Annotated in this window: 56 protein-coding genes and 1 pseudogene (1 of these 57 running past the window's edge); 31 read left to right on the forward strand and 26 right to left on the reverse strand. The window is 69.0% G+C overall.

What is annotated here, in order from left to right; genetic code table 11:
• The 4 genes from AC1D2O_RS30325 to AC1D2O_RS30340 form a co-directional block, all read left to right on the forward strand.
• Positions 1-333 (forward strand): efflux RND transporter permease subunit (locus AC1D2O_RS30325; RefSeq protein ID WP_478158411.1); only part of this gene is annotated, 333 nt, incomplete at its 5' end.
• A 20-nt stretch (positions 334-353) separates the two neighbouring features.
• Complete coding sequence (locus tag AC1D2O_RS30330; RefSeq protein WP_478094037.1) at positions 354-1,040, forward strand: protein-L-isoaspartate O-methyltransferase family protein; 687 nt, start codon at positions 354-356, stop codon at positions 1,038-1,040.
• Positions 1,041-1,059: 19 nt separating this feature from the next.
• On the forward strand, positions 1,060-1,398 hold the full coding sequence (locus AC1D2O_RS30335) for a rhodanese-like domain-containing protein (RefSeq protein ID WP_478094035.1): 339 nt from the start codon (positions 1,060-1,062) through the stop codon (positions 1,396-1,398).
• 174 nt (positions 1,399-1,572) lie between these two features.
• On the forward strand, positions 1,573-3,138 hold the full coding sequence (locus AC1D2O_RS30340; protein WP_478158412.1) for a TolC family outer membrane protein: 1,566 nt from the start codon (positions 1,573-1,575) through the stop codon (positions 3,136-3,138).
• Positions 3,139-3,335: 197 nt separating this feature from the next.
• Here AC1D2O_RS30340 and AC1D2O_RS30345 read toward each other — a convergent pair whose 3' ends face one another.
• A complete protein-coding gene (locus AC1D2O_RS30345; protein ID WP_478158413.1) occupies positions 3,336-4,226 on the reverse strand; it encodes a LysR family transcriptional regulator in 891 nt (296 codons plus the stop codon).
• A gap of 97 nt (positions 4,227-4,323) precedes the next feature.
• Here AC1D2O_RS30345 and AC1D2O_RS30350 point away from each other — a divergent pair, with 97 nt between their 5' ends.
• On the forward strand, positions 4,324-5,307 hold the full coding sequence (locus tag AC1D2O_RS30350; protein WP_478086165.1) for a Bug family tripartite tricarboxylate transporter substrate binding protein: 984 nt from the start codon (positions 4,324-4,326) through the stop codon (positions 5,305-5,307).
• Positions 5,308-5,434: 127 nt separating this feature from the next.
• Complete coding sequence (locus AC1D2O_RS30355) at positions 5,435-7,294, forward strand: alkyl/aryl-sulfatase (protein WP_478086166.1); 1,860 nt, start codon at positions 5,435-5,437, stop codon at positions 7,292-7,294.
• A gap of 19 nt (positions 7,295-7,313) precedes the next feature.
• Here the strand turns inward: AC1D2O_RS30355 and AC1D2O_RS30360 are convergent, their stop codons facing one another.
• From AC1D2O_RS30360 to AC1D2O_RS30380, 5 genes are all read right to left on the reverse strand, one after another.
• Positions 7,314-8,474 carry an ABC transporter substrate-binding protein gene (locus tag AC1D2O_RS30360; protein WP_478086168.1) on the reverse strand — a complete coding sequence of 387 codons (1,161 nt, stop codon included), beginning with the start codon at positions 8,472-8,474 and terminating at the stop codon, positions 7,314-7,316.
• A gap of 72 nt (positions 8,475-8,546) precedes the next feature.
• On the reverse strand, positions 8,547-9,254 hold the full coding sequence (locus AC1D2O_RS30365; RefSeq protein ID WP_478086169.1) for an ABC transporter ATP-binding protein: 708 nt from the start codon (positions 9,252-9,254) through the stop codon (positions 8,547-8,549).
• On the reverse strand, positions 9,241-10,005 hold the full coding sequence (locus tag AC1D2O_RS30370; protein WP_478086170.1) for an ABC transporter ATP-binding protein: 765 nt from the start codon (positions 10,003-10,005) through the stop codon (positions 9,241-9,243). Before AC1D2O_RS30370 ends, AC1D2O_RS30365 begins: the two co-directional genes overlap by 14 nt.
• Positions 9,998-11,005, reverse strand: coding sequence for a branched-chain amino acid ABC transporter permease (locus tag AC1D2O_RS30375; protein WP_478086171.1), 1,008 nt, complete (start codon positions 11,003-11,005; stop codon positions 9,998-10,000). The genes AC1D2O_RS30370 and AC1D2O_RS30375 overlap by 8 nt, the downstream gene beginning before the upstream one ends.
• Complete coding sequence (locus tag AC1D2O_RS30380; RefSeq protein WP_478086173.1) at positions 11,005-11,871, reverse strand: branched-chain amino acid ABC transporter permease; 867 nt, start codon at positions 11,869-11,871, stop codon at positions 11,005-11,007. Before AC1D2O_RS30380 ends, AC1D2O_RS30375 begins: the two co-directional genes overlap by 1 nt.
• A 173-nt stretch (positions 11,872-12,044) precedes the next feature.
• Between AC1D2O_RS30380 and AC1D2O_RS30385 the strand changes: the two genes are divergently transcribed.
• The 3 genes from AC1D2O_RS30385 to AC1D2O_RS30395 all read left to right on the forward strand — a co-directional run bounded on the left by AC1D2O_RS30385 (position 12,045) and on the right by AC1D2O_RS30395 (position 14,364).
• Entirely contained in the window at positions 12,045-12,881 is an 837-nt protein-coding gene (locus tag AC1D2O_RS30385) for an isocitrate lyase/PEP mutase family protein (RefSeq protein ID WP_478086174.1), read from the forward strand.
• A 55-nt stretch (positions 12,882-12,936) separates the two neighbouring features.
• Positions 12,937-13,146 (forward strand): hypothetical protein, encoded by a 210-nt coding sequence (locus AC1D2O_RS30390; RefSeq protein WP_478086175.1) that lies wholly within the window; start codon positions 12,937-12,939, stop codon positions 13,144-13,146.
• Positions 13,147-13,350: 204 nt separating this feature from the next.
• On the forward strand, positions 13,351-14,364 hold the full coding sequence (locus AC1D2O_RS30395) for an AraC family transcriptional regulator (protein WP_478086177.1): 1,014 nt from the start codon (positions 13,351-13,353) through the stop codon (positions 14,362-14,364).
• Here AC1D2O_RS30395 and AC1D2O_RS30400 read toward each other — a convergent pair.
• The 4 genes from AC1D2O_RS30400 to AC1D2O_RS30415 all read right to left on the reverse strand — a co-directional run bounded on the left by AC1D2O_RS30400 (position 14,321) and on the right by AC1D2O_RS30415 (position 18,834).
• On the reverse strand, positions 14,321-14,737 hold the full coding sequence (locus AC1D2O_RS30400) for an MAPEG family protein (RefSeq protein ID WP_478086178.1): 417 nt from the start codon (positions 14,735-14,737) through the stop codon (positions 14,321-14,323). The two genes, AC1D2O_RS30395 and AC1D2O_RS30400, sit on opposite strands and share 44 nt — an antisense overlap.
• A gap of 41 nt (positions 14,738-14,778) precedes the next feature.
• On the reverse strand, positions 14,779-15,741 hold the full coding sequence (locus tag AC1D2O_RS30405) for a hypothetical protein (RefSeq protein WP_478086180.1): 963 nt from the start codon (positions 15,739-15,741) through the stop codon (positions 14,779-14,781).
• Between the two features lie 187 nt (positions 15,742-15,928).
• Entirely contained in the window at positions 15,929-17,284 is a 1,356-nt protein-coding gene (locus AC1D2O_RS30410; RefSeq protein WP_478086182.1) for a 3-deoxy-D-manno-octulosonic acid transferase, read from the reverse strand.
• 167 nt (positions 17,285-17,451) lie between these two features.
• Positions 17,452-18,834, reverse strand: coding sequence for a phosphomannomutase/phosphoglucomutase (locus AC1D2O_RS30415; protein WP_478086184.1), 1,383 nt, complete (start codon positions 18,832-18,834; stop codon positions 17,452-17,454).
• 112 nt (positions 18,835-18,946) lie between these two features.
• On the opposite strand from AC1D2O_RS30415, the gene AC1D2O_RS30420 reads away from it, so the two are divergent.
• From AC1D2O_RS30420 to AC1D2O_RS30430, 3 genes are read left to right on the forward strand one after another with little or no spacing between them, the layout of a single operon-like run.
• Entirely contained in the window at positions 18,947-20,497 is a 1,551-nt protein-coding gene (locus AC1D2O_RS30420) for a DNA-3-methyladenine glycosylase 2 family protein (RefSeq protein WP_478158414.1), read from the forward strand.
• 5 nt (positions 20,498-20,502) lie between these two features.
• A complete protein-coding gene (locus AC1D2O_RS30425) occupies positions 20,503-21,000 on the forward strand; it encodes a methylated-DNA--[protein]-cysteine S-methyltransferase (RefSeq protein WP_478086187.1) in 498 nt (165 codons plus the stop codon).
• Positions 20,997-21,962: a DMT family transporter gene (locus tag AC1D2O_RS30430; protein ID WP_478086189.1), complete on the forward strand. Its 966-nt coding sequence runs from the start codon at positions 20,997-20,999 to the stop codon at positions 21,960-21,962. Before AC1D2O_RS30425 ends, AC1D2O_RS30430 begins: the two co-directional genes overlap by 4 nt.
• On the opposite strand, the gene AC1D2O_RS30435 is transcribed toward AC1D2O_RS30430, so the two are convergent.
• Positions 21,912-22,649 carry a DUF1345 domain-containing protein gene (locus AC1D2O_RS30435; protein ID WP_478086191.1) on the reverse strand — a complete coding sequence of 246 codons (738 nt, stop codon included), beginning with the start codon at positions 22,647-22,649 and terminating at the stop codon, positions 21,912-21,914. The two genes, AC1D2O_RS30430 and AC1D2O_RS30435, sit on opposite strands and share 51 nt — an antisense overlap.
• Before the next feature lie 114 nt (positions 22,650-22,763).
• Here AC1D2O_RS30435 and AC1D2O_RS30440 point away from each other — a divergent pair, with 114 nt between their 5' ends.
• Together AC1D2O_RS30440 and AC1D2O_RS30445 are read left to right on the forward strand one after the other, a co-directional pair.
• Positions 22,764-23,471: a c-type cytochrome gene (locus AC1D2O_RS30440; protein WP_478086192.1), complete on the forward strand. Its 708-nt coding sequence runs from the start codon at positions 22,764-22,766 to the stop codon at positions 23,469-23,471.
• A gap of 6 nt (positions 23,472-23,477) precedes the next feature.
• Positions 23,478-24,755: a c-type cytochrome gene (locus AC1D2O_RS30445; RefSeq protein ID WP_478086193.1), complete on the forward strand. Its 1,278-nt coding sequence runs from the start codon at positions 23,478-23,480 to the stop codon at positions 24,753-24,755.
• 10 nt (positions 24,756-24,765) lie between these two features.
• Here AC1D2O_RS30445 and AC1D2O_RS30450 read toward each other — a convergent pair whose 3' ends face one another.
• Entirely contained in the window at positions 24,766-25,737 is a 972-nt protein-coding gene (locus tag AC1D2O_RS30450) for a JmjC domain-containing protein (protein WP_478086195.1), read from the reverse strand.
• Positions 25,738-25,912: 175 nt separating this feature from the next.
• Between AC1D2O_RS30450 and AC1D2O_RS30455 the strand changes: the two genes are divergently transcribed.
• Positions 25,913-28,150 (forward strand): heavy metal translocating P-type ATPase, encoded by a 2,238-nt coding sequence (locus tag AC1D2O_RS30455; protein WP_478158415.1) that lies wholly within the window; start codon positions 25,913-25,915, stop codon positions 28,148-28,150.
• Positions 28,151-28,178: 28 nt separating this feature from the next.
• The gene (cueR, locus tag AC1D2O_RS30460; RefSeq protein WP_478086197.1) at positions 28,179-28,580 is read left to right on the forward strand and encodes a Cu(I)-responsive transcriptional regulator; all 402 of its coding nucleotides are present in this window, start codon (positions 28,179-28,181) and stop codon (positions 28,578-28,580) included.
• Between the two features lie 25 nt (positions 28,581-28,605).
• Here the strand turns inward: cueR and AC1D2O_RS30465 are convergent, their stop codons facing one another.
• From AC1D2O_RS30465 to AC1D2O_RS30475, 3 genes are all read right to left on the reverse strand, one after another.
• Positions 28,606-30,948, reverse strand: coding sequence for a fatty acid cis/trans isomerase (locus AC1D2O_RS30465; RefSeq protein WP_478086199.1), 2,343 nt, complete (start codon positions 30,946-30,948; stop codon positions 28,606-28,608).
• A gap of 199 nt (positions 30,949-31,147) precedes the next feature.
• Positions 31,148-31,750: a HEAT repeat domain-containing protein gene (locus AC1D2O_RS30470; protein ID WP_478086201.1), complete on the reverse strand. Its 603-nt coding sequence runs from the start codon at positions 31,748-31,750 to the stop codon at positions 31,148-31,150.
• 242 nt (positions 31,751-31,992) lie between these two features.
• A complete protein-coding gene (locus AC1D2O_RS30475; RefSeq protein ID WP_478086215.1) occupies positions 31,993-32,301 on the reverse strand; it encodes a YgaP family membrane protein in 309 nt (102 codons plus the stop codon).
• Positions 32,302-32,337: 36 nt separating this feature from the next.
• On the opposite strand from AC1D2O_RS30475, the pseudogene AC1D2O_RS30480 reads away from it, so the two are divergent.
• Positions 32,338-32,689: pseudogene (locus tag AC1D2O_RS30480) on the forward strand (MBL fold metallo-hydrolase); the annotation flags it as partial.
• Positions 32,690-32,702: 13 nt separating this feature from the next.
• A complete protein-coding gene (locus AC1D2O_RS30485) occupies positions 32,703-33,074 on the forward strand; it encodes a hypothetical protein (protein ID WP_478086203.1) in 372 nt (123 codons plus the stop codon).
• Between the two features lie 132 nt (positions 33,075-33,206).
• Here AC1D2O_RS30485 and AC1D2O_RS30490 read toward each other — a convergent pair whose 3' ends face one another.
• Together AC1D2O_RS30490 and AC1D2O_RS30495 are read right to left on the reverse strand one after the other, a co-directional pair.
• The gene (locus AC1D2O_RS30490) at positions 33,207-34,907 is read right to left on the reverse strand and encodes a M30 family zinc metallopeptidase (RefSeq protein ID WP_478086204.1); all 1,701 of its coding nucleotides are present in this window, start codon (positions 34,905-34,907) and stop codon (positions 33,207-33,209) included.
• A gap of 322 nt (positions 34,908-35,229) precedes the next feature.
• On the reverse strand, positions 35,230-35,565 hold the full coding sequence (locus tag AC1D2O_RS30495; protein ID WP_478086206.1) for a hypothetical protein: 336 nt from the start codon (positions 35,563-35,565) through the stop codon (positions 35,230-35,232).
• Positions 35,566-35,977: 412 nt separating this feature from the next.
• Between AC1D2O_RS30495 and AC1D2O_RS30500 the strand changes: the two genes are divergently transcribed.
• Positions 35,978-36,424: a MarR family winged helix-turn-helix transcriptional regulator gene (locus tag AC1D2O_RS30500; RefSeq protein WP_478158416.1), complete on the forward strand. Its 447-nt coding sequence runs from the start codon at positions 35,978-35,980 to the stop codon at positions 36,422-36,424.
• 9 nt (positions 36,425-36,433) lie between these two features.
• Positions 36,434-37,525: an FUSC family protein gene (locus AC1D2O_RS30505; protein WP_478086209.1), complete on the forward strand. Its 1,092-nt coding sequence runs from the start codon at positions 36,434-36,436 to the stop codon at positions 37,523-37,525.
• 386 nt (positions 37,526-37,911) lie between these two features.
• On the opposite strand, the gene AC1D2O_RS30510 is transcribed toward AC1D2O_RS30505, so the two are convergent.
• The 7 genes from AC1D2O_RS30510 to AC1D2O_RS30540 all read right to left on the reverse strand — a co-directional run bounded on the left by AC1D2O_RS30510 (position 37,912) and on the right by AC1D2O_RS30540 (position 44,083).
• The gene (locus AC1D2O_RS30510) at positions 37,912-38,550 is read right to left on the reverse strand and encodes a nucleotidyl transferase AbiEii/AbiGii toxin family protein (protein ID WP_478086211.1); all 639 of its coding nucleotides are present in this window, start codon (positions 38,548-38,550) and stop codon (positions 37,912-37,914) included.
• A 14-nt stretch (positions 38,551-38,564) separates the two neighbouring features.
• Entirely contained in the window at positions 38,565-39,074 is a 510-nt protein-coding gene (locus tag AC1D2O_RS30515) for a helix-turn-helix transcriptional regulator (RefSeq protein WP_478086213.1), read from the reverse strand.
• A gap of 84 nt (positions 39,075-39,158) precedes the next feature.
• Complete coding sequence (locus AC1D2O_RS30520; RefSeq protein WP_478158417.1) at positions 39,159-40,232, reverse strand: NAD(P)-dependent alcohol dehydrogenase; 1,074 nt, start codon at positions 40,230-40,232, stop codon at positions 39,159-39,161.
• Positions 40,233-40,347: 115 nt separating this feature from the next.
• Positions 40,348-41,865, reverse strand: coding sequence for an SLC13 family permease (locus AC1D2O_RS30525; RefSeq protein ID WP_478158418.1), 1,518 nt, complete (start codon positions 41,863-41,865; stop codon positions 40,348-40,350).
• A gap of 114 nt (positions 41,866-41,979) precedes the next feature.
• On the reverse strand, positions 41,980-42,432 hold the full coding sequence (locus tag AC1D2O_RS30530; protein WP_478092225.1) for an RrF2 family transcriptional regulator: 453 nt from the start codon (positions 42,430-42,432) through the stop codon (positions 41,980-41,982).
• Positions 42,433-42,444: 12 nt separating this feature from the next.
• Positions 42,445-43,686: an NnrS family protein gene (locus AC1D2O_RS30535; RefSeq protein ID WP_478092223.1), complete on the reverse strand. Its 1,242-nt coding sequence runs from the start codon at positions 43,684-43,686 to the stop codon at positions 42,445-42,447.
• On the reverse strand, positions 43,679-44,083 hold the full coding sequence (locus tag AC1D2O_RS30540) for a group III truncated hemoglobin (RefSeq protein WP_478092221.1): 405 nt from the start codon (positions 44,081-44,083) through the stop codon (positions 43,679-43,681). The genes AC1D2O_RS30535 and AC1D2O_RS30540 overlap by 8 nt, the downstream gene beginning before the upstream one ends.
• 219 nt (positions 44,084-44,302) lie before the next feature.
• Here AC1D2O_RS30540 and AC1D2O_RS30545 point away from each other — a divergent pair, with 219 nt between their 5' ends.
• The 11 genes from AC1D2O_RS30545 (at position 44,303) to AC1D2O_RS30595 (ending at position 54,112) form a co-directional block, all read left to right on the forward strand.
• Positions 44,303-45,097, forward strand: coding sequence for a GntR family transcriptional regulator (locus tag AC1D2O_RS30545; protein WP_478092220.1), 795 nt, complete (start codon positions 44,303-44,305; stop codon positions 45,095-45,097).
• Positions 45,098-45,171: 74 nt separating this feature from the next.
• A complete protein-coding gene (locus AC1D2O_RS30550) occupies positions 45,172-46,347 on the forward strand; it encodes an ABC transporter substrate-binding protein (protein WP_478092218.1) in 1,176 nt (391 codons plus the stop codon).
• Between the two features lie 22 nt (positions 46,348-46,369).
• On the forward strand, positions 46,370-47,338 hold the full coding sequence (locus AC1D2O_RS30555) for a ferritin-like domain-containing protein (protein ID WP_478092216.1): 969 nt from the start codon (positions 46,370-46,372) through the stop codon (positions 47,336-47,338).
• 80 nt (positions 47,339-47,418) lie between these two features.
• Complete coding sequence (locus AC1D2O_RS30560) at positions 47,419-48,354, forward strand: hypothetical protein (protein WP_478092215.1); 936 nt, start codon at positions 47,419-47,421, stop codon at positions 48,352-48,354.
• A gap of 14 nt (positions 48,355-48,368) precedes the next feature.
• Positions 48,369-49,241, forward strand: coding sequence for a branched-chain amino acid ABC transporter permease (locus AC1D2O_RS30565; protein WP_478158419.1), 873 nt, complete (start codon positions 48,369-48,371; stop codon positions 49,239-49,241).
• The gene (locus AC1D2O_RS30570) at positions 49,238-50,269 is read left to right on the forward strand and encodes a branched-chain amino acid ABC transporter permease (protein ID WP_478091280.1); all 1,032 of its coding nucleotides are present in this window, start codon (positions 49,238-49,240) and stop codon (positions 50,267-50,269) included. The genes AC1D2O_RS30565 and AC1D2O_RS30570 overlap by 4 nt, the downstream gene beginning before the upstream one ends.
• Positions 50,256-51,092, forward strand: a complete 837-nt coding sequence (locus AC1D2O_RS30575; RefSeq protein WP_478091281.1) for an ABC transporter ATP-binding protein — start codon at positions 50,256-50,258, stop codon at positions 51,090-51,092. The genes AC1D2O_RS30570 and AC1D2O_RS30575 overlap by 14 nt, the downstream gene beginning before the upstream one ends.
• Positions 51,079-51,798, forward strand: a complete 720-nt coding sequence (locus AC1D2O_RS30580) for an ABC transporter ATP-binding protein (RefSeq protein WP_478091282.1) — start codon at positions 51,079-51,081, stop codon at positions 51,796-51,798. The genes AC1D2O_RS30575 and AC1D2O_RS30580 overlap by 14 nt, the downstream gene beginning before the upstream one ends.
• Positions 51,788-52,654, forward strand: a complete 867-nt coding sequence (locus AC1D2O_RS30585) for an alpha/beta hydrolase (protein WP_478091284.1) — start codon at positions 51,788-51,790, stop codon at positions 52,652-52,654. The genes AC1D2O_RS30580 and AC1D2O_RS30585 overlap by 11 nt, the downstream gene beginning before the upstream one ends.
• Positions 52,655-52,673: 19 nt before the next feature.
• Entirely contained in the window at positions 52,674-53,063 is a 390-nt protein-coding gene (locus AC1D2O_RS30590; RefSeq protein ID WP_478091285.1) for a RidA family protein, read from the forward strand.
• Positions 53,064-53,101: 38 nt separating this feature from the next.
• Positions 53,102-54,112, forward strand: a complete 1,011-nt coding sequence (locus AC1D2O_RS30595) for an alpha/beta hydrolase (protein WP_478158420.1) — start codon at positions 53,102-53,104, stop codon at positions 54,110-54,112.
• Between the two features lie 55 nt (positions 54,113-54,167).
• Here the strand turns inward: AC1D2O_RS30595 and AC1D2O_RS30600 are convergent, their stop codons facing one another.
• Positions 54,168-54,662 carry a GNAT family N-acetyltransferase gene (locus AC1D2O_RS30600; protein WP_478091288.1) on the reverse strand — a complete coding sequence of 165 codons (495 nt, stop codon included), beginning with the start codon at positions 54,660-54,662 and terminating at the stop codon, positions 54,168-54,170.
• Positions 54,662-54,863: the 3' portion of a type II toxin-antitoxin system TacA family antitoxin gene (locus AC1D2O_RS30605; RefSeq protein ID WP_478091289.1), read on the reverse strand. The gene runs 74 nt beyond the window's last position; only the last 202 of its 276 coding nucleotides appear in the window; its start codon lies off the right edge, out of view — the gene reads right to left on this strand; it ends in the stop codon at positions 54,662-54,664. The genes AC1D2O_RS30600 and AC1D2O_RS30605 overlap by 1 nt, the downstream gene beginning before the upstream one ends.

A 54,863-nucleotide genomic window follows, 5' to 3' on the forward strand; every position in this document is an offset into this window, starting at 1 on the left:
GCGCCGATCCCGGGGCTGCCGCGCGCCGAGGCCCTGCTGCTGGCGGCCCGCGTGCGGCTGCGCCCGATCCTCATGACCACGCTGGCGATGATCTTCGGCATGGTGCCGCTGGCCTTCGCCGTGAGCGAAGGCTCCGAGCAGCGCGCGCCGATGGGCCAGGCCGTGATCGGCGGCGTCATCACCTCGTCGCTGCTGACGCTGGTGGTGGTGCCGGTCGTCTATTGCTACATGGACGACCTGGCCAACTGGGCTCGTCGCCGCTGGGCCGGCAAGCCGAAGGCGGTGGCCGAAGAAGCCGCCGGTCCGGCGCCTAAAATCGAAAGTTTGTCCTGAGTCCCCCGAGGAGAGACCCCATGAACCCCACCCCGACACTGGAGCGCCTGCGCTTCAACATGATCGAACAGCAGATCCGACCCTGGGACGTGCTCGATCTCGACATCCTCGACCTGCTGGCCCAGATCCGGCGCGAGGACTACGTGCCCGAGGCGCACCGCGCCCTGGCCTTCTTCGACATGGAGATCCCGCTCGAAGGCGCAAGCACGGCCAGGGAACCCGGCCAGCGCATGCTCTCGCCCAAGGTCGAGGCGCGCATGCTGCAGGACCTGCACATCCAGAAGCATGAAACCGTGCTCGAGATCGGCACCGGCTCCGGCTTCATGGCCGCCCTGCTGGCCCACCGCGCGGCCCAGGTGCTGACGCTGGAGATCGATCCCGGCCTGGCCGCCGGCGCCGCCCAGAAGCTGCGTCGCAATGGCGTGATGAACGTCGAGGTGCGCAACGCCGACGGCGCCACGCCGCTGGCCAGCGGCCCGACCTTCGACGTCATCGTGCTGAGCGGATCGGTGGCCCGCATTCCGCAAGGCCTGCTGGGCTCGCTGAACATGGGCGGCCGGCTGGCGGCCGTGGTCGGCGACGAACCCATGATGCGCGCCCATTTCGTGACCCGCACCGGCGAAGGCAAGTGGGACGTGCTTCAGCCGTGGGACACGGTCGCGCCGCGCCTGCTGAACTTCCCCGCGCCCTCGCGCTTCAACTTCTGAACCCCAACTCCTGTCTTTCATGATCGATCAAATCCGCCCGGCCGAGCTTGCCGACTGGTTCGCCAGGAACCCGAACGCGAGGCCGGTGGTGCTCGACGTGCGCGAGCCGTGGGAGCTCAAGACCGCGAGCGTGGTGCCACAGGGCTTCACGCTGGCGACGATCCCGATGAACGAGATCCCGGCGCGCGTCAGCGAACTCGACCCGGGCCAGCGCATCGCCTGCCTGTGCCACCACGGCGGGCGCAGCCAGCGCGTGGCCGCCTTCCTGGCGCAGAACGGTTTCGACGAGGTGGCGAACATCGCCGGCGGCATCGATGCCTGGTCTGCCCAGCAGGACCCGGCCATCCCCCGGTACTAGATGAAACACCCCCGAAGCGCCTGCGGCGCCTCCCCCTCAAGGGGGCGATACCAGCGGCCCGGCAAAGCCGGTTCCGCGGTATCTCTGGAATTGGGCTGCGCCGGTTTGATGCGTTGCGGGCAGCGCTGAGTTCTCGCCACCGAGTCATCAATTTTGAATCCCCAAGGACGCTTCATGCCCGTGCCCAGGCCACTTCCTCTTTCGGCAGCGCTCGCGACGGTGTTCGCAGCGGCTTTCGCGCTGCCGGCCCATGGCCAGAGCCTGATCGAACTCTACGACGCGGCACGCGGCTATGACGCCACCTACCAGGGGGCACGGGCGCAGTACGACGCCAACCTGGCACGGGCCGCGCAGGCCAAGGCCGGCATCCTGCCGGCGGTGGGGCTGTCGGGCAACGCCACGGCCACTCATCAGGAACTCTCGACCGACAACGCCTTTCTCAACCGCGGCATCCCGACGCAGGCCGCCGGCATCAACGCCACGCAGCCGCTCTACCGGCCCGCCAACTGGGCCGCCTACGAGCAGAGCAAGCGCCAGGTCACGATCGCCGAGGACGTCCTCAGGATCGCCGAGCAGGACCTCGTGGTCCGCGTGAGCCAGGCCTATTTCGATGTCCTGTCGAGCCAGGACAGCCTGGCCCTGGTGCGGGCGCAGAAGATCGGCGTGGCCGAGCAGCTCGCCTCGGCCAAGCGCAACTTCGAGGTCGGCACTTCGACCATCACCGACACGCGCGAGGCCCAGGCCCGCTACGACCTGGTCCTGGCCCAGGAGATCGCGGCCGAGAACGACCTGCAGGTCAAGAAGATCGTGCTCGACCAGTTGGTCGGCCGCCCCGGCACCCAGCCGATCCCGCTGGCCGCACCGGTGGCGCTGCCGACGGTGCTGCCGGCCGACATCAATGCCTGGGTCACCCAGGCCGAAGACGCGCATCCGGCCATCGACCAGGCACGGCTGGGCCTCGAAGTGGCGAAGCTCGAGGTCGACAAGGCCCAGGCCGGCCACAAGCCCACGCTCGATGCGCAGCTGGGCTACAACGTCACGAACAACCCGAACGGCACCACCACCAGCACGACCACCGGCAAGGTACGCGTGAACGCCGCGAGCATCGCGGTGGTGTTCAACATGCCGCTGTTCGCGGGCTTTGCAACCGAGAACCGCGTCAAGGAAACGCTGGCGCTCGAAGAGAACTCGCGCCAGACGCTGGAGTCGACGCGCCGCAGCGTCTCGCAGGCCACGCGCTCGGCCTACCTGGGGCTGATCTCGGGTGCGGGCCAGGTGAAGGCGCTGGAAGCTGCAGAGGCCTCCAGCCAGAGCGCACTCGACGCCAACCGGCTCGGCTACCAGGTGGGCGTGCGCATCAACATCGACGTGCTCAACTCCCAGGCCCAGCTGTTCCAGACCAAGCGCGACCTCGCGGTGGCGCGCTACAACGTGCTGGTGGGCAACCTCAAGCTGCGCCAGGCCAACGGCACGCTGAGCGCCGACGACTTGAACGCGATCAACGACACGCTCGCGATCGGCGGCCGCGCCAGCGTCCAGAGCGAGGCCTCGCCGACCCAGCCGTCGGCCGCCACGCGCAGCCCGGTGCCGGTGCCGCCCTCCTCGCTGCCGACGCCGGTGCCGTCGGCCATTCCCGTGATTCCGCCCGTGATCACGCCGCCCTTCAATCCCCAGCCGCCGACGATGCCGGTGCCGCCTCCGCCGCCCCAGATCGTCCTGCCTCCGCAGCCTGCGCGCTAGGCCGGCGCCGGGCCGCCCCAAGGCGGCCTGCGGCCCCCTCGGGGGGCAGCGACCACACGAAGTGAGGGAGCGTGGGGGCCCAGTCAGGCCGGCGCCGGGCCGCCCGCGCGGCGAAGTCCGCGCTTCGCGCTGACTGGCGGCCTGCTGACCCCCTCGGGGGGCAGCGACCCACGCGCAGCGGGGGAGCGTGGGGGCTCTCAAGCCTCCATCATGTCGCGGACCAGGCTCGTGAACGCAAGCGCCGCCGGCGACAGCGTGCGGTTGGCGAGCATCACGATGCTGTAGTGCGTCTGCATGCGGGTCAGCCGCTTGATCGGCAGCCGCAGCAGCGATTCGGTGCCGTGGTTGAGGCCCGCCGTGTCGGGCGCGAGGATCACCGCGCTGGCGGTCAGAGCCAGGTGCCTGAGCGTCCCCAGGTCGTCGCAGACGATGTTGAACACGGGGCGATCGATCCGCTTCACCTGCTTGTCGAAATGGGCGTTCACGCCCAACGGCAGGTTGGGACTGGCCACCGGATAGTCCATCGCCTGGTCGAGCGTCACCTCCCCGAGCGCCAGCAGCGGGTGCTTCGGCCGCACGAAGAAGGACACCGACACGTTGGGCAGCCGCTTCATCTGCAGCCCCGGCTGCTTCTTCAGGTCGCGCGTATCGGCGACGAACAGGTCGAGCTGGCGCCGGTGCAGCCGATCGCACAGTGAATTGGGATCGGCCACCTCGATGCGCACCACGAGCTGCGGATAGCGCTGCGTCATCAGCGACAGGGCCGGCCGGCCCAGCATGCCGGCGGCGAAGGGGCCGAGCCCCACCTGCAGGCTGCCGGTCGACAGGCCCTGCAGCAGCAGGACGTCGCGCCGCACCTGCGCGGCATCGGCCATGAGCTCCCTGGCGCGTGCCAGCACCAGCTCGCCCGCGGCGGTGAAGCGCACCTGGCCGTAGGCACGGTCGACCAACCGCGCCTGCAGGTCTTCCTCGAGCTTGTCGATGCTGCGCGACAGCGCCGGCTGCGACAGGTGCACCGCCTCGGCGGCGCGGCCGAAGCTGCCCTGCTCGGCGAGCGCGATCAGGTGCTGAAGCTGGCGCAGCTGCATTTTGCGCTCCAGTACAAATTGAAAGCCCTATTTTGCATTGGCTATCAGATTCTCCATTGCCCAGAATAGGCGCCATTCAAGCAATGAAGGAGACGCGATGAAGACGGCAATCAAGTGGCGGCTGGCCGGCCTCCTGCTGGCGGGCCTCGGCTGGCAGGCGCAGGCCCAGTCGCCGGACTATCCGCGCAAGGCCGTGACGATGGTCGTGCCCTATGCGGCCGGCGGCGGCACGGACGTGGTCGCGCGCTCGCTGGCCGAGCAGATGACGCGGCAGCTCGGCCAGCCGGTGATCATCGACAACAAGCCCGGCGCCGGCGGCATCCTCGGCACCACGGCGGTGGCCAAGGCGGCGCCGGACGGCTACACGGTGCTGGTCGGGCTCACGCAGTCGCTCCTGACCAACCAGTTCCTCTACGAGAAGCTGCCCTACGACCCGCACAAGGAACTGGCCCTGGTGACGCAGATCGCCACCGCGCCGCTGATGCTGCTGGTGCCGGCGGCGTCGCGGATCCAGAACGTCGCCGACCTGCAGCGCGAGATGCGCGGCTCGGCCGCCGGCGGCAACTGCGGCTCGTGGGGTGCGGGCTCGTACCCGCACCTGGCCTGCGCGCACATGGCGCAGTCCTGGAAGGCCGGCATCACGCACATCGCCTACAAGGGCGAGGCGCCGATGCTGCAGGACCTGGTCGGCGGCCAGCTCAGCTTCACCTTCGCGAGCATCGTCTCGGCCAAGCCCTACCTCGACGGCGGCAAGCTGCGCGCGCTCGCGATCACCGGCGAGCAGCGCATGCTCCAGATGCCGAACCTGCCGACCTTCGCCGAGGCGGGCTTCGCCGATGCCGAGTACCGGATGTCGGGCTGGCTCGCGCTGGCCGTGCCGCAGGGCACGCCGAAGCCGGTGGTCGCGCGGCTGCAGCAGGCCGCGCAGCAGGCGCTGGCCTCGCCCGAGCTGGTCAAGCGCTTCGAGATGCTGGGCATGGCGCCGATGGGCAGCACGCCGGAGCAGTTCCACCAGAGCTACGACGCCGCCTGGCCGGTGTGGGAGCGGCTTGTCAAAGTCTCGGGCGCCAGATTGGACTGACCCTCAGGTTGGCTCACTTCGTGTAGCCGCCCACCCCCTTCCAGGGGGCAATACCAGCGGCCCGGCAAAGCCGGTTCCGCGGTATTCCCCGCATTGCGGAGCCCTTCACTTGGACCTTGAGACAACGATGCAGACGACCAACGCTTTCCTCGACGACGTCGAGCTCGAAGACCCCACCACCCGCGGCTTCGTCGCGACCTGGCCGAACGCCGAGATCCGCGACGCCGCCGGGCGCGTCGTCTGGACCCTGGCCGGCTACGAGTTCCTCGAAGCCGAAGAACCGGCGCCGACGGTACACCCCGGTCTCTGGCAGCAGGCCCGCCGCAACATGACGCACGGCCTGTTCGAAGTGTGCGAGCGCATCTACCAGGTGCGCGGCTTCGACCTCGCCAACATGACGATCGTCGAGGGCGAGCGCGGCGTCATCCTCATCGACCCGCTGACCTGCGCCGAGACCGCGGCGGCGGCGCTCAGGCTGTACCGCGAGCAGCGCGGCGACCGGCCCGTCACGGCCGTGATCTACAGCCACAGCCATGTCGACCATTTCGGAGGCGTGCGCGGCGTCATCGACGAGCAGGAGGCGATTCGCCTGGGCGTGCCGATCATCGCGCCGGCCGGCTTCCTCTGGCACACCGTGGCCGAGAACATGATCGCCGGCAATGCGATGTCGCGGCGCTCGCAGTTCCAGTTCGGCCACACGCTGCAGCGTGGCGTCTGCGGCCAGGTCGACTGCGGCCTCGGCAAGAGCCTGCCGCACGGCACCGTGACCCTGATCCCGCCCACCCGCACGATCGAGAAGGAGCGCGAACGCCACGTGGTCGACGGCGTCGAGATCGTCTTCGCGCTGGCCCCCGAGAGCGAGGCGCCATCGGAGATGTTCTTCTTCTTTCCGCAGCTGCGGGCGCTGAACCTCGCCGAGCTGGGCCAGCACACCATGCACAACCTGTGTCCGCTGCGCGGCGCCCAGGTGCGCGATGCGCGCCTGTGGTCGCGCTACCTCGACGAGGCGCTGCACGAGTTCGCGCCGCATTCGGACGTGGTCTTCGCGCAGCACAACTGGCCCACCTGGGGCAACGACACGCTGACGCGCTTCATCGCCCAGCAACGCGACCTCTACAAATACGTGCACGACCAGACCGTGCGGCTCATGAACAAGGGGCAGACCGCGATCGAGATCGCGGAAGCGCTGCGGCTGCCGCCCGAGCTGGTCGACGTCGAGCATGCGCAGGGCTACTACGGCACGCTGGTGCACAACGTCAAGGCCGTGGTGCAGCACTACCTGGGCTGGTACGACGGCAACCCGTCGCGGCTGCATGCGCTGCCGCCGGTCGAGGCCGGCACGCGCTACGTGGCCTACATGGGCGGTGCTGCCGCGCTGCTCGAACGCGCGCAGGCCGACTTCCAGCGCGGCGAGCACCGCTGGGTCGCCGAGGTCACGAGCCATCTGGTGTTCGCCGAGCCCGGCAACCAGGCCGCGCGCGCGCTCTGTGCGGCGTCGCTCGAGGCGCTGGGCTTCGCCAGCGAATCGGCGACCTGGCGCAACGCCTACCTGCTGGCGGCGCGCGAGCTGCGCCTGGGCGTGCCGGCGGCGAAGCGCCGCAGCCTGAGCTACGACCTGCTGAAGGCGGTGCCGATGGAGATGTTCCTCGACTGCCTGGCGATCCGGCTGGTCGCCGAACGCGCGAGCGGCCACCACCTGGGCCTCGCCTGGCACATCGTCGACGCCGGCGAGTCCTGGATGCTGACGCTGGCCAACGCCGCCCTGACCTACCGGCGCTGCGAGCCCGGCGCCGCCGCCGACGCCTCCATCGCGGTGAGCCGCGACCGGCTCGCCGGCCTGCTCGCCGATGAGTCCGGCATCGCGGCCGCGATCGCGAGCGGCATCGAGGCCGGCCAGATCGCGGTGGAGGGCGAGGCGTCGCGGGTCTACGCGCTGCTCGGCATGCTCGACGAGTTCGAACCGATGTTCAACGTCGTCGAACCCTGAGACCGCGGGCGGCAGGCCGCTACTTGGCCAGCTCGCTCAGGTTCACCGGCTTGATCTTGCCGCCTTCGACGGTGGCGACCAGCGGGTCGACGATGGTGCCGCCGACGGCATCGACGCCCTTGAACTCGCCGGCGTTGGTTTCCTTCGCCATCTTGGTGAGCGCCTCGCCGATCTTGGCGCGGATCGCGGCCGCATCGGTGGTGGTGCCGGCGAGCTTCATGGCGCTGGCCAGCGCGTGCGTCAGCGTGTAGTTGTAGGAAGACTCGGTGGTCGGGTCCTTGTCGGCGCCATAGGCCTTGCGGTAGGCCGCGGCGAATGTCTTCGGGCCGACCCGTTCGTCATACGAGACCGGCAATACGCCGATCGAACCCTCGAGCGGCGCCAGGCCACCGGTGACCTTCGCCATCTCGTCCAGCTTGGCCTGGTCCATGATCAGGAAGCCGCCCTTGAAGCCCAGTTCGCGCGCCTGCTTGACCACCAGCGCGGTCGGCTCCGACGGGCCGCCGACGAACAGCACGTCGGGCTTCTCGGCCAGCACGCGGCTCACGCCGCTGTAGAAGTCGGCCGAGCGGTTGTAGGACATCGGGTTGTTGGAGGCGATCGTGCCGCCGGCCTTTTCCCAGGCCGGGCCGAAGAGCTGGGTCCAGTTCTTGGCGTACTCGTGGTCGCCCGGCAGCATGCCGACCTTCTTGCCGAACTTCTTCATCTCGTAGCTCGTGAAGGGCTCGATGTAGGAGTTGAAGGTCGGCGGGATGCGGATCGTGAGCTTGTTGCCGGTCTCGGTGATCTTCGGCGTGCTCGAGTACGCCATCACGATGAACTTCTCCTGCTCGTTGAAGGCCTGCATCGCGTAGATGCCGCCCGAGTGCGGCACGAACACCGCCGGGCTCTGGTACTGCTGCACCAGGCGCCGGGCGTTGATCGCGGCCTCGGCCGGCGCGTACTTGTCGTCCAGCGCCACCAGCTCGAGCTTGACCTTCTTGCCGGCGACCTCGAGGCCCGCGGCGTTGATCTCCTTGATGGCCATCTCCATGCCGTTGACCACGTTCTTGCCGTACAGCGCGGCGCCGCCGCTCAAGGGGCCGGTGAAGCCGATCTTGACGGTGTCCTGCGCGAATGCGGCGCCGGCGCCGAAGGCAGCCGCGAGCGCGGCGACGAGGGGCAAGGCGTTTCTTTTCATACGGGTGTCTCCAGGTGGTTGAACGATGCAATGAAGGGATGGGTTCTGATCGGTTGAGGACAGAGCAAGGTCTCAGGCTCCGATATAAGCGGCGCGCACCGCCTCGTTGTGCAGCAGCGAGTCGCGGTCGCCTTCGAGCGCGATGTGGCCGCGCTCGATCACGTAGGCGCGGTGCGCGATGGCCAGCGCCGAGTACGCGTTCTGCTCGGCCAGCAGCACCGTGGTGCCGGCCTGGTTGATGCGCTGGATGACCTCGAACACCTGCTTGACGATCAGCGGCGCGAGGCCCAGCGAGGGCTCGTCGAGCAGCAGCAGCTTCGGCCGGCCGAGCAAGGCGCGGCCGATCGCCACCATCTGCTGCTGGCCGCCCGAGAGCGAGCCGGCCGGATGGTCCTGCTTCTGCGCGAGGACCGGGAAGAGCTCGAACACCTCGTCGAGCGAGCGCTGGATGCCGGCCGTGTCGCGCCGGTGCACGTAGGCGCCGAGCACGAGGTTCTTCTTCACCGACATCATCGGGAACAGCTTGCGGCCCTCGGGACAATGCACCAGCCCCGAGGCGACGATCTGCGCCGGCCGCTGGCCGACCAGCTCGCGCTCGCCGAAGCGGATGCTGCCGGCGCTCGGCTTGTGGATGCCGCTGGCGGCCATGAAGATCGAGGTCTTGCCGGCGCCGTTGGCGCCCAGCAGCACCACCAGCTCGCCCGGTGCCGCGTGCAGCGTCACGCCGGAGAGCGCGCGGAAGCTGCCGTAGTGCAGGTCGACGCCGTCAAACCGCAACATGGTCGGCTCCCAGGTAGGCTTCGATCACCTGCGGGTCGCGCCGGATCTGCTCCGGCGTGCCTTCGGCGATCTTGGCGCCGTTGTTGAGCACGACGATCTTGTCGGCCAGTCGCATGATCATGTCCATCTTGTGCTCGATCAGGCAGACCGTCTTGCCGTGGTCCACCAGCTTGCGGATCAGGACCGCGAGGCCCACGGTCTCCTCGGGGTTCACGCCGCCGGCCGGCTCGTCGAGCAGCAGCAACTCCGGGTCGGTGGCCAGCGCCAGCGCGAAGGCGACGCGCTTGCGCTCCTCCTGCGTGATGTCGGCCGCGATGCGGTGGGCGACATGCGACAGGCCGACGAAATCGAGCGCCTCCTGCGCCCTGTCGCGGCACAGGCGCTCTTCCTGCTGCAGCCGGCGCGTGTTGGCGAGCACGTCCCACAGGCCCGACTTCGTGCGCAGGCGGTGGCCGACGATCAGGTTGTCGAGCACGGTGGCGTGGTCGAACAGGTGGGTGGTCTGGAAGGTGCGCGCGATGCCCAGCCGCGCCACGTGATCGGGCCGCATGCCGGTCACGTCCTGGCCGTTGAAGCGGATGCGCCCCGAGCTCGGCTTGTGCGTGCCCGCCACCAGGTTGAAGAAGGTGGTCTTGCCGGCGCCGTTGGGTCCGATGATGGCGCTCACCTGGCCCCGTTCGAAGCGGGTCGACACGTTGTCGACCGCGGTGAGCCCGAAGAACTGCTTGGTCAGCGATTCGATTTCAAGCATGGGTCTGCGCCTCCTGGGCGACCGCGCCCGTGCGGTCCGCCTGGGCCGCCTTCGCCGCATCCGCGCGCTGGGCCCGGCGCTTGAGCCAGGTGCCGACGATGCCGTCCGGCAGGAAGATGATCAGGGCGATCAGCACCGGGCCGAACACCACCATGCGGTAGTCCTGCAGGAACTGAAGGCTCTGCGTGAGCCAGGTGACCAGGAAGGTGCCGAGCAGCGGCCCGAGCAGCGTGCCGATGCCGCCGACCAGCACGAACATGACGAGGTCGAAGGTCACGGCTTCGCTCGCCAGGTCGGGGCCGAGGAAGCGCACCTGGCCCGCGTACAGCGCGCCGGCGAAGCCGGCATAGACCACCGACAGCACGAAGGACAGCGTCTTGGTGCGCATCAGGTCGATGCCCAGCGCCTCGGCCAGGTCGTCGCTGTTGCGCACCGCCATGAAGCTGCGGCCCAGCAGCGAGCGCACGATGCGCGCCATGATCCAGAGCCCGAGCGCCAGGAAGGCCAGCACCAGGTAGTACTGCGACAGCGGCGTGCCGAACTGCAGCGGCCCGATGCCGGTCGGCGCCGGGATGCCCATGATGCCGACCGGCCCGTGGGTCAGGCTCTCCCACTTCTCGATCAGCAGGAACATGATGTAGCTCACGCACAGCGTGAAGATCGAGAAGTAATGGCCCTTGAGCCGCAGCGACAGCAGGCCGATGAAGAAGCCCAGCACCGCGGTCACCAGGCCGGCCGCCATGAAGGCGATCCAGAACGGCACCTGGTGGTCGACCGTCAGGATGCCCACCGTGTAGGCGCCGACCGCCATGAAGGCGCCGTGCGCCAGATTGAACTGCCCGGTGTAGCCGGTGATGAGGTTCAGCCCCAGCGCGGCGATTGCCATGATGAAGGCCTGCGTCGCCACCGAGATCAGGTAGTTGTTCTGCGCGAACAGCGGGAACACGAGCGCCGCCGCGGCCAGCAGGGCCCAGCCGGTCTTTCCTTGGAGCCAGTTCATCAGCGCGCTCCTTTCGCGGTGAACAGGCCCTGCGGGCGGAACGACAGGATCACCACCAGCAGCACGAAGGCGATGATGTCCTTGTAGTCGGTCGAGAAGTAGAAGCCGCCGAAGCTCTCGGCCATGCCGATGATCAACCCGCCGACGATGGCCCCCGGGAAGCTGCCCATGCCGCCCAGGATGATGATCACGAAGGCCTTGGTGATCACCAGGTTGCCCATCGCCGGGTACACCAGGTTGATCGGCGCATAGAGCACCGCGGCGACCGCGGCCAGCGCACCCGAGATCGCGAACACCAGCAGCGTCACGCGCGTGGCGTCGATGCCGACGAGCGCGGCGCCGTCGCGGTTCTGCGCCATCGCGATGATGGTCGAGCCGATCACCGTGTGGTTCAGGAACAGGTGCAGCAGCACCATGAGGCCGAAGGCGCCGGCGATGATCAGCAGCCGCTGCAGGGGCGCCGTGAGGCCGAAGACCTCGACGACCTGCCCGTAGGGCGTGGGCATGCGGTGGAAGTCGGCCCCGAACAGGGCCTGCGCACCGGCCTCGAGGAACAGCAGCACGCCGATGGCCGCGATCATGTCGTGCAGTTCCGGCGCGTTGCGCAGCGGGTGGAACACCAGCCGCTGCGTCAGCATCGAGATCGCCGCCACGATGGCCGCCGCGCCGGCCATCGCCAGCCAGTAGTTGAGGCCCAGCTTGGCCATCAGGTAGTAGCCTGCGAAGGCGCCCGACATGTAGAACGCGCCATGGGCGAAGTTCGGCACGTGCAGGATGCCGTAGACCAGCGTCAGGCCCAGCGCCACCAGGCTGTAGACGCCCCCGACGGTGAGGCCGTTCAGGAGTTGCTGAAAGAACATTTCCACATGATTCCTCGGTGTGACCCAGGCGATGCAGCCGCGGCGGCATCGAACGCGCCGGGCCATTGTGGAAGGGAGTCCGATGACGCCGACTAAGGTTTCTCCGGGGTCCGCGTCGCCTTGGAGACTCGCGCTCCTACCCGGCGGTAGGGTGCAGAATGCGGCGCCAGGAGGCTTCCATGACACGCACCATTGCCGACAAACGCACCGACTTTCGCGCCCTCCACGCCAAGGGCTTCTTCGTGCTGCCCAATCCCTGGGACGTGGGCAGCGCGCGCTATCTCGAAGGCCTGGGATTCAAGGCGCTGGCGACCACCAGTTCGGGTTGTGCCTGGTCGCAGGGCCGGCCCGACGGCGCCCTCTCGCGCGACGCGGTGCTGGCCCATCTGCGGGACATCGTGGCGGCGACCGACCTGCCCGTGAACGCCGACTTCGAGAGCGGTTTCGGCGCCGATCCGCAAGGCGTTGCAGAGAGCGTCCGGATGGCGGCGGCCACCGGCGTGGCGGGGCTGTCGATCGAGGACTCGACCGGCGACCCCGCCCATCCGCTGCATGACATCGACGTCGCGGTCGCGCGCATGCGCGCCGCGCGCGCGGCCATCGACGAGGCCGGCGGCGATGTCCTGCTGGTGGGGCGGGCGGAGAACTTCTTCGCCGGACGCCCCGACCTGGACGACGCCATCGCCCGCCTGAAGGCCTATGCGGAAGCCGGCGCCGATTGCCTCTACGCGCCGGGCATTCGCACGCGCGAACAGATCGCCGCCGTGGTGGCCGCGGTGGCGCCGAAGCCGGTCAACCTGCTGGTCGGAGCGGCCAGCGACTTCACGCTGCAGGACATCGAGGCGCTCGGCGTGCGCAGGGTCAGCGTCGGCGGCGCCATGGCGCGCTCGGCCTGGGGCGGGTTCATTCGGGCCGCGCGCGGCATCGCCGAGCAGGGGCGCTTCGACGGCTTCGCCGACGCCGCATCCGGCAACGAACTCAACGCGTTCTTCAAGACCGCGGACCGGCAGCCTTGAGGCGAAGGGCCTGCCGCGCCCTTCAGCATTCAGGCGGGATGCCGATAAGGTTCTCATGAACACCTACCCGACCTCCAGCCAGGCGACCGGCGTCGCCCGCACGCTGAGCAAGCGCTTTCCCGGCACCATCGTGGTCTACCAGACCTCCGAGCGGGAGTTCGTGACGGCCCGTTCCAACGACCGGGTCAGCGGCCTGGTCCAGGGCCTCTACCGCGACGGCTACCTGCTGCCGCCGCCCCATCGGCCGGAATCGCTCAGGCGCTGATTTCCACCCGATTGCGGTGTGCCTTGCGCGATCCAAGAGACGCGGCTGAAACTCGAAAGGGGCGTTCGGGGTTCGGCGCGCGTGCCGAGGCCACCGACGGACGCGCCACTGGAGTCGTTCGCGCTTTCTGATTCACCGCCCCTTGACACCCGATACGGGTGAAAGGTGGTCAAATGACGACGCTCCCGCGGAGGCGAATTCGATATGGATGCCTTGTCCGAGGTCTTGAAGATCCTGCAGTTCAACAGCGCGATCTTCTTCAACGCCAGATTCACCGCACCCTGGTGTTTTGCTTCGCCGGAAGCGGACGCGGTGGCCAAGCAGATCAATGCGGGATCCGAGCGCCTGCTGTTCTACCATTTCTTCGTGGACGGTTCGTGCACCGTGAAGCTCGACGGCATGCCGCCGCTGGACCTGCAAGCCGGCGACATCATCCTGTTTCCGCATGGCGATGCCCACACGATGGCCTCGTCAGGGCGGGCCGGGCCCGGGCCGCTGCTCGACGTGCGTGCGCTGTTGCGCGAGCGGCCCGACGAACTGCAGCTGGGCGGCGGCGGCGAGCCGACCCGCTTCATCTGCGGCTATCTGTCATGCGATCCGATCCTTTGCCGACCGGTCCTGGCGGCGCTGCCCAGGGTGTTGACGGTCAGGCTCAGGAACGACGAAAAGACCGACTGGGTGGAGCGTTCCTTTGTCTACGCGGTGGCGGAGGCCGCTTCCACGCAACCCGGTGGCGAAGGCGTGCTGGCCAAATTGTCCGAGGTGCTGGTGGTCGAGACATTGCGCCGATACATTTCCCAGATGCCCGAGGGCCAGACCGGTTGGCTCGCGGGCTTGCGCGATCGCACCGTCGGCAAGTGCCTCGCCCTCATGCACGAGAAGCCGGCGAGTCAGTGGACGCTCGAGAGCCTTGCACGCGAGGCCGGAACATCACGGTCGGTTCTCGCCGAGAAATTCACTCACTTCGTCGGACAACCCCCCATCCAATATCTCGGCAAGTGGCGCATGGCGCTCGCGTCGAACCTGCTGCGACGCAGCGCCTTGAGCATGATGCACATCGCGCTGGAAGTCGGCTATGAAACCGATACCGCCTTCAGCCGCGCCTTCAGGCGCGAATTCGGCATGTCCCCGGCATCCTGGCGCCGCGAGCACAACCTCAAGGGTCCGTCTGAACTCAACGACCGAAAGCGATCCATGCGATCAGCGCACCGAAGCTGAGGAACTGAACGAAGAACAACGTGAAGCGCACCGACACCACCCGATCCGTCTGGGCCAAGCAGACGTGGACCAGCGACTGGGGGATCCGCGCCGCCAGGATGACCACGCACAGCGCATCCACCGCGGGATCGGCGATGCCGAAGGCGCGCAACGCAAAGACCAGTACCGCGAACACCGGCAGGTTCTCGACGCAGTTCGCATGCGCGCGCATGGCGCGCACGTACCAGTCCTGCCCCTCGACATGATCGGCCCGGAAATCGCCCATTCCCGCCCGACCGCGGAAGACCCGGCTCAACCGGTAGGCGCCCACGGTCGTGAGCAGGAGGATCAGGGTCCAGGCGGCGAAGCCCATCAGCATCAATTCCGGCAGCATCTCGGTCTCCTGTTGTGGACCCTGATGGGCATGGCGACGCCCTACTGGGGAAGCGCCGCGGACGATGGCGTGGGCATCGCGTAGAGCAGCGGCCCGAGCGCATCCGTCACCCTGGCAACCTGCCGGTCATCGAGAACGCTGAAGAGCACCTTCTGGAAGCGCGGCGCCGTCACGCCCGACACGATGTACTGCCAGCGATACGCCTTCAGGATCCCCTCGCCGATGGCGGTTCGTTGCGCATCGGCGTAGTGCTTGCCCGCCATCGACTCGAAGTAGGTCGCATCGGCGCGCGCCTGAGCCTGGAGAATGCCGTCGACCGCCACGACCAGGTCGATCAGGTCGCCGACGGCCGCGTCGCGTTCGGCGGCGTTCAGGCGCGCGTCCTCGCGAAGGAACTCGAGTTCGTCCAGCACGGCGTGCTGCGACTCCTCTTTCCAGTGGGCCAGGAAGACGTCTTTCCACAGTTCGCACAGGTCGTCCCGCGGTTCGATGCTGGCGCGATAGTGAGCCAGCGTGAAGAGCTCGATGTCCAGAGTCAGCGCAAGGACCGACCAGCTGCTCTTGCTCAGCACGGCTGTCGCGACGGCATTGGGATCGGCCGTTGCCACGTATCCCGCCGGCATGTCGGCGGCCATCATCGTTTCCATGCGCCGGAACAACTCCTGGTGCTTCAGTTCCTCGTCGGCCATGCGGACCAGGGCCTCGAGGGCCATTTGGTCGCCGAGCGCGTGCTGCCGGCTGATCTCGAGCACCTTGGCGCCGATGAAGCGCTCCACCAGGCCGAAGATGTAGGCGTAGCTTCGACCCTGCACCTGGCTCAGCAGACGCTGGGCATCGGGCGTCATGAAATCCAGCTCGTTCACCAGCGACAGGCCGGCCGGCAGGAACGTCTTCTCGAAATCGAATCGCCGGCCACGGATGACGTCGTTGTCGATGTCCCAGCGGATGCGTTTGGAATTCGCGATGACCTTCGAGTACTGGTTCGCGGAGGTGACGGTTTCCATGATGGCCTCTTTCAAAGTCGTTGAAGGAGCCTCCATGATCGAAGCGCGACGTGAAGCAAGTCGGGCCACGCGTCCGCAAATCTTGCCCGTTGATCCGGGCGCGCCGGTGCCAAGTCCGCGCCGGACCCATCGCACACCGTCGGCGTGAGCCCGCCCCGATGCCCCACAGTCCCGCGGTGATTCAGCCCTACTCCAGCCGCGGCTCCGCCCGCTCCTCGCCGACCGGCGAGGCGGCCTCCGCGATCGCCAGCAGCGCGGTCGCGGTGCGCTCGGCCGCACCTCGGTTCGCGTTGGCGAAGGCCAGCGCGGCTTGCGCCATCGCCTCGCGGCGCTCGGGGTTCTCGGTCAGCTTGAGCGCCGCCGTCACCGCGTGTTCCATGTCGGCAACGCGCTGCGAGGCGCCGGCCGCGAGCGAGAGTTCGGCGGCTTCGGCGAAATTGAAGGTGGACGGTCCCATGATCACCGGGCAGCCGCAGGCGGCGGCCTCGATCAGGTTCTGCCCGCCCAGCGGCTCGAAGCTGCCGCCCAGCAGCGCGACATCGGCCAGGCCGTAGTAGAGCGCCATCTCGCCCAGCGAATCGCCGAGCCAGATCTCGGCTTCGGTCGGCGCCCCCGCGGCACTGCGGCGCGCGACCGCGAAGCCGTGCGATTCGACCAGCGCCGCGACCTCGTCGAAGCGCTGCGGATGCCGCGGCACGATCATCCACTGCACATCGTGCACGCGCCGCGCGATCGACTGGATCGCCTCCTGTTCGGGCGGCACCGGCGCCAGGGCGCCGAAGCGCTTGAGCACCTCGAGCAATTGCCGCTCCTCGCCGTCGCGCGAGCTCGCGAAGACCACGATCGGCCGCGGCAGCTGCGTGCGCAGCTTGGCCGCCGCGTTGAGCTGCCGCAGATCCGGCGTGGCATCGAACTTGAGGTTGCCGAACACGCCCGAGACCTTGGCACCCAGCGACACCAGGCGATGCGAATCGGCTTCGGTCTGGGCCCACACGGCCGCCAGCGCCGAGTAGGCGGGCCGCGCCAGCCAGGCGAGCCGCTCGGCCCCGGCCAGCGACTTCTCGTTCAGGCGCGCGTTGGCCAGCACCAGCGGAATGCCGCGCTCGGTACAGGCGGCGGTCATCTCGGGCCAGACCTCGGTTTCCATCAGCACGCCGATGCGCGGGCGAAAGCGATCGAGGAAGCGCGCCACCGCACCCGGCGCGTCCCACGGCTGCCAGACCTGCAGGTCGCCGGGCTCCAGCAGCTTGGCGCCCTCCTCGCGGCCGGTCGCCGTGCCGTTGGTGAGCAGGATCGGAATGCCCGGGTATTGCCGGCGCAGCTCGGTGATCAGGATGCCGGCGGCGCGCGCCTCGCCGAGCGAGACCGCATGGATCCAGCACCAGCCGGTGCCGACCGCCGCCTCGTCGTAGTGGCCGAAGCGCTCCTCGACCGCATGGGCATAGCCCGGTTCGGCCACGGCGCGGCGGCGCAGCTTGCGCCGTACCAGCGGCTGGGCCAGGGTGGTGAAGGCGCCGTAGAGGCGCAAGAGCAGGGAACGCACGTTGTCCGTATCGATGTCAGTTCGTCATCAGGTGATCGCATGACCCACGACGCATGAAACCGGCGCAGCCAAAGGCCAGGAACACCGCGGAACCGGCTTTGCCGGGCCGCTGGTGTTGCCCCCTTGAGGGGGCGGCGCCGCAAGGCGCTTCGGGGGTGAGCGTCATCTCAGTGCGCGGCCGCCGCGAGTTTCGCATCGGGCTTGGCGCTGCGCAGCAGCGCCAGCATCTCGCCCTCGATGCGATGCAGCGCGGCCTCGGTCTGGCCTTCGAAGCGCAGCACCAGCACCGGCGTGGTGTTCGATGCGCGAACCAGGCCGAAGCCGTCGGGCCAGTCGACCCGCACGCCGTCGATGGTCGAGACCCGCGCCGGCGGCGCGAACTTCGCGCTCTCGACCAGTTGGGCGACCACGGCGTGGGGCTCGCCCTCGGCGCAGGCGACGTTGAGTTCGGGCGTCGAGAAGCTGGTCGGCAAGGCATTGAGCACATCGCTCGCATTCGGGCTCTTGCTGAGGATCTCGAGCAGGCGGCAGCCGGCATAGGTGCCGTCGTCGAAGCCGAACCAGCGCTCCTTGAAGAAGATGTGGCCGCTCATCTCGCCGCCCAGCGGCGAGTCGATCTCCTTCATCTTGGCCTTGATCAGCGAATGCCCGGTCTTGTAGATCAGCGGCTTGCCGCCCGCGGCCTCGATCGCCGGGCCCAGGCGCTGCGAGCACTTGACGTCGTACACGATGGTGCCGCCCGGCACCCGCGACAGCACGTCCTGCGCGAACAGCATCATCTGGCGGTCGGGATAGATGTTGCTGCCGTCCTTCGTGACGATGCCCAGGCGGTCGCCGTCGCCGTCGAAGGCCAGGCCCAGTTCGGCATCGCCCGACTGCAGCGCGGCGATCAGGTCCTTCAGGTTCTCGGGCTTGCTCGGATCGGGATGGTGGTTGGGGAATTCGCCGTCGACCTCGCTGAACAGCTCGGTCACTTCGCAGCCGATGGCGCGCAGGATGGCGGGGGCCGAGGCGCCCGCGATGCCGTTGCCGGAATCGACCACGATCTTCAGCGGCCGCGCCAGCTTGATGTCGCCGACGATGCGCTGCGTGTAGGCCTCGGTCACATCGACCTTGCGCACGCTGCCGCCGGGCGCGAGTTTCGCGCTGCCGGCTTCCATGACCCGGCGCAGGTCCTGGATCTCGTCGCCGTAGATCGCGCGGCCGGCCAGCACCATCTTGAAGCCGTTGTAGTCTTTCGGGTTGTGGCTGCCGGTGACCTGGATGCCGCTGCGGCACAGCGTGTGCGCCGCGAAATACAGCATCGGCGTGGTGACCGCGCCGACGTCGATCACCTCGATGCCGGTGGCAACCAGGCCTTCGATCAGCGCCTCGACCAGTGCCGGCCCCGACAGCCGGCCGTCGCGGCCGACGGCCACCGCCTTCTCGCCCGCCGCGCGCGCGGCGCTGCCGAAGGCCCTGCCGAGCGCTTCGGCGACTTTCGCGTCGAGCGTGGCGGGCACCACGCCGCGAATGTCGTAGGCCTTGAAGATCGATGCGCTGAGCTGCATGAAAGCTATCCCCTGAAAGTTCCAAAAACGTAGAACATTGTAGGCATGCCCTCAGGGAGCCAGATGTCCGGAAATGGCTACTCTTGCACAGGTGCGGCCGTATCATCGTTGCATGCCAGCCGCCCCCGCCTTCACCGCCGGACTCGAAAGCGACGCCTGCTACCTGGCCCTGAAGGCCCACGACGCACGCTTCGACGGCTCCTTCTTCACCGGCGTGACCTCCACCGGCATCTACTGCCGTCCGGTCTGCCGCGTCAAGCTGCCGCGGCGCGAGAACTGCTGCTTTTTCCGCCACGCGGCGCAGGCCGAGGCCGCGGGCTTCCGGCCCTGCCTGCGCTGCCGGCCCGAACTGGCGCCGCGGGCCGCGAGCTGGTCGACCGAGGATGCCTCGCGCATCCTGGCGCTGCAGGCCGCGCGCCTGATCGACGAGCCCGATGCCTGGAGCGATGACGGGCCCGGCGCGGCCCGTATCGCCGAGCGGCTCGGCGTCAGCGACCGCCACCTGCGCCGCATCTTCGAAAGCCAGTTCGGCGTCTCGCCGCTGCAGTACCTGCAGACGCGCCGCCTGCTGGCCGCCAAGCAGCTGATCGCCGACACCCGGCTGCCGATGACGCAGGTCGCGCTGGCCAGCGGCTTTGCGAGTGTGCGCCGCTTCAACGCCGCCTTCCTCACGCACTACGGCCTGAATCCGAGCGCCCTGCGCCGCGCCGGCGCCGCGAGCGGCGGCCGCGAGGGCGAATCGGTCGACGTGCGGCTGGGCTTTCGTCCGCCCTACGACAGCCAGGCGATGCTGGGATTCTTCGCTCGCCGGGCGCTGCGCGGCGTCGAGCTGTCGACCGACCCGGGCGGCAGGCCGCAGCTCGCGCGCACACTGCGCGTGACGCAGGGCGGCCGCAGCCTCGCGGGTTGGCTGCAGCTGCGCTTCGACCCCGCGCGCGAGCAGCTCCTGCTGCGCGTGGGCGATTCGCTCGCCGCGGTGCTGCCGACCGTGATCAGCCGCGTGCGCGCAATGCTCGACCTGGACGCCGAGCCGATGGCGATCAACAGCGCGCTGCATGCCAGCTTCCCCGACGGCGACGGGCTGCGCGTGCCGGGCACGGTCGACGGCTTCGAGCTCGCGGTGCGCGCCGTGCTGGGCCAGCAGATCACGGTGGCCGCGGCACGCACGCTGGGCTCGCGGCTGGTCGAGGCCTTCGGCGAGCCGATCGCGACGCCGATCGATGGGCTGGACCGCCTGTTCCCGACGCCCGCGGCCATCGCCGGCGCCAGCAGCGATGCACTGGGCCGGCTCGGCATCGTGCGCCAGCGGCAGGCCGCGCTGCTGGCCGTGGCGCACGAGGTGCTCGGAGGCCGGCTCACGCTGCACGCCGGCGCCGACGTCCCCGCCACCCTCGCGGCGCTGCAGGCGCTGCCCGGCATCGGCGACTGGACCGCCCAGTACATCGCGATGCGCGCGCTGCGCTGGCCCGACGCCTTCCCGGCCGGCGACGTGGCGCTGCAGAAAGCGCTCGGCGTCGGTTCGGCGCGCGCCGCGGCCGAGGCCTCGCTGGCCTGGCGCCCCTGGCGCGGCTATGCCGTGCTGCGCGCCTGGCAGCGTCCCGCTCCCTCCCCGACGGTCGACGCGACCGCCGATTCCCGAACCCGCACCGGCGCCATCGCCTGAATGCCATGAAGTTCAAGACCGCGACGCTCTACAGCACCCACATCGACAGCCCGCTCGGCGGCATCACGCTGGCCGCCACCGACCAGGGCCTGGCCGGCGCCTGGTTCGACCGCCAGCGCCACTGGCCCGACATGAGCGGCTGGCAGACCGACCCTGCGCACCCGGTGCTGCGCGAAGCCGCGGCACAGCTGGGCGACTACTTCGCCGGCCGGCGCGAACACTTCGACCTGCCGCTGGACCTGTCCCACGGCACCGCGTTCCAGCAGTCGGTGTGGCAGGCGCTGCTCGCCATCCCGGCCGGCCAGACCACCAGCTACGGCGCCTTGAGCGCCGGCGTCGGCAATCCGGCCGCGGTGCGCGCGGTGGGCGCGGCGGTCGGGCGCAACCCGATCAGCGTGATCGTGCCCTGTCACCGCGTGCTCGGCGCCGACGGCTCCCTGACCGGCTATGCCGGCGGGCTCGATCGCAAGGCGGCGCTGCTGGAACTGGAAGGCGCGCTGTGAGCGAAGGCGAATGCAGCGCAGCCGCGCCCGAGCGATCCACGACGGCCTCGCCTGCCCCTTCCGCCAGCCGGGCCTGGCTGTTCGACCTGGTGCTGCTCGGCGCGCTGTGGGGCTCTTCGTTCCTCTTCATGCGCATCGGCGCGGCCGAGTTCGGCGCCCTCCCGACCGCCGCGGTGCGGGTCGCGATCGCGATGCTGTTCCTGCTGCCGCTGCTGTTCCTGCGCGGCCAGTGGTCCGCCTTCAGGCAGCACTGGAAGCCCGCGCTGGGCATCGGCATCCTGAATTCCGGCCTGCCCTTCGCTTTCTTCTCGTTCGCCCTGCTGACCATCAACAGCGGCCTCGCGGCGGTCCTCAACGCCACGGTGCCGATGTTCGGCGCCCTGGTCGCCTGGGCCTGGTTCAAGGACCGGCCCGACCGCTCGCGCATCCTCGGCCTGGTGATCGGCTTCGCCGGCGTGGCAATGCTGGCCGGGCGCAGCGCCGGCTTCCATTCGGGCGCGGACGAGAGCGCCGCGCTCTGGGCCATCGGGGCCTGCCTGGCGGCCTGCATCTGCTATGCCTTCTCGGCCAACCTGACGCGCAAGCACCTGGCCGGCGTGCCGGCGATGGCGACCGCGACCGGCAGCCAGATCGGCGCCACCCTGGCGCTGGCGCTGCCCGCCGCCTGGCTGTGGCCCGCCCAGATGCCCAGCCTGAAGGCCTGGCTGGCGCTGGTGGCGGTGGGCACCGCCTGCACCGGCCTGGCCTACATCCTGTTCTTCCGGCTGATCGAGCGGGCCGGACCGGCGCGCGCGCTCACCGTGACCTTCCTGGTGCCGGTGTTCGCGCTGTTCTACGGCGCGGTGTTCCTGGGCGAGCAGATCACGCAGTGGATGCTGATCTGCGCGGTGGTGATCGTCTGCGGCGTCGCGCTATCGACAGGACTGGTCAAGCTGGGCCGCCGCGGCACCGCTGCCGGCTGAGCCGCCACCCGGACTGCCCTGCATCGAGGACGCCACGACATTGATGGACAGCGCGAGCACCAGCATGTTGAAGGCGAAGGACAGCACGCCGTGCACCAGCGTGATGCGCCGCATCTCGCGCGAGGTGACCTGCACGTCGGACACCTGCGAGGTCATGCCGACCACGAAGGAGTGATAGAGGAAGTCGAAGTAGTCCGGCTCCAGCTTGCCCGGGAACTTGAGCCCCGGTCCCTGCGGCCTGGGCTCCATTTCCGCCTGGTAGAAGCGGTGCGCGTAATGAAAGGCATAGATCGTGTGGATCATGAGCCACGAGCCCGTGAGCGCCACGAGGCCGAGCGCGACGTGGCCGATGCGCTGCGCGCCGCACAACTGCGGCACCCGCTGCAGCAACATCGCGATCACCACCATGCTGACGCCGATCACGCTCACCATGATGGCCAGGATCAGCGCATTCGGCTGGTCCTGGGACTGGGCGCGCGAACGGGTGCGCTCGGCATTGCAGGTCTCGGCCAGCCACCAGGCAGGCAACAGGTAGACAGCGGCCCCGCTGCACCAGCCAAGCAGTCCGCGCGCCACGCCGTCGAGCGGCCCGGGCAGCAGCCCGAGGCCAAAGGCAACGCCCAGGCCGACCACGGCGCCGAACAGCAGCCGCAGCCAGCCGGGCGTCTGGAGGAATCGGGACCGCATGGGGCGACTTTAGCCGGTCGCCGCGCAACTGATCCGATCGATTCGCGTCACACTGCGCCTGTTCTTTTCATCACCGATCGCCGACAGTCGATGGTTAAAAAAATTTCGCCACGCATGAAACCTCTCCGCCTCCTGCAGACCCTGCTGCTCGCCGCCTGGAGCCTGGCAGCACCGGCCGCCCCGGCGCCGATGCACGTCCCCGACACCATCGAGCAGCGCGCCGCCGCCTGCATCGCCTGCCACGGGCGCGAGGGCGCCAGCATCGACGGCGGCTACTTCCCTCGCCTGTCGGGCAAGCCCGAGGGCTATCTGTTCAATCAGCTGCAGAGCTTCCGGGACGGCCGCCGCTTCAACTCCGACATGTCGCACATGGTGCAGCACCTGTCGGACGCCTACCTGAGCGAACTCGCGGCCTATTTCGCCGGCCTCGAGCTGCCGTATCCGCCGGTTCGCGCCACCACCGATGCCACGCCCGAGATGCTGGCGCGCGGCAAGACGCTGGTGTTCCAGGGCGATGCGGCGCGCGGCATTCCGGCCTGCGCCCAATGCCACGGCCAGGCGCTCACGGGCGTTCAGCCGGGCATTCCGGGGCTGGTCGGCCTGCCGCGCCTCTATCTGTCCTCCCAGCTCGGTGCCTGGCTCACCAACGATCGCCACGCGCGGGCGCCCGACTGCATGGCCGAGGTGGGCAAGAAACTCACCACCGCCGACATCAACGCCGTGACCAGCTGGCTGGCGCTGCAGCCCGTGCCCGCGGACACCCGTCCCTTGGCCGCGCTGCCCGGCCCGCTGCCCACGCCCTGCAGCGCAATGAACCGCTGATCCGCCATGCGACGCTTCTTCTATTTCCTGGCCTCCCTGGCCATCCTCGTGCTGCTGGCCGCCGTGGCCATCGTGGCGCTCAACCTGCGCGGCGAGGACACGCTGCCCGACATCGCGGCAACGCCCGTCACCCCGACCGCGGCGCAGATCGAGCGCGGCCGCTACCTGGCGCTGGCGGGCAACTGCGCCGGCTGCCACACGACGCGCGGCGGCGCCGCGTACGCGGGTGGCGTCGGCATCGAGACGCCCTTCGGCACCGTGTTCTCGGGCAATCTCACGCCGGATCCGAAGGCCGGCATCGGCAGCTGGAGCCCGGCGCACTTCTGGCGCGCCATGCACAACGGCCGCTCGAAGGACGGGCGGCTGCTCTACCCGGCCTTTCCGTACCCGAGCTTCACGCGCGTGACGCGCGAGGATTCGGACGCGATCTTCGCCTACCTGCAGAGCATTCCGCCGGCACCGGCGCCCAACCTTGCGCACAAGCTGCGCTTCCCCTACGACACCCAGGCCGCGTTGGCGGTCTGGCGCGCGCTGTCGTTCGCGCCGGGCACCTTCGTCCCCGAGCCGGCCAAGCCGGCCGAATGGAACCGCGGCGCCTACCTGGTCGAGGGCCTCGGCCACTGCATCGCCTGCCACGGCACGCGCAACGTGCTCGGCGCCACCGAAGAGAAACTCGGCCTGTCGGGCGGGCTGATCCCGGTCGAGAACTGGTATGCGCCCTCGCTGACCTCGCGGCGGGAAGCCGGCGTCGCCGACTGGGACCCGCACGACATCGTGGCGCTGCTGAAGACCGGCCACTCGCCGCGCGGCTCGGTCATGGGCCCAATGGCCGACGTGGTGTTCCGCAGCACCCAGTTCCTGGACCCGGCCGACCTGCACGCCATGGCGCTGTACCTGAAGGCGCTGCCGGAAGCGGACCCGCCGCCGGCCACACCGGCCGCGCCGTCCGTGCGCCGCGACGCCCGCGTGATGGAACGCGGCGCGAAGATCTACGACCAGCGTTGCGCCTACTGCCACGGCGACGTGGGCCAGGGCGCCCAGGACGCCTATCCCGCGCTCGCCGGCAACCGGGCCGTGCTGATGGATTCCACGGCCAACCTGATCCAGATCGTGCGCCACGGCGGCTTCCTGCCCGCCACCGCAGGCAATCCGCGTCCCTACGGCATGCCGCCTTTCAATCAGGTGCTCGACGACAGCGACGTCGCGGCCGTGCTGACCTTCGTGCGCGCCTCCTGGGGCAACGACGCGCCGGCGCTCTCGGCGCGCGACATGATGCGCCGGTGACGCGGCGCCTTCAGAACGAGCCGGGAGGCGGATTCGCGAAGCGGCGCAAGCGACCGATGGGCGCCATGATCCGGGACAGGGAAGCAAGCCCCGCGCCGATCGCCCTGCCGATCGGCGCCTTGATCCCGTCCGAAACGGCGGACTCGCCCGGGTAGGCCGGCGACAGCCCGCAACTGCGCAACACGCGGTTGAGCTGGTGCACGCGCGCCGCCTTGCGCGTGGCCGAGGTATAGAAGGTCACTCCGATCGAGATCGCGACGCCGTCGCCCGGCTTGGTCCAGTCGGGATCCGAGCGCGTCATGTGCGGCGACGTGCTCGGGAAGTAGATGCCGTCCCCCGCCTGGGTGTCGAACTGGTGGCTGCGCGACCTGAACTCTTCCTTGAGCCGGACGTTTCGCAGCGAACCGCTGACGATGAAGTCCTCCACCTCGGGCGCCGGCACCACGACCCGGTCGGTCGCTTCCCAGACGTTCATGACCTTGCAACCGCGCAACTGCAGCCAGAAGTTGTTCTCGCGGTCGATATGGAACGGCGTCACCGACGGCGGGGCGGAAATGAAGATGAAGCCGGTCACCAGGAAGATGCCCGGCTGCTCGCGCTCGACGATCTCGCGCATGGGGTCCAGGATGCCGTCGAGCAGGGCCTGGTAGCGCGGAACGGCTTCGACATCGTAGAGCGCGATCCACGAACCCGGCTCCTCGATGCGCCTGAAGACGTCCTCGATGCCGCGCCCGTCGGGGTGCTCGCTGGCGTGCGCGAAGGCAGATGCCTGCGTCACGCCCTGCCTGACGAAGCGGCACTGCTTCAAGGGCATCAACTCCTTGGCCAACGCCTCGAGTTCAGGCAGCTGAAACAGCGGATGCCGGTGGTAGTTGTGGTGGAACCTGCCCACCTTGCGGGTCGTGAAGCCGGCAGGGTCGTCCACCCATATGCGGCAGTCGGTGGTCGTGGACATCATCTGTTCGATCTCGCTCGCACCCATGGCAGGCATCTCCTTACCCAGCGCAGCATAAACCATGTAACAACAAATTACTAACTTTCGACCGAGGTATGGCGAACGGACGGCGCGCACGGAACGCGCTTGACCCTCCCATGATGGGAAGGTTGATACTTCCTCCATTCCTCGTTCATCGAGGTTCGAAAGACAGGAGCAATCAATGAACAACAGCCTGGCGATATCGCCTGGCGCAGCCGGCTTCCAGGAGTTTTCGCTGCCGATCGAAGGAATGACTTGCGCGTCCTGCGTCGCCCGCGTCGAGCGTTCCCTGGCGACCGTGCCCGGCGTGACGGAAGCCAGCGTCAACCTCGCAACCGAAGCGGCCAACGTGCGCGCCGACGGCTCCGTCGCGCTCGGCGCCCTGCGTCGCGCGGTCGAGAAGGCCGGCTACAGCGTCGGCGAGGAAGAAGCCCCATCGTCCGCGGGCCCCGCCGCTTCCGAAGCAGCAGCGGCCAGGCCCGACCGCCGCCACGACGCCTGGCCCGTGATCGCGGCTGCGCTCCTCTCCACGCCCCTGGTGCTGCCGATGCTCGGACTGATGTTCGGCAAGGCGTGGATGCTCGACGGCTGGGTGCAGCTCGCGCTGGCCACGCCGGTGCAGTTCTGGCTGGGCGCGCGCTTCTACCGTTCGGGATGGAAGGCCCTGAAGGCCCGCGCCGGCAACATGGACCTGCTCGTGGCGCTCGGGACGACGGCCGCCTATGGACTCAGCGTGTACCTGCTGCTCGCGCACGCTGCCCATGGCATGCCGCACCTCTATTTCGAAGCCTCGGCGGTGGTCATCACGCTGGTGCTGCTGGGCAAGTGGCTGGAGACGCGGGCCAAGCGCCAGACCACCGAGGCGATCCGCGCACTCCATGCGCTGCGGCCCGACCGGGCCCGCGTGCGCCGCGACGGCATCGACCAGGACCTGCCGCTGGCGCAAGTCCGGATCGACGACCTGGTCGTGATCCGGCCGGGCGAGCGCGTGCCGGTCGACGCCCTGGTGATCGAGGGCATGAGCGAGGTCGACGAATCGCTCATCACCGGCGAGAGCCTGCCGGTCGCCAAACAGGCGGCCGACGTGGTGACCGGCGGCTCGGTCAACGGCGAAGGCCTGCTGCTGGTCCGCACCACCGCGGTCGGCGCCGAATCGACGCTCGCGCGCATCGTGCGGCTGGTGGAATCGGCGCAGGCGAAGAAAGCGCCGATCCAGCGCCTGGTCGACCGCGTGAGCAGCGTGTTCGTGCCGGTGGTGATCGGCATCGCGCTGCTGACCTTCCTGGGCTGGGGCCTCGGCACCGGCCAATGGGAAACCGCGATCCTCAACGCGGTCGCGGTGCTCGTGATCGCCTGCCCTTGCGCACTGGGGCTGGCGACGCCGACCGCGATCATGGCCGGCACCGGCGTCGCCGCCCGGCATGGCGTGCTGATCAAGGACGCCGAGGCGCTCGAGGTGGCGCACGGCGTCGGGATCGTCGCCTTCGACAAGACCGGAACGCTGACCGAGGGCCGCCCCGAACTGGTGGCCTGCGAGGCGGTCGACGGCGATGCGCAGGTCCTGCTGCGCGCCAGCGCCACCCTGCAGGCGGGCAGCGAGCATCCGCTCGCCCGCGCGGTGCTGAACGCCGCGCGCCAGGCCGGCGTCGCGATCGGCCAGGCCAGCGAGGTGCGGGCGGTGGCGGGACGCGGCGTGTCGGCCATCGTCGACGGCCGCGCGCTGCGCCTGGGCAGCAGCCGCTTCATGCGCGAGCTGTCGGTGCCGCTGGGCGGGCTCGGCGAGCGTGCCCAGCAACTGGAGTCCGAAGGGCGCACGGTCTCGTGGCTGGCCGACCTGAGCGCCCGCCCCACCCTGGTCGGCCTGCTCGCGTTCGGCGACCAGCCCAAGCCCAGCGCCGCGGCGGCCATCGAGCGGCTGCATGCGCAGGGCATCCGCACCGCGCTGGTCTCGGGCGACAACCGCGGCAGCGCCGAGGCGGTGGCCCGCCTGCTGAAGATCGACACGGTCCGGGCCGAAGTGCTGCCCGAGGACAAGGCGGCGATCATCGGGCAGCTGAAGGCGCGCGGCGTCCGCGTCGCGATGGTGGGCGACGGCATCAACGATGCGCCGGCGCTGGCTGCGGCCGATGTCGGCATCGCGATGTCCACCGGCACCGACGTCGCCATGCATGCGGCCGGGATCACGCTGATGCGCGGCGACCCGGCCCTGGTCAGCGACGCGATCGACATCTCGCGCCGCACCTACGCCAAGATCCGCCAGAACCTGTTCTGGGCCTTCGCCTACAACGTGGTCGGGATTCCGCTGGCGGCCTTCGGGCTGCTGAGCCCGGTGATCGCCGGCGCAGCGATGGCCTTCAGCAGCGTGAGCGTGGTGAGCAATGCACTGCTGCTGCGGCGCTGGAAAGGACAGGCACGATGAACGCATCACACGGCACGGAGATGGATCGATGAGCACGGAACCCTTCAACATCGGCCAGGCCGCGGCCCTCTCGGGCGTCTCGGCCAAGATGGTGCGCCACTACGAATCGCTGGGCCTGCTGCCGGAGGTCGCGCGCACCGACGCGGGCTACCGGCAATACACCGAGAGCAACGTCCACACGCTGCGCTTCATCCGGCGCGCGCGCGACCTTGGGTTCAGCATGGCCGAGATCGCGGAACTGCTGAAGCTGTGGCAGAACAAGGGCCGCGCCAGCGCGGACGTCAAGCGCATCGCGCTCACGCACGCGGCCGACCTGCACCGCCGGATCGAGGAGATGAGCGCGATGAAGCGGACGCTGGAGCGGCTGGCCGACTGCTGCCACGGCGACCACCGGCCTGATTGCCCCATCCTCGAAGAGCTCGCGGAGTGAGGCTCGCCGCAAGGGCGAGCGACGGTCATCGATTCTCTAAACGATTCAGATCCAGGATGCCGGCCTGGATCGGCTGGTCGCGGCGATAGCGCTCGACCAGCGCATCGCTCACGGCCCAGAAGCCGGGGTCGGTGCGGCGCACCGCGAAGCGTTCGGAGAAGGCTGCGTAGTCCGCCTCGGACTTCAGCTTCCGAATGGCGTCGGCCATGGCCGGCAGCTGCTCCGGGCTGATCCGGTAGAAGGCATTGGGATAGGCGCCGATCACGCCGGGCACGAGGGTCAGCGTGTTCTCGTCGGGCCGCAGTTCGCGGCGCTCGTCCAGCAGGTGCGAGACGCTCGCATGCGCGGTGTCGCGCAGCAGGCTGAAGGTGGCCGGCGCGGCACCCGGCGCCTGCACCACCAGCGCGGCATCCTCGGGCAGCCATTGCAGCGATGCGCCGCGCACGGCACCGAGTTCACGCAGCGGCGCCTGCAATGCGGGCGCCGCGCGGTTCAGCTCGAACTCCGAGGGCAACACCCGCGCCAGCCGGGTCTTCATCATCTGCAGCAGTTCGAGCCGGGCGTCGCCGGTGCGGTAGCGGATGCCGCTGTCGACCGAGAGCGTGGTGGACGGCCCGCCGTACACCTGCTCGCGCGTGGCCTGGCTGTCGGCGCGGTACCAGAGGTCGCGCGTCGCGATGCGCTGCGCCTTGGGCAGCAGCGTGAGGAAGTTGAACTCGCCCTCCATCCGCAGGAAGTCCATGTAGAGGCGCGAATTGAGCTGGTGGCCGACGTTGCCGAAGACGTCGTAGTCGGCCACCAGCAGGTAGTGGATGCGCTCGAGCAGCGTATAGCTGATGACCCAGGCGGTCTTGGGCGCGTCGCCGACCATGCCCTTGACCACGCTGGCGCTGTCGAAGTGCCTGAAGATGGTCAGCGCGGCGTTGTCGTTGCGGCCGTCGCCGTCCCACATCAGGCGCAGGTCGAGGTTCTCCGGCCCGCCCAGGCTCTGGGCGAGATGCTCCGACTTGGCACGCAGGTATTCGTTCTCGAGCCGTGCGTATTCGAGCCACGGCGTGACCACCGCCTCGTTGCTGCTGCCGGTGGGCAGGCGCAGCAGGTTGGCATCGCGGGCCAGCAGGTCGGCCTGCGCCTGGTCGTTGCGCTGCGAAGGTGCGAGGAAGACCACCCAGAAACGGTCCTCGATGACATCGAGCGCCATCTGGCCGCGGCACACCGGGCCCTTGATGAAGCCCATGATCGTGAACTCGGCTTCGTCGAGCATGAAGCGGTAGCGCGCGTTCACCGGCAGCGCCGCGAAGGTGGCGAAGGGATTGGCCGCGGTCTCGGCGCTGTAGCCCGGCAGGCGATCGACCGCATAGGGCACATCGAGGAACAGCGCGCGCCAGCGGGCCATGCGCCCGGCGCCCAGCGCGTAGGGCATGTGGGTCTTGGCGACGATGGTCTCGCGCTCGGGCACGATGCGGTAGTAGACGCGCTCGACGCCGGGATCGTCGACCGGCCGCCGGCTGGCGATCAGTTGCACCGGCTGGCCCGGCGGCGTGGCCGAGCGCACCAGCTTGAAGTACCGGCGCTCCGGGTCGTCGTCGAAGTAGAGGTGGGCAAGGAACAGGTGCTCGTAGGCATAGCGGCTGAAGAGCCGCTCTTTCAGCGAATCGCCGTTGAGGAAGCGCTCCCACAGCGCGATGCGCTGCAGCGCCAGCGGCGTCGGTGCCGGCGGGCCCTCGTAGGGCGCGCCGCGCTCGATCCAGCGGGTCAGCACGCCCAGCTCGGACGGGCTCAGGCCCGGCAGTCCGAAGGGCATGCCACCGAGCGGCATCTTGCGCTCGTAGTCGTCGATCTCGGCGCCGGCCGGGCACATCGCCTCGCGGCCGACCGAGAAATCGAGCCCTCCCCCGACGATGCCGCGGGTCGGCAGCGGGTGCTTCTCCTTCTGCATCAGCAGCCGGTGCATCAGTCCGGCGGCGCGGTTGGCCTCGGGCGTGGGCGCATGCTCGTTGAGCACCGGGAAGAAGCCTCTCTCGCGCCATTGCGAGGGCTGCTCGGCATCGACGAAGAGCCGCGTCGGCGTCGCCGCGAGCAGCCGCGAGGCGTCATAGACCGGTGTCTTGCTGGCGCCGCGCGCCAGTCCTTCCCAGGCCGTGGCCTTGAGCTGGCAGGGCGCGTCGTAGCAGGCATGGCAGACCACGCAGCGCCGATCGAGGATCGGCTGGATGGTCTGGGCGTAGGACTCGCCCGCAGGCGGTGCCAGCGGGTGGTCGAAGCGCTTCGGGTCGGCCGGCCCGTAGAGTTCATCGAAGCGGTGGAGGGCCACCGTCGTGCATGCGGCGACCAGGAGGATCAGGATCAGGGATGCGACACGACGCATGCGGGTGCTCTCGACTTAGGCTGTGGATCGAGAAATGTACCCGGGGAGGGGCAGCGACCACACGAAGTGAGGGAGCGTGGGGGCTCAGGCCGGCGCCGGGCCGCCGGCGCGGCGAAGTCCGCGCTTCGCGCTGACGGGCGGCCTGCTGACTCCCCCTTGGGGGGCAGCGACCACACGAAGTGAGGGAGCGTGGGGGCAACTAAACGCAGCGGGCGGCAATCCATTGCCGCCACTGCGCCGCCGCGACGCTGCGCGCGGCGACATCGGCGCCGTTCGGGTCGTAGGCGCCGAGCGAGCGCCACACGCTGGCCCAGTCGGCCACGCCCGGCAGCGTCGGCACCACGGCCTGCAGCACCGCGAAGGCGCGCTGCCGGGTCAGCGGCAGCGGCGCGTCCAGCAGCGGCGCGATCACCGGCAGCGCATCGACGCCACGTGCGGTCAGCACGTGGGTGGCGAGTGTGTGCGGCGCACGCAGCAGGTCGGGATGGTCATCGAAGGTCCGGGCGAGCGCGTCCAGCGAATCGGGCGCGCCGATCGCCGCCAGCGCCTGGGCGGCGCGCCCACGCACCAGCGGGTCGCTGTCGGCGACCGCGGCACGCAGGGCGTCGGTGGCCGCCGGATCGGCAATCTCCGCCAACCCCTGCGCCGCTTTTTCGCGCACGCCGGCGTCGCCGTGGTGGAGTGCGCGCAGCAGCACCGGCGTCGATGCCCGGCCGGCCACCACCAGCGTGGCGAGCGCGCGCCCGCGGTCGGTGGCATCGGCCGCATCGAGCCCGCCGAGATCGCCTCGCGCCATGCTCATGGTCCCCTCGACACCGGCGCCGACCGCTCCGATGCATGTTCCAGCGAATCCGCTTCGCGCCCCACCCCGCGTGGCAGGAAGCGCGGCACGCCGGCGCGTGGCGTCCCGGGCTGTCGTTCCATCGCATGTCTCATCGCATGGCTCCTTGCTCGGCATCATCCCCCTGCATTCGCGTCAGGACAACGTGCCGATGGGCCGCGCTTCATGGCGCGCCCGCGCCGAGGCCGATGGAGTGGCCTGGCTCAAACGGCGAGCGCCTTCCGGTTCCACGGCATCTTCAGGAGAACCCGCGCCATTCCGCAAAAGCCCGAGGCGCCTGCGAACACCAGGCCTGCGCCGACGAAACCGGACAGCAGATGGAACCAGGGCGAAACGGTCGCGCCCAGCACCGCCCCGGCCACGATCAGGGAGCCCGCGGCGATCTGCACCTGCCGCGCCAGCTCCAGCGGCTGCGATGCGTCGCAGACGACCGGAAGGCCGGCTTTCTTCCAGCCGTCGAGCCCGCCTTCGAGCACGTAGGCATCGCCCGGCGCGCAGGCACCGAGCGCCACCGCATTGATCCGGGTCCGGTTGCCCGAACGGCAGTAGGCGGCAGCTCGCGCACGCTGTACCACTCAATCCGCCGCCTGCTGGCCCTGCCGCCGCAGACGCGGCTCTTCATGTGCCATTGACTACAAGGCGCCGGGGCGCGACGACTACCGCTGGGAGACCACGGTGCAGGCGCAGCGCGCGCACAGCGTCCACGTCCACGACGGGATCGCCGAGGATGACTTCGTCGCCATGCGGCAGCAGCGCGATGCGACCCTGCCGGCGTCGACGCTGCTGCTGCCGTCGATCCAGCTGAACATCCGCGCCGGCCGCCTGCCCGAGGCAGAATCCAACGGCGTGCGCTACCTCAAGATCCCGCTGCAGATCGCGGGCCCGAACGACACGGAATGAAAGGCAGACACGGATGACACGACAGCTCCCGATCGCGAAGCGAAGCGCCTGCGTCCTTCTTGCCGCGCTGGCGGCCAGCCTGCATGCCGAACCCGCGCACTGGCGCGGCGACTTCGTCTATTTCGCCGATGCCGCCTTGTTCACCGACAGCGCGAGCGGCAAGCGCTGGCCGGTGGCAATGACCGCGGACGCCGTCGCGCTGCAGCGCAGCTACCTCGCGTGGCGCAAGGAACCCGCCGCACCGCTGCTGGTCAACTTCGACGGCCGGCTCGAAGTCCGCGAGTCGATGGAAGGGCCGCCGCGCGAGCATCTGGTGATCGAGAGATTCCGTTCGGTCGAGCCGGGGAACACGTGCGCGACGGTGGCGGCGGTCAAGGGCAAGTGACCCGACTGCACGGCCGGTGACGCGGACGACGGGCACCTGACCCCGGACGCCGAGGGAACACGCCATGCAGCACCCCCTCGGCGCGCGCCAGCCGGCTCCGGCGCCGGGCCGCCCCAAGGCGGCCTGCGGCCCCTAGTTGACGACCACCGTGAGCGTCGTCCCGGCCGGCACGCGGACGGTCTCCGCGTAGGTGCCCGACACGTTGGGACGCGCCACCGGGAAGCTGCCCAGCTTGTGCAGCAGGTCCGGCACCGCCTGCGGCAGCGCCCGGCTGCTGCGGCCCAGGCTCGACGGGTCGATCGCCGGCAGGCTGAAGCCGCCTTCGCTGCGCGCCGGCATGCTGTACTCGGCGATGCCCGCGCCGAGGGGAATGACGCCGGCCGCGGTCGCCGAGAAGCGGCGCAGTTCCTCGCCCACGCCGGAGCCCGGCCGTTTCGACTTGATGGCAGCGTCCAGCATCGCGATCGAGTCCTCGCTGCCCGTGCTGTTCAGCAGCGCCTTGTAGAAATCGAGGCCGAACTGGCGATTCAGGAAGCCGCCGAACGAGCCGGTCAGCGCGTAGCTCTCGCAGCTGGCGCCCATCGGCGTCCACTCGGACAGCGTGCAGTTGTAGCTGCCGGATCCGTTGTAGGCCAGGTAGTACGGGAAGCGCGAATCGCGGATGGCGTTGTGGCTGGCATCGATGCTGAAGCTCGCCCAGTCCTCCATCATCAGCGCCGACATCTCCTCGAGCCAGACGTCGAAGGTGTATTTCGACCCCATCTTCACGCCGCGGCGGTAGAAGTTCTGCATGTGCATGCCTTCGTGCGCCATCGTGGTTGCAATCTGCTTCACACCGGTCTCGCCATCCAGGTAGAGCGATTCGGAATCGAGATAGAGGCTCAGCGACTCATTGGTGTAGGCCAGGTCGCCTGCGCCTTTCTTGAAGTTGTTCAGGCCCCAGAAGTAGCCGATGAGTCCATACGGCTTGCCGTTGGAGTCGAAATTGACGAAGTAGATGTCGATGGGTTGGCCGCTTCCCGACACCATCTCGCTGAAGGCGTGCCCGCCCCAGAGCGGGCCGCCGGTGCGCACCAGCATGTCGTAGATGCCGCCGGGGGCGGCGAACTTGTCTTCCATGCGCTGGGCGAGTTCGGCCGTGATGCGCGACGGGCTCAGTTCGCTGGCCTCGACCCACAGGTTGATCGGCGTACCGTCGCTCGCGGCGCGCTGGACGGCCAGCTTCACGGTGCGCTGCGAGCGGTCGTGGAGGTAGATGCTGCGCTGATCGTTGACGGCATAGGCGGCCGACGGCGCCATCGACTTGGAGACCTGGGACGGAGTCTTCGACGCCGGGCCCAGCAGCTCACCGAAGCCCGCGCGGTTGAACTCGCCGATCGCCAGCTTCTGCGCTTCGATGCTGTCGCTGGCGTTGTCGCCCTGCACCATCGCCTTGCTCGGCGCGATGCTGCGTTCGGCGTTGGAACGCAGCACCATCCCGGCCAGCGTCTGGTTCTGCGCGCTCTCGTTCGTCAACACCAGCGTCACGGTCTGGCCGGCGAGACCGGAGATCGACAGCGGGATGTCGGTGGGGGCCTGGGACTTGTTGATGCCCTGCCAGACGCCGGTACCCGAACCCGAGTAGGTGCTGACGTCGACTGCGCTGCACGACGTGCAGGAGCTCGTGATCGCAACACCGTCCGCCGCTTTCACCTCCGCGGGCGGCGGCGCCGCGGCGGCGGGCGCCGCGATGACGCCGCCACCGCCACCGCCGCCACCACCTCCTCCGCCACCGCAGGCCGCGAGCGACACGGCGACCGCCACCATGGCGGCCGCGCCCCGAAACAATTCCACTCGTGACCTGCAGCGCATCTTTCTCTTCCTCGTTCGACCGTTGGGCGGCGTGGAATCGAAGGCCGGCTCCACGCTGCACAGCCCGGAGGAATGCGCGACAGATCGGCATTCGGAAACTCGGGTTGCCAATGCTTATCGGCCGATGCGGAGAAATATTCAGGGCGCGGTTCGGTCGCCGGCGACACGGCGCGACGCAGCGCACGCGTATGCCGCGCCACCGACGCTGCGCAAGGCCCGAGCGGAAACAGGAAAGCCGTCGCAAGTCCCGGACCCGCAACGGCTTTTCGTGTTCACGGTGGCGCGTCCGCCGCGCCTGCGCCGCCTAGAGCCGCATGAACTCCGAGATCCTTTGCCCGACGATGCGGGCCCGGCTGCGCGGTGCCGCCGCAGCCCGGCGATAGTCGGCCAGCGACTCGAGCGCCTGGGCGACCGTGTCCGCGCGATCCTCGTCGTCCCCTGCCCGGCTGCGCCAGTTCTTGGCGACCTCGCTCAACTCGTCGACGCTCAAGGGCTCCGGCGGGTCATTGACGGTTCGCGCCGGCCGCGGCGCCTGGACCGTCCGGCCTGCCTGCGGGCCGCCCGAGGGCAAGCTGGCTCGAAGAACGCCCAGCAGCCCTTTGGTGGACCACTGCAGTTGGGGTGAGCGGGTGGAGTGCATGTAAGGCATTATGACTAATAACACTTTTGGTTACAAGCCGTCCAAATGGACTAGGGCCCGCTCACCCTATTCCGGGGGGTCGCAAAGGCCTGCCGCAACCGGGAATCGAAGTCTCTGGTATAGTCTGCCCTCCCCGAAATGCCTTGGCCTCTTTCGGTTGCCTGCGCAGGCAAGCCGCATCTCACGCCGGCGCGTCGAAGCCACCACGACGAGAAAAACGACAGGTGACTTCCGCAAGTGAACATTTGCCGTAACGTGGGTCGCGTAAGTGCCCACGGCCACATTCCCGAAAGCCCGCCCCGAGCGGGCTTTTTCATTCCCACGCCTCGCGCAACGACACGACGACGAGCCCCTCTTCGCCGGCAAATCCCCAACTCGTTTGAATTCAAATGATTTTGATAAAATCAAGATCATGGAACACACCTCTTCCGAACTGCATCACCGCATCGGCATCCGCCTGGTCGGTCTCGCCCGGCGATGGCGCCAGGCGCTGGATGCCCGCCTTTCGTCCGCCGGACTGAGCGACGCCACCTGGGCACCCCTGGTCCATCTGCACGAGCTCGGCGACGGTATCTCGCAGAGCGAACTGGCCGCGGCGGTCGGGCTCGACGGCTCCAGCCTGGTCCGCTTGCTCGACATCCTGGTCGAACAGGACTTGATCGAGCGGCGCCCCCACGCGGTCGACCGCCGCGTCAAGCTGGTGCACCTGACGGCGGACGGACGCCGGACCGTGGCCTCCATTCGCAAACGACTGAGAGCCATCGAAAGCGAATTGCTGGCCGACGTCGAGGATGGGGATGCGCAAGCCATGCTGCGCGCCTTCGAGAAGATCGAAGCCCGGATCGCCGCAGCGGGCTGAAGGACACCCATGACCACCCGCCGCGCGTCCATCCGCCATCTGCTGGCAGCCGCCCGCATCCGCGAGAGTTTCACCCTCGCGACCCCGCCCTCGCTGCGCAACGCCGCAGTGGCCGGCATGCAGACGTCCCTGGCGGTGTTGATCGCCGTGACTGCGACCCACCTGTCGCCCTGGGCGCAGCTCGAAGGCTTTCCCGCGCTGGGCGCCCTGGCCGCGCTCTTCGGCCGCTTCGCACCGGGCCGACGGCGCCTGGCGATCGTCGCCACGTCGGGCGTGCTGCTCACCGCATCGGTCGGACTGCTTTCGCTGGTCGCGCAGGCAGGCGCCGCGCCCGCGACGATGCTGCTGTGCCTGGCGGTGCTGGCGGGGATCCTGAGCGCACTGGTGGGCCGATGGCGGATCGGCGCCCCCGGGGCCGTCATCTTCGTCTTCGCGGCCTGCGCCGCGGTCGGGCCCGCAGAGAGCTGGCGCACCGTGGCCGAACGCACGATCTTCACGGCGGCCGGCGCGGCCATCGCCTGGCTGGTCTGCCGCCTGACGGACCGGCTGCGCGCACAGGCATCGGCGCCCGTCGTCGAGCTGCGTGAAGCGGCCCCGCCGACGGGGCCTCAGCTGATCGCAGCCGCGCGCATCGCGTGCTGCGCGGCCATCGCGGCGCTGCTGGCCCTTGCCGCCGGCTGGTCCCATCCGGCCTGGGCGGCGATCGGCGCGACGGCGGTGCTGCAAGGCAGCCACCTGCACGTCACGATGCATCGCGCCGTGCAGCGCACGATCGGCACCCTCGTCGGTTCGGGCATCGCCTGGGTCATCCTGGCGAACCATCCGTCCTTCTGGCTGGTGCTGCTGGCGGTGGTCGTGCTGCAGTTCATCACCGAACTGGTGATCGGCTTCAACTATGTCTTCGGCCTGGTCTGCGTCACGCCGATGGCCCTGCTCATGACCTCTCTCGCGGCGCCTTCGGCCGCCGTCGGCATGCCCCTCACGCGCGTGCTCGACACGGCGCTGGGCGCACTGATCGGCGTTGCGTTCGCGGTGGTGTTTTCAACGCTGGACGACCGGGCCCACCTGGCGGCGCATCATGCCAGGACGCGGCCCGGCTAGCAGGCCCTTGCGAGCCTCTGGCGGGGCGTCTGCGCGCTCCCTAAGCGGTGAATGATTGATTTCCCCGCAGAGCCGCCCCATCAAGAATCCAAGACGCTCTGCACCGCCTCCACGGCGAACTCCCATGGCAGGCGGTCGGCAGCCAGTAGCTTCCAGATACGCCCCTCCCGCAGCGCGAGCAGGGCTTCGGACGCGCGGGTGATTCTCACGATTCGAAAGTCATGCAGGTCGGCTCCAGATCAAGCGCTCATGCCGCGGACGAAACAGCGTCAGATCGACGGCTTCATCATCAGGCGCATCGATGTCGACGGGTACGCGGCGAGCATATCTTCAATCTGAATTCGTTCAACTCGTCACCTGCAGGCGCCCTTCCCCTGCATTTCCCGCTACAGCAGCGGCTCGATGATTCGTCGGGCCTGCAACAGGCAGTCGGCAAACGAGCGCCGGAACCCAATGGCGTCGATGGCATCGAATTCCGCCTCCGCCAGTTCGGACCTCTCATGCAGGCGCATCAGAAACGTCGCACCATGCCTGCTCAAAAATCGCGCAACGGCTTGAATTGCATCGGGCTCCGCGTCAGCCACCGCGCACAAGTCGTAAAGGTCACGGGCCTTTGCGTGATAACCGCGGTACCACATCTTCTTCGCGATGATTTCGGCGCAGGTCTCGATCTTGATTTCATGTCCAGCGTACGAGACCACATCGAAGGGCCGGTCGGTCAATGGCGTACCCACCACGATGTCGATTTCACCCGACGGCAGGTATAGCTTGATGAACTCCGAGTTCTCTTCGTAGTCCGTGCTGATCTGCTCTGCGACCTCGCTGAGGCGGGGATTGAGATAGCCGAGATACTGGGGATCGTTCACGAACAGGTCGATGTCCTTGCTCTGTCGATGGCCGATCCTGAGCATCAACACCGTGCCGCCGCCGAAGGTCCACCACGGATGATGAAAGTGGCTCTCCAGGTGGTCCATCAGAGTGAGTGCGTGGGGGAAGAGTTCCATCCACACGCCGGGCCTGCTCATGTCAGGCAGCGGTCTCATTGCCAAAGCTCGCGGCTGCTCTTGAGATCGTGGGCCAGTTCGCGCATGTGCTTCCAAACCTGCGCACGATCCACCCGCTCCTCCCTATGCAGTTGCTCCACCACGGAAGCCAGCAAGGCGACGGGTGCCTCGTCGAGCAAGGCATGCATGTGGGGAAGCAAACCCTTCGGCACCGAGCCGGTGATCAAGGCATCACGCAACTTGGGCGGGCTTAGGGGTACCTTGTAGCTGACGCTGGCAGTCCGCGCGGCGATGTCCAACGCGTGACTCTTTCCGCCTTCAGCCTGGTTGCTTCGCGAGCGCGGGGCCGTGATCGTCACGGACAATCCGAGTGCTTCAAGCAGCTTGGCGGCCCTCGTCATGCTCAAGTCCTTGATGGTTCCCTTTTCCACCTGGTTGACAGTCGCGCGCGATAGGCCACTGAGCCTGGCCAGGGTCATTTGGGTCAACCCCATGTCAGAGCGGCGGACACGCACGGCAGCGCCGAGTTCGAAGATCGCAGACATGGTCTGAGCCTAGCCATCGCCGTCAATGATGTCAAATATATTTGACTTTCAGACGGGTGCAGCGAGACAAGATCGAACGCCCGCTCACGGCGTGATGGCCACCTTGAGCACCCCGTCGCGCTGGTTGGCGAACAGTTCGTAGGCCGCCTCGATGTCGTCGAGCTTGAAGCGATGCGTGACCAACGGCTTCAGGTCCACGCGCCCCGAACCGACGACGTCCATCAACCGGCGCATGCGCTCCTTGCCGCCGGGGCACAGCGTGCTGACGATCTTCAGATCGCCGAGGCCGGCGGAGAAGGCGCCGAGCGGAATCCGCAGATCGCTCGAATACACGCCAAGGCTGGACAGCGTGCCGCCCGGTCGCAGCACGCGCAGCGACGACTCGAAGGTGCCTTGCGTGCCGAGCGCCTCGATCGCGACATCGACGCCGCGCCCGTCCGTCAACGCCATGATCTGTTCGACCGGATCGCCCTGCTTGAAGTCCACGACGTGGTCGGCGCCGAGGCTGCGGGCCACGTCGAGCCGCGCGCGCACCGTGTCGACGCCGATGATGGTGGTGGCGCCCATCAGCTTCGCACCGGCGACCGCGCACAGGCCGATGGGCCCGAGCGCGAAGACCACGACGGTGTCCCCGATCCTCACCTTGCCGCTTTCGGCGCCCGAGAAGCCCGTCGACATGATGTCCGGGCACATCAGCACCTGTTCGTCCGTGAGGCCATCCGGGATCGGGCTGAGGTTGGCCATGGCGTCCTTGACCAGCACATATTCGGCCTGGCAGCCGTCGATGGTGTTGCCGAACTTCCAGCCGCCCATGGCCTTGAAGCCATGCCGGGTACCCACGCCGTCCTGCGAACCGCAGCCGCACAGGCAGGCGTAGCTGTGGCCGCTGGGCGTGATGGCGCCGGCGATCACGCGCTGGCCCTCCTGGAAGCCGGCGACCGCCGAACCCAGCTTCTCGATCACGCCGACCGGCTCGTGGCCGATGGTCAGGCCGCGCTCGACCGGGTACTCGCCCTTGAGGATGTGAACGTCCGTCCCGCAGATCGTGGTGGTGGTGACGCGGATCAGGGCATCGAGCGGACCGACGTCGGGAATCGGCTTCTCGTCGAGCACGATGCGGCCCTTTTCGACAAAGATGGCGGCTTTCATTTTCTTCATGGCAAGACCCTTTCTTTCAGTCCGTCCATTGGACGCGATGCGCGTGACGCCGGCTTGACCTCGCGCAACAACGACCGAGAAAAACGCCGCCGGCGCCAGGCCCGCGCCGAAGCCTTCAGCCCTTGGACGTCATGTAGCCCATCCACGGCCAGTAGGTGAGCGCGAAGACGACCAGCAGCACGGTGGCGGCCGCCGTGATCGCGAGCCCGGTGCGCACGAAGTCGCGCGCCTCGAAGGTGTCGGTGCCGTAGGCGATCATGTTCTGCGGCGCGTTCACCGGCAGGATGAAGCCGAAGCTCACCACGAACTGCAGCAGCATCGTCATGCCCACCACGTTGAGGCCGGGCGTCTGCACCGCCATGAGCACGCTGATCACGATCGGGATCATGGTCGAGGCCAGCGCCGTGGCGCTCGCGAAGCCGAGGTGGATCACGATCAGGAACAGCGACAGCAGCATCAGGATCGCGAACGCGCCGGCCTGCTGCAGCCCCAGGTGATGGACGATCAGGTTGGCCAGCCAGCCGGCGGCATTGGTCCTGAGCAGCGCGGTGCCGACGCTGATGCCGACCGCGAACAGCACCACCGTGCCCCACGGAAAGCCGCGCTGCGATTCCTTCCAGTCCATCACGCCGATACGCGGCAGCAGCATCAGCGCGATGGCGGCGATGGTGGTCGACGAGGTGTCGAAATCGTGCAGCACCTTCTCGGTCGACCAGAAGCCCAGCAGCGCGAGCACTAGCACGAGCAACTTCCATTCGCGGCCCGTCATCGGTCCGATCGCATCGAGTTGCTGGCGGATCGTGGCCTTGCCGCCGGCGATCTCGGTCATCTCGGGCTTCAGCATCCGGGTCATGATGAAGTAGAGCGCGACGCTGAGCAGGGCCGAGAACGGCGCCCCGGCGATGAACCATTCGGTCCAGGTGATGTTGACGCCGAACTGCTTCTCGATGAAGCCGACCGCCACCATGTTCTGTGCCGCCGCGGTCTTGATGCCGACATTCCAGACGCTGGCGGTCTGCGCCGCCGTGATCACCAGCAAGGCGGCGAAGCGGCTGCGCTTGTCGACCTTGAAGGCCAGGATGAAGCCCATCATGATCGGCATCAGGCAGGCCACGCGCGCCGTGGTGCTGGGCACGATGAAGGACAGCAGGAAACCCACCGCCATGGCGCCGATCACGATGCGGTTGGTGCGCGCATCGACCTTCGACAGCACCACCAGCGCAATGCGGCGGTCGAGCCCGGTGGCGGTCATCGCCGCGGCGATGAAGCAGGCCGCCGCCACCAGGGCCACGGCGCTGCTGGCAAAGCCCGACAGCGCCAGCCCGAGCGCGGCGGCCGTCCCCATGTCGGCGCCGGCGGGCTTGGCCGCGTCGGGCGTGTAGGCCAGCAGGAAGATCATCAGGGCGCCGATCACCACCGCGCTCACGGCGTAGTCGAGCGCCTCGGTCATCCAGACGATCACGGCGAAGGCCAGGATGGCGAGCATCACCTGTCCGGCCTGGGGCAGGCCCTGGGCCGCGGGCATCGATACGATCGCGAGCAGGGCCGCAAGCGCGGCGACGAGGCCGGCGCGCTTGACGATCGAGACCGGCGCCGGCGCGGCGGCAGGCGTGGGCGGGGCGATGGCGTTCATGGTTCTCCTGGTTCCAGATCCGGTCGATCTTCGGCGCTGGACTGGCGCCGGCCTTTGACATGGATCATCTCAGGTGAACGCGGCCCTGCGCCGGCCCTGCGCCAGCCCGGCGCCTCAGGTGCTGCGTCGATCGACGCGCATGCGCCGCAGCGGCGCGAGCGGAAGGTCCGTGCCGGGCAACAGGTCGGCCAGCGTGACGCCATCCAGGTGCGCCATGAAATCGTGCAGCGCGCCCTGCAGCACGCCGGCGAGGCGACAGTTGCCGGTCAGTGCGCAATGGTCATTCGTGCCGAAGCACTCGACCAGGTCGAAATCCGGCTCGACGCTGCGCACCACCGCGCCGAGGTTGATGTCCGCGGGCGCATGGGCCAGACGCATGCCGCCGCCCTTGCCGCGCACGGTCTCGATCCAGCCCTGCAGGCCGAGCTGGTGCGTCACCTTCATCAGGTGCGCCTCGGAAACGCCGTGGGCCTGCGCGACCTCGGCGATGGTGCACAGCCGCTGCGGCTGCTGCGCCACGTACATCAGCAGGCGCAGCGCGTAGTCGGTCATCATCGTCAGGCGCATGGGGCTTTCCGTTCACTTCGTCGCACGCAGGCGCAGGCCGGGCTTGAGCACCTGCGGCGCGGCCGCCGCGTCGACGCGGGGCCGGATCATCACGGGGAAGAAGCGCCACAGGTACAGCGCGAAGGCGAGCACCCAGGCGCCGGCCGACGCATGCAGCGAGCCGAGCGCCAGGTCCGTCGGCAGCAGGGCCAGCAGGCGCAGCGCGGCGGCGGCGATCACGAGCAGGTAGCAGGCCACCAGGGTGCGGTCCGCGCGCAGGGGCCGCCCCAGGTGGCCCAGGGCCGTGCGCGTCACCATGCCGATGATCAGCACCGACAGGCCGGCCACGGCGATCACGTGCACCGGCCAGGCCGCCCGCAGCACCCAGCCCGCCGCGTGCGCGGCCGCCACCAGCAAGCCTGCGCCGAGCGCGGCATAGCCGAGATACAGCACCCACAGCAGCGGCGCGCGCCGCACCGCCCAGGGCTTCCAGGCCATGACCTGCAGCAGTGCGATGGCACCGGCCACCGCCAGGGCCGCGGCCATGGCGGGCATCAGGCCCAGCAGCCCGAAGCCGATGGCCAGGCCGCCCGCGCCAACCTGCCAATGGCCGCTGCGCGTGTGCATGGGGATCGACAGGCCGGGCAGCGCGCGCATCGCGAAGAACGGAATCACGCGGCGCGCCAGCAGCAGTGCGATCACCGCCATGCACAGCAGGCCGGTGTCCAAGCGCTGCATCAGCAGCGCTTGGTCGCCCAGCCCGGCCGCGCGCAGGTACAGCGCATCGGCCACGCCAAGTGCCAGCACGAGCGGCGGCACGCCGTAGTTGCGCCGGCTGCGTGCGCCGTAGATGGCACGGCCCAGCGCGGCCGCGGCCCAGCCGAAGAACAGCAGTTCGCAGCACGCGGCCAGCCAGAAGGCGCCCTGCCCCGGCACGAGAAAGCCCACCCGCGCCAACACCCACAGCACGCTCAGCACACCCAGGGCGCGCCCCTTCAACGGATTGATCCCGGTCCAGTTGCTGCCCGCCGTGAGGAGGAAACCCACCGCGATGGTGGCGATGAAGGCCCAGAGCATCTCGTGCGCATGCCAGGCAACGCCGGCCAGCGTGCCGCCGAGCCAGCCTGGCGCGAACACCCACAAGGCCACCGAGACCGCGGCCCAGAAGCTGCCCGCCAGATAGAGCGGCCGGAAGCCCAGCTCGAGGAAGGCCTTCCACTGCGGCGGCGGCGCCCTCGTGCCCGCGGGCTCTTCGATGTGGAGCAGCTCAGCCATGCGACAACTCCGTGGGCAGGGCATCCGGATCGCGGCTTGCCTGGTAGCCCATCCACAGGCTTTGCGCGATGCGCTGCGCCATCGCCTGGGCCTCTTCGGCCATGGCGCGATTGGGTTGCGCGCCGGCGGTCTCGCGGAACAGGTCCAGCCAGCGCTCGAACAGCGCCGCGGTCAGGCCAGGCAGCACCGCGTGCTTGGGCATCGGCGCGCCCGTGAAACGGCCGGTGCGTCGCAGGATGGCCGACCAGAAGTCCACCAGCCTGGCCAGGTGAGGATCCCAGTCGTCGATGTGCGTTTCGAAGATCGGGCCCAGGACTTCGTCCTGGCGCACCCGCGCATAGAACGCATGGACCATGCGCGAGATTTCTTCCTTGGTGCACAACTCGGTGGCAGTCAATGTCCGCTCCTTGGCTTGCCGACGGCAACACTTCATAAGATTCATTTGCAATATATCTTATCGGCAAGCCATCTACGTGTAAACCCCAATATTTCTGTCAAATTCAATACATATAGTCCGTATAACCGGACAACCTGACATCCAATCTCGGACGTCAGCCAGACCGGGAATCCCGAGCCGCCGCGGCGTTGCCCGCGACAACGAGACCGTGATCGCCCCATGCGCATTTCGCCAACGATCGACCGTGACTCTCCGCTGCCGCTCTACGCGCAGGTCAAGCGCAGCCTGCAGGCCAAGCTCATGTCCTGGCCGGCCGAGGACGACCGCTTCTACACCGACCAGGAACTGCAGCGCATCTTCGGCGTGAGCCGGGCCACCGTGCGCCAGGCGCTGACCGAACTCGAGGGCGAAGGCCTGGTGCGCCGGCGCCGCGGCTTCGGCACCTTCGTCAACCGCGACAAGATCGAGGAGTCCTTCGCCGCGCGCAGCGACTTCTCGGGCCAATGGGCGCAGAGCGGCCGTTCGCTGCGGGTCGCCAACCTGAAGGTCGAACGCACCCCCTGCCCGGCCCATTTCGCGAAGGCGCTGGGCCTGCCCGCGCGCACCGAGGTGCTGAGCATGGAGCGCCTGCGCCTGTCGGGCGAGTTGCGCGTGGCCTGGGACCTGCGCTACATCCCGCTGGCCATTGCAGGAACGATCGCGCTCAAGGAATTCGAGAACGTCTCGCTGCTGCAGGTACTGCGGTCCCAGGTCGCGATCGAGCGCGCCGACACCCAGATCGAAGCCGCCCTGGCCGACGAGGAATATGCCGAGCGACTGAATATCCACCCGGCCGCGCCGGTCCTCGTGCGCGAGATGACCTACTTCGCAGCGGGAGGCAAACCGGCCTTCACCGGCATCTCGGTCTATCGCGCCGACCAGGTCCGCTACAAGTTCAGCGGCCCGCTCGAGCTCGATGGCGACATCGGGCGCTCCGATGTCCGCGTCAAGGCCGTCCAGCCCGCCGAGGCATGAAGCGCCCTCTTCCTTTCCCGCATCGGCCTGCATCCATGGCCCCAACTTCCACCGTTGTTTCGAGGAGTGTCGTGATGAATCGTGAACTGTTCCCGAAGATGTCTTTGTCGGTCCTGCTGGCGGCGACCCTGTCGTTCGCCGCAACGTCCTCCGCATTCGCGCAGGCCACCGTGAAAGTCGGCTCGATCCTCTCCGTCACCGGCCCCGCGGCCTTCCTCGGCGAGGACATGAAGGCCGGCATGGAGCTCGCGGTCGAGGAGATCAATGCCAAGGGCGGCGTGGGCGGCAAGAAGATCGATTGGGTGTTCTACGACGCCGAGAGCCAGACCCAGAAGGGCCTGACCGCCACGCGCCGCCTGCTCGACCAGGACAAGGTCGACATGATCGTGGGCGGCGGCAACATGAGCGGCATGGCGATCGCGATGCTCGGGCTCACCGAGAAGGCCTCGGTGCCCTTCATCTCGACCGAGGGCGCGATGGACATCGTGACGCCGGTGGCCGAGCGCCAGTGGACCTTCAAGAGCACGGCCGACGACGAGCAGGTGATGGAGCGGCTCGCCGACTACTACGCCAAGAAGGGCATCAAGAAGATCGCCTTCCTCGGCGACTCGAGCGGTTTCGGTCAGGGCGCCGCGGTCCAGCTCAAGAAGGTGGCGGCGCGCCGCGGCCTCGACGTGATGTACGAGAGCTTCAACCCCTCGGACACCGACCTCACGCCGCAGCTCGGCAAGATCAAGGCCGCCGGCGTGCAGTCGGTCATCTGCTGGACCGTCACGCCCGCCGGCGTGGTGTTCCTCAAGCAGGCGCAGCAGCTGGGCATGGAACAGATGAACCTGATCCACAGCTACGGCTTCGTCGACAAGCGCTACATGGACCTGGCCGGCGATGCGGCAAAGAACGTGCTGCTGGTGTCGGTCAAGTTCCCGATCGGCGCGCAGTTGCCCGACGGCGATCCGCAGAAGGAGCGCATCGCCGCGCTGACCAAGGCCTTCGAGGCCAAGTACAAGCGCAAGCCGAACCAGTTCGCCGCGCAGACCTACGACGCGATCTACCTCGCGCGCACCGCGATCGATCGCGCCGGCGGCGCCGACCGCACCAAGGTCCGCGACGCGTTGGCGGGCATCGACAAATGGCCGGGCGTCGGCGGCGTCTTCAATTTCAGCCCGCAGCGCCACTCGGGGCTGTCCAAGGATGACCTGGTGCTGCTGAGCTACCGCGACGGCGCCTTCCAGCTGGCCGACTACAAGTGATCCATCGCGAGGGAATGCAGCCATGACCAACGCCACCCTCTCGCAGTCCGCGGCGCCCCGGGCCCTGTTCCCCGATGCCGCCACCATCATCGATGTGCCCGAGAGCCGGTTCCCCTTGAAGCTCGGCGTCGAGAACCGGCGCATCCGCGAGCTGTTCCACACGGCGACCCGGATGCAATGGAACCCGGCCACCGACATCGACTGGGACCAGCTCCACCCGGAGCAGTACACCGACGAGCAGCGCCGCGCCGCGCGCATGTACTGGAGCCGGCGCGCCTGGGGAGAGTACGGCGCGATCTCGGAAAGCCCGGCGCTGCAGATCCGCTTCTGCCACGAGCGCTGCCCGCCGGACATGGCGCTGTTCTTCTCGATCCGCTCGCAGGAGGAATCGCGCCATGCCGAGGTCTGCTTTCGCATGGCCGAGGCCCTCGGCGGCTATTTCGACCAGCCGGCCGCAGTCGCGTTCCAGGGCTCGGTGGCCTCGCACGGCATCCGCAAGGTGGCGCTCGATCCGGCCATCTCGCTCGAAGGCACGATCGCGGCGCTGGTCTGCGCGGCCGAAGAGATCGCCTTCGACGTGTTCCGCCACCTGACCGAGATCACGGTGAACCCGGTCGCACGCCAGGTGGTCAAGGCCATCCTGCGCGACGAGGTGCGGCACTGCGCCTTCGGCTGGGCCTTCCTGGAGCAACGCATGCCGCAGATGAGCGCGCAGGAGAAGGACGTGGTGCGCCAGGCGGTCATCAACATGATCGAGAAGGTGGAGCTCAACGGCTACCACAGCTCCTGGCTCGCGCCCGCCAGCCCCTCGTCCACGGCCGAGATGGGGGTCGACGAGATCACCCACCAGGCCGGCCTGGGGGCGACCACCGAGGCCCTCGAGAAGCCGGTGTTCCTCCAATCGATCGCCGCGATGCGCGAACGCATGCGCGACAACTGGGGCATCGAGATCCCGATGTTCCGCCACCCGAAGATCGAGGGGCCGTTCTAGGCGCTGCACGCCGCTGGCCCGTTGCCTCCCCCGTCTTCCGCCGCCCGCCTTCTTCGTCGACCTTGCCAAGGAGCACCGCCGTGCCGCACCCCGATTCCGCCACCGCGTCGCCCGCACGCACCCCGATCCGCGTCGAGCGCCGCTTTCCGCTCGACCTGCGCCAGTCCGACCAGGCCATCCGCACGCTCTACGAGGATTCGAAGAAGGCCCGCTGGGCGCCCGAGATCGACATTCCGTGGGACGCCTTCGATGCCCGCGCGCACGACCCGGCCGCGCTCGATGCCGCACGGCGCGTCTGGAGCCGCCGCGCCTGGCTCGAATACACGGGCCTGGCCGAAACGCCGGCGCTGGTGATCCGCTTCTGCCTCGAACTCGACCGCGAGGCCGACCCCAAGTACTTCCTGACGGTGCGCAACACCGAGGAGGCATGGAACGTCGAGTCCTTCCATCGCTATGCCGAGGCCTGCGGCGGCTACCTGGACACGCCCGCCGACCCGCACTGGCAGCCGCTCTTCAACCGCGGACTGCACCGCGATGCGCTCGACGCCGACCGTTCGCTCGACGGCCACGTGCTGACCCATTGCACCTTCGGCGACGGCCTCGAGCATGCACTGGCCGGCGCCTGGCTCGCGCAGACCCGCGAGCCTGTCGCCAGGGCGCTGCTGGCGCGCTGCGTCGAGGCGCGCGAGCGTCATGCCCGCTTCGGGTGGCTCTACATCGAGCGGCGCGCGCCGCTGATGTCGAACGAAGAGCGCACCGCGGCCGTGCAGGCCCTGGTGCAGCACCTGATGCAGGTCGAACTGGCGGGCTCGCGCTGCGTCGGCCTTGCGACCGCGATCGACGCCTCGGCCGACATCGCCGACCTCGACCGCGTGGCCGCGGCGGGTCTCGGAGCCGCAGGCGCGCAGGCCGAGGTGCAGGTCTTCAGGCAATACCTCGCCGACTGCCGCGAACGGCTCGACGCCATCGGCCTCGAACTGCCGGCGCTCGACCATCCCCGGCTCGGCCGCCTCTGAACATCGAGCCCCTGGTGGATCAACTGCCCAACCTGCTGCTGTCCGGCATTTCGACCGGCAGCGTCTACGCGCTCGTGGCGCTCGGCTTCAACGTCATCTTCAAGAGCACCGGCGCGATCAACTTCGCGCAGGGCGAGTGGGTGATGATGGGCGGCATGGTCGCCGCCGCGGTCGTCGCCGCCCAGGTGCCGCTGGGCCTCGCGGTGCCCTGCGCGATCGCGGCCGTCGTGCTGCTCGCGCTGCTCAGCGAACGCTTCGTCGTGCGGCGCCTGCCGGTCCAAAGCCCGCTGACGGTCACGCTCGTGATGATCGCGGTGGCGATCTGCTTCAAGAGCCTCGTGATGCTCGTGCTCGGCAAGAACCCGATGAGCCTGCCGGGCTTCTCGGGCAGCACGCCGATCGTGCTCGGCGCCCTGCGCATCCATCCGCAGACCCTGTGGATCGTCGGCACCTGCGCGCTGGTCATGGTCGGCGCGCACTGGTTCTTCGAGCGCACCGTGCTCGGCCGCGCGATGCGCGCGGTCGCGGCCCAACCCGAAGCCGCGGCGCTCTGCGGCATCGAGCCGCGCATGGCGATGGCGCTGTCCTTCGGCCTGGCGGCGGCCTTCGGCGCCATCGCGGGCATCGTGATCACGCCGCTCACGCTGACCTCTTTCGACCACGGCACCGTGCTCGGCTTCAAGGGCTTTTCGGCCGCCATGCTCGGCGGCCTCGGCAGCCTGCCGGGCGCGCTGGTGGGCGGGCTGCTGCTGGGCCTGCTCGAGGCGCTGTCGGGCGGACTGCTGTCCTCGCACTTCAAGGACGCGGTCGCCTTCGTCGCGCTGCTGGCGACGCTGTTCCTGCGTCCCTCGGGCCTGCTCGGGCGCCATGCCGTGGAGCGCGTATGACACATCCCGCCGCCCTTCCCCTCGCCTCCTCGCCGCTGCGCGAGCGCAGCCTGCGCATCCGGCACGTCGCCGTGGTCTGGATCCTGTTCGCCGCCTGGCCGCTCGTCGCCGGCAACGACTACGTGCTGAGTCTCGGCATCTTCTTCTTCATCAACCTGCTGCTGCTCGGCGGGCTCAATCTCGTGATGGGCTACGGCGGGCAGATCTCGCTGTGCCAGGCCGGTTTCTTCGGCCTGGGGGCCTATCTGTCGGGCGTGCTCTCGGTACGCTGGGGCGTCCCGCCGGCGATCGGCGCGCTGGCCGCGATGGCCGGCGCGGCGCTGTCGGCCTTCGTGATCGGCCTGCCGGCGCTGCGGCTGCGCGGACACTACCTGAGCATGGCGACGCTGGGCTTCAACGCGATCCTGTCGGTGCTGTTCAACGAACTGGTGTCGGTCACCGGCGGGCCCAACGGGCTGTCGGGCGTGCCGCCGATCGCGCTGTTCGGCTTTGCCTTCGACACGCCCGCGCGCTTCTTCTGGCTCGCGTGGCTTGGGGGTCTGGCGGTGATGCTGCTCGTGGCCTCGCTGCTCGCGAGCCGCGCCGGCCGCGCCTTGCGCGCGGTCTCGGGCAGCGAGGTGGCGGCCGACAGCATGGGCATCGACCCGTTCCGCAGCAAGCTCGCGGCCTTCATGGCCTCGGCGGTGGCCGCGGGCCTGGCGGGCGCGCTCTACGTCCACTTCAACCAGTACGCCTCGCCGGAGACCTTCAGCTTCTCGGCCTCGGTGCTGCTGGTGGTCATGGTGGCCATCGGCGGCTGGGGCCGGTTCTGGGGCCCGGTGTTCGGAGCCGCGGTCTTCACCGCGGTGCCCGAGCTGCTGCGCCGCGTCCAGGATGCCGAGCTGCTCGTGTTCGGCGCCGGCATGGTGGCGGTGCTGCTGTTCCTGCCCGGCGGCATCGCGAGCCTCGCCGCCCGCCTCGGCCGCCGCAAGAAGACCGTGGCCCCGGAGCCGAAGAAAGAAAAGGTGACGCGCCATGGCCTTGCCTGAAGCAACCCTGGAGCGCGCGCCCGTCCCCGGCCTCGCCGCCGCGCCCGCGCCGGGCCCCGCGCTCGAGGTGCAGTCGCTGAGCGTGCGCTTCGGCGGCCTGCACGCGGTGGACCAGCTCTCGTTCACGGTCGCGCCCGGCATCATCAAGGGCATCATCGGCCCCAACGGCGCCGGCAAGACCACCCTGTTCAACGCCATCGCCGGCGTCACGGCGCCCACGCTCGGAAGCGTCAGGCTCGACGGCCGCGACATCACGGCGCTGCGTCCGCACCAGCGCGCGGCGCTCGGCCTCTCGCGCACCTTCCAGAACCTGCAGCTGTTCCCGGCGATGAGCGTGCTCGAGAACGTCATGGTCGGCGCCCATCCGCGCCTGGCCGGCGGCTGGTGGTCGGGCCTCTTCGGCGGCGCGCTGGCCGAGGAGCGCAGTGCCGAAGCCGAGTCCTGGCGCCTGCTCGCGCTGCTGGGGCTCGAGGCGCGCGCCGGCACGCTCGCGGCGGACCTCGGCTTCGCCGATGCCAAGCTGCTCGAGATCGCGCGTGCGATGGCCTCGAAGCCGCGGCTGCTGCTGCTCGACGAACCGATCGCGGGCGTGCCGCTGGCGGAGCAGAACCGCATCCTCGAAGTGATCCGAGCGATCAATGCAGACGGCGTGACCGTGGTGCTGGTCGAGCACAACATGCGGGTCGTGATGAGCGCCTGCGACGAAATCCTGGTGATGAACCACGGCAAGCGGCTCGCCGAGGGCCGGCCCGCGGAAGTTTCGCGCAACCCGGAGGTGATCCGCGCCTACCTGGGTGGGGAGGCGGCGCATGCCCCTGCTTGACATCCAGGGCCTGCACGCGGGCTACGGCGCCTCCGACGTGCTGCACGACGTCGCGATCGCGCTGGAGCCCGGCTCCTTCCATGCCTTGATCGGCGCCAACGGCGCCGGCAAGTCCACCACGATGAAGGCGCTGTCGGGGCTGTTGCGGCCGGTGCGCGGTTCGATCGCGTTCGCGGGCGAGGACATCGCGCGGCTGCCGGCCGCGCGCATCGTCTCGAAGGGCTTCGCGCTGGTGCCCGAGGGCCGGCGCGTGTTCGGTCCGCTGAGCGTGAAGGACAACCTCCAGATGGGAGCCTTCACCGACCTGTTCCCGCGGCGCAAGGGCCATCTCGACGATCGGCTGGCCTTCGTGCTGTCGACCTTTCCGCGGCTGGAGGAAAGGCTCGCCCAGGCCGCGGGCACCTTGTCGGGCGGCGAACAGCAGATGCTCGCCATCGGCCGCGCGCTGATGTCGGGCCCGCGCCTGCTCGCGCTCGACGAACCGTCGATGGGGCTCGCGCCGGTGATCGTCGAGCAGGTCTTCGCCGCGCTCAAGCAGCTGCAGCGCGGCGGGCTGACGATCCTGGTGTCGGAGCAGAACGCGAGCATCACGCTCGCCCATGCGGACATCGGCCACGTGATGGAAAGCGGCGCGATCACGCTCTCGGGCCCGGCCGCGGCCTTGCGCGACGACGACCGCGTGCGGGAGGCCTACCTTGGACTTTGAGCCCGCCGACCCCCAGCTGTTGCCGCCGGTGGACCCGGCCCTCGAAAGCGAATACGCCCTGCGCTCGCGGCACCCCGAGCGCAATGCGGTCTACGAGCGCCAGGCGCGCGCGAGCGCCGATCTGCGCCGCGCCATGCCGGGGCTCCAGACGCGGCGCTATGCCGCGTCGAAAGGATGCCTGCTCGACTTCCTGCCGGCGCCGCATCCGGTCACGGCAGCCGCGCCGCTGTTCGTCTTCATCCACGGCGGCTACTGGCGGGCGCTGGAGCGCGGCATCTTCACCTTCCTCGCCGCCCCCTGGCTCGAACGCGGCGTCCACGCGGCCTTCATCGGCTACGACCTGGCGCCGGCGCTGCGGGTGTCGGACATCGTCGCGGAGGTCGGCGAGGCGATGGCCTGGCTGCGCGGGCACGCGCAGGACCTCGGCGTCGATAGCGCGCGCATGCTCGTGGCCGGCCATTCCGCCGGCGCGCAGCTCGGCGCCTGCGTGCTCGACGGTCCGCAGGGCTGGCAGGCCGCGGCCTTCGTCGGCGTCAGCGGCGTCTATGACCTCGAGCCCTTGCGCCACACCAGCATCAATGCCGACATCCGGCTCGACGAACGCGAGGCGCGCGCGCTCAGCCCGATGGCCCGCCCGGCCGGGCGCGCGACGAAACACCTGCTGGCCGTGGGCGGCGCCGAGACCGAAGGATTTCGCGGCCAGTCGATCGACTTTGCGGAGCACCTGCGGCGCGCGGGCTGCGCGGCGACGCTGCGCATCGCGCCGGAGCGCACCCATTTCGACATCCTCGACGACCTCGGCGATGGAGGCAACGCGCTGTTCCGCGATGCCTTCGCGCTGCTGGCCCCTCCGTGAATCCCCACCTCCCATGGCCATGAAAAAACACAACCCTTCCACCATCGCCGCGCCGGCCGGCGCCTACTCGAACGGCGTCTCGGCGCCCGCTGGCGGCCGCTGGCTCCACATTGCCGGCCAGGTCGCGATCGATGTCGACGGCACGGTCCCCGAGAGCTTCGAAGCGCAGGCGCATGTGGCCTGGCGCAACCTGCTCGCCGTGCTGGCCGATGCCGGCATGGGCGTGGCCGACCTGGTCAAGGTGAACCACTTTCTCGTGGACGCCAGCGACATGGCCGCCTATGCGGCCGTGCGGGCCGGCTACCTCGGCGATGCGCGGCCGGCTTCGACGCTGCTGATCGTGCAGGCGCTGGCCCGTCCGGCGTGGCGGGTCGAGATCGATGCCGTGGCCTGGAAGGCGCAGGGCTGAATCGCAGGCGCGGGCGACCCTTCGCAGACGGCACGACGATGACTCTTCCCTCGTCTCCAGCCACGCATCCGGCGCCCGAACCGCATGCCGCGATGGCGGCGCTTCTCGCGCGTCTTGCGGCGGCCCGCACCGGGCAGCCGAGCCGCTATGCACTGCCCTTTCCGGAGGCGCGCGCGCAACTCTTGGCCGAGCGCGAGCCCTGGCTCGACGACGGTCCGCCGTGCGAGCTTTCGTCGCGGCGGCTCGAAGCGCAAGGCCGCTCGGTCGACCTGCAGATCGTCCGGCCGCGACGCTGCGAAAGCCGTCGCGTGGCGGTCTACCTGCACGGCGGCGGCTGGTGCGTGGGCTCGCCGCGCACCCACGAGTCCATCGTGCGGCGGCTGGCCGAGGCCCTGTGCTGCGAGATCTGGTCCGTCGACTACGCGCTGGCGCCCGAGCATCCCTACCCTGCGGGTCTGCAGGACTGCATCGCGGCGATCGACCAGGCGGCGCTGGAACACCCGGGCGCCCGCATGATCGTGGCCGGCGATTCGGCCGGCGCCAACCTCGCGCTCGAGGCAACGATCCGACTGCGCGATCGCCAGCGCACCGAGGGCCGGCAGACGAATCGCGCCTGGCCCGAGGCGCTGCTGCTGTTCTATGGCGTCTACACCCGGTCGTTCGCGGGCGCGAGCATGACGGCCTTCGGCGATGGCCGCCATGGCCTGTCGATCGCGGCGCAGGAGCGCTATCTGCGCGCCTACCTGGGCCAGGAACCCGGCCCTGAGGGCGATCCGGACGCTGCAATGCCGCCTCACACGGCCTTTGCGCTCGATGGCGGCGTCGACCTCGGCGCCCTTCCGCGTGCCTTCCTGCTGGCGGCCGAGATCGACATCCTTCGCGACCAGACACTCGCCCTGGCCGCGGCGCTGCGAGCCTCCGGCAACTCCGTCGAAACCATGGAAGTGCCTGGGGTGACCCATGGCTTCCTGGCCTATGGCAAGGCGTTGCCGGGCGAGGTGGATGGCGCGATCCGAGCGGCGGCGGACTTTGCGCTTCGGGTTCGTTGACGAAGAGGGCTGGTCGGGAACCCGACGTCGAACCAGCACGGCCTGCAACCGACCGTCAGACCAATCGACGCGCGTCCTTGAGAAGCAAGAGCAACTGCTGTTCACGGACTGGCGACGGTTCGAAGCCAAACCGCCGATAGAACCGCTCCGCGTCCTCGTCGATGGGATGAGTCAGCATGGCCCGAACACCGGCCTGATCGGCGATGACGAGCGTGCGCCGAATCGCCTCCTGCAGCATGCCGACTCCGATACCGCATCCCTGGTCCGACAACGACACGGCGAGCCTCGCCAGGATGATCACCGGTATCGGATAGCTGCCCATGCCCTTGCGCACACGATCAGGCGCTTCGAGCGTATCGATCTGCCCCACTGTCAAGCTGAAGTAGCCGGCAACGCGCGTGTCGTCCGCGACCACATAGGTTTTGGCCGAGCCGCTGGCCTGCGCCTGCCGTGCATGCCGCGCCAGCCAGTCGTTGAGCGCGAGCTTGCCGCAATCGAATGCATCCAGCCGATGGCTGGCATCCAGTGACCGCGGCGCACTCAACGCCATCAGGTATTCCAGGGTGTGCGCCGGGAGAACAGATCTTTCAAGCCAGGATTGTCCTGTTCCGGTCGATCCAACAGCGACAGCAGTGCTTGCGATTGACTGCCGCTCACCAGAAACAGCCTCTGATCGAGCAAGGTCTGCTCCGCGGCCTGATAAGCACTGTCGAGGATGAAATCCGTCATTGATTTGTTGGATGCTTCGGCC

The sequence above is a fragment of the Variovorax sp. P1_G12 genome (genome assembly GCF_056405555.1).

Bases quoted from the DNA above. Each gene is read 5' to 3' on its own strand.
- AC1D2O_RS30330 (WP_478094037.1), top strand. From the start codon at position 354: ATGAACCCCACCCCGACACTGGAGCGCCTGCGCTTCAACATGATCGAA.
- AC1D2O_RS30335 (WP_478094035.1), top strand. From the start codon at position 1,060: ATGATCGATCAAATCCGCCCGGCCGAGCTTGCCGACTGGTTCGCCAGG.
- AC1D2O_RS30340 (WP_478158412.1), top strand. From the start codon at position 1,573: ATGCCCGTGCCCAGGCCACTTCCTCTTTCGGCAGCGCTCGCGACGGTG.
- AC1D2O_RS30345 (WP_478158413.1), bottom strand. From the start codon at position 4,226: ATGCAGCTGCGCCAGCTTCAGCACCTGATCGCGCTCGCCGAGCAGGGC.
- AC1D2O_RS30350 (WP_478086165.1), top strand. From the start codon at position 4,324: ATGAAGACGGCAATCAAGTGGCGGCTGGCCGGCCTCCTGCTGGCGGGC.
- AC1D2O_RS30355 (WP_478086166.1), top strand. From the start codon at position 5,435: ATGCAGACGACCAACGCTTTCCTCGACGACGTCGAGCTCGAAGACCCC.
- AC1D2O_RS30360 (WP_478086168.1), bottom strand. From the start codon at position 8,474: ATGAAAAGAAACGCCTTGCCCCTCGTCGCCGCGCTCGCGGCTGCCTTC.
- AC1D2O_RS30365 (WP_478086169.1), bottom strand. From the start codon at position 9,254: ATGTTGCGGTTTGACGGCGTCGACCTGCACTACGGCAGCTTCCGCGCG.
- AC1D2O_RS30370 (WP_478086170.1), bottom strand. From the start codon at position 10,005: ATGCTTGAAATCGAATCGCTGACCAAGCAGTTCTTCGGGCTCACCGCG.
- AC1D2O_RS30375 (WP_478086171.1), bottom strand. From the start codon at position 11,005: ATGAACTGGCTCCAAGGAAAGACCGGCTGGGCCCTGCTGGCCGCGGCG.
- AC1D2O_RS30385 (WP_478086174.1), top strand. From the start codon at position 12,045: ATGACACGCACCATTGCCGACAAACGCACCGACTTTCGCGCCCTCCAC.
- AC1D2O_RS30390 (WP_478086175.1), top strand. From the start codon at position 12,937: ATGAACACCTACCCGACCTCCAGCCAGGCGACCGGCGTCGCCCGCACG.
- AC1D2O_RS30395 (WP_478086177.1), top strand. From the start codon at position 13,351: ATGGATGCCTTGTCCGAGGTCTTGAAGATCCTGCAGTTCAACAGCGCG.
- AC1D2O_RS30400 (WP_478086178.1), bottom strand. From the start codon at position 14,737: ATGCTGCCGGAATTGATGCTGATGGGCTTCGCCGCCTGGACCCTGATC.
- AC1D2O_RS30405 (WP_478086180.1), bottom strand. From the start codon at position 15,741: ATGGAAACCGTCACCTCCGCGAACCAGTACTCGAAGGTCATCGCGAAT.
- AC1D2O_RS30415 (WP_478086184.1), bottom strand. From the start codon at position 18,834: ATGCAGCTCAGCGCATCGATCTTCAAGGCCTACGACATTCGCGGCGTG.
- AC1D2O_RS30420 (WP_478158414.1), top strand. From the start codon at position 18,947: ATGCCAGCCGCCCCCGCCTTCACCGCCGGACTCGAAAGCGACGCCTGC.
- AC1D2O_RS30425 (WP_478086187.1), top strand. From the start codon at position 20,503: ATGAAGTTCAAGACCGCGACGCTCTACAGCACCCACATCGACAGCCCG.
- AC1D2O_RS30435 (WP_478086191.1), bottom strand. From the start codon at position 22,649: ATGCGGTCCCGATTCCTCCAGACGCCCGGCTGGCTGCGGCTGCTGTTC.
- AC1D2O_RS30440 (WP_478086192.1), top strand. From the start codon at position 22,764: ATGAAACCTCTCCGCCTCCTGCAGACCCTGCTGCTCGCCGCCTGGAGC.
- AC1D2O_RS30445 (WP_478086193.1), top strand. From the start codon at position 23,478: ATGCGACGCTTCTTCTATTTCCTGGCCTCCCTGGCCATCCTCGTGCTG.
- AC1D2O_RS30450 (WP_478086195.1), bottom strand. From the start codon at position 25,737: ATGGGTGCGAGCGAGATCGAACAGATGATGTCCACGACCACCGACTGC.
- AC1D2O_RS30455 (WP_478158415.1), top strand. From the start codon at position 25,913: ATGAACAACAGCCTGGCGATATCGCCTGGCGCAGCCGGCTTCCAGGAG.
- cueR (WP_478086197.1), top strand. From the start codon at position 28,179: ATGAGCACGGAACCCTTCAACATCGGCCAGGCCGCGGCCCTCTCGGGC.
- AC1D2O_RS30465 (WP_478086199.1), bottom strand. From the start codon at position 30,948: ATGCGTCGTGTCGCATCCCTGATCCTGATCCTCCTGGTCGCCGCATGC.
- AC1D2O_RS30470 (WP_478086201.1), bottom strand. From the start codon at position 31,750: ATGAGCATGGCGCGAGGCGATCTCGGCGGGCTCGATGCGGCCGATGCC.
- AC1D2O_RS30485 (WP_478086203.1), top strand. From the start codon at position 32,703: ATGACACGACAGCTCCCGATCGCGAAGCGAAGCGCCTGCGTCCTTCTT.
- AC1D2O_RS30495 (WP_478086206.1), bottom strand. From the start codon at position 35,565: ATGCACTCCACCCGCTCACCCCAACTGCAGTGGTCCACCAAAGGGCTG.
- AC1D2O_RS30500 (WP_478158416.1), top strand. From the start codon at position 35,978: ATGGAACACACCTCTTCCGAACTGCATCACCGCATCGGCATCCGCCTG.
- AC1D2O_RS30505 (WP_478086209.1), top strand. From the start codon at position 36,434: ATGACCACCCGCCGCGCGTCCATCCGCCATCTGCTGGCAGCCGCCCGC.
- AC1D2O_RS30510 (WP_478086211.1), bottom strand. From the start codon at position 38,550: ATGAGCAGGCCCGGCGTGTGGATGGAACTCTTCCCCCACGCACTCACT.
- AC1D2O_RS30515 (WP_478086213.1), bottom strand. From the start codon at position 39,074: ATGTCTGCGATCTTCGAACTCGGCGCTGCCGTGCGTGTCCGCCGCTCT.
- AC1D2O_RS30520 (WP_478158417.1), bottom strand. From the start codon at position 40,232: ATGAAGAAAATGAAAGCCGCCATCTTTGTCGAAAAGGGCCGCATCGTG.
- AC1D2O_RS30525 (WP_478158418.1), bottom strand. From the start codon at position 41,865: ATGAACGCCATCGCCCCGCCCACGCCTGCCGCCGCGCCGGCGCCGGTC.
- AC1D2O_RS30530 (WP_478092225.1), bottom strand. From the start codon at position 42,432: ATGCGCCTGACGATGATGACCGACTACGCGCTGCGCCTGCTGATGTAC.
- AC1D2O_RS30535 (WP_478092223.1), bottom strand. From the start codon at position 43,686: ATGGCTGAGCTGCTCCACATCGAAGAGCCCGCGGGCACGAGGGCGCCG.
- AC1D2O_RS30545 (WP_478092220.1), top strand. From the start codon at position 44,303: ATGCGCATTTCGCCAACGATCGACCGTGACTCTCCGCTGCCGCTCTAC.
- AC1D2O_RS30550 (WP_478092218.1), top strand. From the start codon at position 45,172: ATGAATCGTGAACTGTTCCCGAAGATGTCTTTGTCGGTCCTGCTGGCG.
- AC1D2O_RS30555 (WP_478092216.1), top strand. From the start codon at position 46,370: ATGACCAACGCCACCCTCTCGCAGTCCGCGGCGCCCCGGGCCCTGTTC.
- AC1D2O_RS30570 (WP_478091280.1), top strand. From the start codon at position 49,238: ATGACACATCCCGCCGCCCTTCCCCTCGCCTCCTCGCCGCTGCGCGAG.
- AC1D2O_RS30575 (WP_478091281.1), top strand. From the start codon at position 50,256: ATGGCCTTGCCTGAAGCAACCCTGGAGCGCGCGCCCGTCCCCGGCCTC.
- AC1D2O_RS30580 (WP_478091282.1), top strand. From the start codon at position 51,079: ATGCCCCTGCTTGACATCCAGGGCCTGCACGCGGGCTACGGCGCCTCC.
- AC1D2O_RS30590 (WP_478091285.1), top strand. From the start codon at position 52,674: ATGAAAAAACACAACCCTTCCACCATCGCCGCGCCGGCCGGCGCCTAC.
- AC1D2O_RS30595 (WP_478158420.1), top strand. From the start codon at position 53,102: ATGACTCTTCCCTCGTCTCCAGCCACGCATCCGGCGCCCGAACCGCAT.
- AC1D2O_RS30600 (WP_478091288.1), bottom strand. From the start codon at position 54,662: ATGGCGTTGAGTGCGCCGCGGTCACTGGATGCCAGCCATCGGCTGGAT.